General features: G+C 72.7%; 48 protein-coding genes and 1 pseudogene (2 of these 49 cut by a window edge). 35 read left to right on the top strand and 14 right to left on the bottom strand.

Translation table 11 applies throughout. The annotated features are described in order from the left end of the window. Positions 1-924: the beginning of a translational GTPase TypA gene (gene typA, locus J3R08_RS21840; RefSeq protein WP_166456867.1), read on the bottom strand. It extends 945 nt beyond the left edge of the window; the window shows 924 of its 1,869 coding nt (coding positions 1-924); its start codon is at positions 922-924; its stop codon lies beyond the left edge, outside the window. Positions 925-1,055: 131 nt separating this feature from the next. Here typA and J3R08_RS21835 point away from each other — a divergent pair, with 131 nt between their 5' ends. Then, complete coding sequence (locus J3R08_RS21835) at positions 1,056-2,513, top strand: DedA family protein (RefSeq protein ID WP_209962631.1); 1,458 nt, start codon at positions 1,056-1,058, stop codon at positions 2,511-2,513. A gap of 32 nt (positions 2,514-2,545) precedes the next feature. Next, positions 2,546-3,418 (top strand): lytic transglycosylase domain-containing protein, encoded by an 873-nt coding sequence (locus tag J3R08_RS21830; protein ID WP_043329600.1) that lies wholly within the window; start codon positions 2,546-2,548, stop codon positions 3,416-3,418. 82 nt (positions 3,419-3,500) lie between these two features. Here J3R08_RS21830 and J3R08_RS21825 read toward each other — a convergent pair whose 3' ends face one another. Beyond that, a complete protein-coding gene (locus J3R08_RS21825) occupies positions 3,501-5,636 on the bottom strand; it encodes an efflux RND transporter permease subunit (protein WP_209962629.1) in 2,136 nt (711 codons plus the stop codon). A 133-nt stretch (positions 5,637-5,769) separates the two neighbouring features. On the opposite strand from J3R08_RS21825, the gene J3R08_RS21820 reads away from it, so the two are divergent. From J3R08_RS21820 to J3R08_RS21800, 5 genes are all read left to right on the top strand, one after another. Continuing rightward, on the top strand, positions 5,770-6,294 hold the full coding sequence (locus J3R08_RS21820) for a MarR family winged helix-turn-helix transcriptional regulator (RefSeq protein ID WP_064445294.1): 525 nt from the start codon (positions 5,770-5,772) through the stop codon (positions 6,292-6,294). Between the two features lie 2 nt (positions 6,295-6,296). Beyond that, complete coding sequence (locus J3R08_RS21815) at positions 6,297-7,949, top strand: CocE/NonD family hydrolase (protein WP_374102386.1); 1,653 nt, start codon at positions 6,297-6,299, stop codon at positions 7,947-7,949. Positions 7,950-8,119: 170 nt separating this feature from the next. Then, the gene (locus tag J3R08_RS21810; RefSeq protein WP_069089080.1) at positions 8,120-9,028 is read left to right on the top strand and encodes a hypothetical protein; all 909 of its coding nucleotides are present in this window, start codon (positions 8,120-8,122) and stop codon (positions 9,026-9,028) included. 97 nt (positions 9,029-9,125) lie between these two features. Further along, complete coding sequence (locus tag J3R08_RS21805; RefSeq protein WP_209962627.1) at positions 9,126-9,701, top strand: helix-turn-helix transcriptional regulator; 576 nt, start codon at positions 9,126-9,128, stop codon at positions 9,699-9,701. 52 nt (positions 9,702-9,753) lie between these two features. Continuing rightward, positions 9,754-11,028, top strand: a complete 1,275-nt coding sequence (locus J3R08_RS21800) for an MFS transporter (protein ID WP_064445297.1) — start codon at positions 9,754-9,756, stop codon at positions 11,026-11,028. 51 nt (positions 11,029-11,079) lie between these two features. Here the strand turns inward: J3R08_RS21800 and J3R08_RS21795 are convergent, their stop codons facing one another. Then, the gene (locus J3R08_RS21795) at positions 11,080-11,283 is read right to left on the bottom strand and encodes a cold-shock protein (protein WP_013287480.1); all 204 of its coding nucleotides are present in this window, start codon (positions 11,281-11,283) and stop codon (positions 11,080-11,082) included. 181 nt (positions 11,284-11,464) lie between these two features. Here J3R08_RS21795 and J3R08_RS21790 point away from each other — a divergent pair, with 181 nt between their 5' ends. Both J3R08_RS21790 and J3R08_RS21785 read left to right on the top strand, forming a co-directional pair. Further along, positions 11,465-12,139 (top strand): methyltransferase, encoded by a 675-nt coding sequence (locus J3R08_RS21790; RefSeq protein WP_043331125.1) that lies wholly within the window; start codon positions 11,465-11,467, stop codon positions 12,137-12,139. Positions 12,140-12,228: 89 nt separating this feature from the next. Beyond that, positions 12,229-12,836, top strand: a pseudogene (locus J3R08_RS21785) (DedA family protein). 45 nt (positions 12,837-12,881) lie between these two features. Here J3R08_RS21785 and J3R08_RS21780 read toward each other — a convergent pair. Continuing rightward, complete coding sequence (locus J3R08_RS21780) at positions 12,882-13,535, bottom strand: MBL fold metallo-hydrolase (protein WP_043331130.1); 654 nt, start codon at positions 13,533-13,535, stop codon at positions 12,882-12,884. Positions 13,536-13,543: 8 nt separating this feature from the next. After that, positions 13,544-14,260, bottom strand: a complete 717-nt coding sequence (locus tag J3R08_RS21775; RefSeq protein ID WP_064445298.1) for a maleylpyruvate isomerase family mycothiol-dependent enzyme — start codon at positions 14,258-14,260, stop codon at positions 13,544-13,546. Between the two features lie 221 nt (positions 14,261-14,481). Here J3R08_RS21775 and rsgA point away from each other — a divergent pair, with 221 nt between their 5' ends. The 5 genes from rsgA (at position 14,482) to J3R08_RS21750 (ending at position 22,741) form a co-directional block, all read left to right on the top strand. Then, a complete protein-coding gene (rsgA, locus tag J3R08_RS21770; protein ID WP_064446421.1) occupies positions 14,482-15,561 on the top strand; it encodes a ribosome small subunit-dependent GTPase A in 1,080 nt (359 codons plus the stop codon). Between the two features lie 208 nt (positions 15,562-15,769). Continuing rightward, positions 15,770-18,718: an excinuclease ABC subunit UvrA gene (gene uvrA / locus J3R08_RS21765; RefSeq protein WP_043329614.1), complete on the top strand. Its 2,949-nt coding sequence runs from the start codon at positions 15,770-15,772 to the stop codon at positions 18,716-18,718. Between the two features lie 100 nt (positions 18,719-18,818). After that, on the top strand, positions 18,819-19,307 hold the full coding sequence (locus J3R08_RS21760; RefSeq protein ID WP_064445299.1) for a Rieske (2Fe-2S) protein: 489 nt from the start codon (positions 18,819-18,821) through the stop codon (positions 19,305-19,307). A 75-nt stretch (positions 19,308-19,382) separates the two neighbouring features. Continuing rightward, positions 19,383-21,332: an excinuclease ABC subunit UvrC gene (gene uvrC, locus J3R08_RS21755; protein ID WP_043329617.1), complete on the top strand. Its 1,950-nt coding sequence runs from the start codon at positions 19,383-19,385 to the stop codon at positions 21,330-21,332. Between the two features lie 752 nt (positions 21,333-22,084). Next, complete coding sequence (locus J3R08_RS21750; RefSeq protein ID WP_113972485.1) at positions 22,085-22,741, top strand: C39 family peptidase; 657 nt, start codon at positions 22,085-22,087, stop codon at positions 22,739-22,741. Positions 22,742-22,844: 103 nt separating this feature from the next. On the opposite strand, the gene recQ is transcribed toward J3R08_RS21750, so the two are convergent. After that, on the bottom strand, positions 22,845-24,716 hold the full coding sequence (gene recQ, locus J3R08_RS21745; protein ID WP_113972484.1) for a DNA helicase RecQ: 1,872 nt from the start codon (positions 24,714-24,716) through the stop codon (positions 22,845-22,847). A gap of 171 nt (positions 24,717-24,887) precedes the next feature. On the opposite strand from recQ, the gene rapZ reads away from it, so the two are divergent. The 8 genes from rapZ to J3R08_RS21705 all read left to right on the top strand — a co-directional run bounded on the left by rapZ (position 24,888) and on the right by J3R08_RS21705 (position 31,937). Next, positions 24,888-25,811: an RNase adapter RapZ gene (gene rapZ / locus J3R08_RS21740; protein ID WP_043329622.1), complete on the top strand. Its 924-nt coding sequence runs from the start codon at positions 24,888-24,890 to the stop codon at positions 25,809-25,811. Then, positions 25,808-26,815: a 2-phospho-L-lactate transferase CofD family protein gene (locus tag J3R08_RS21735; protein ID WP_043329623.1), complete on the top strand. Its 1,008-nt coding sequence runs from the start codon at positions 25,808-25,810 to the stop codon at positions 26,813-26,815. Before rapZ ends, J3R08_RS21735 begins: the two co-directional genes overlap by 4 nt. Positions 26,816-26,869: 54 nt before the next feature. After that, positions 26,870-27,850: a DNA-binding protein WhiA gene (whiA, locus tag J3R08_RS21730; protein ID WP_030503240.1), complete on the top strand. Its 981-nt coding sequence runs from the start codon at positions 26,870-26,872 to the stop codon at positions 27,848-27,850. Positions 27,851-28,113: 263 nt separating this feature from the next. Beyond that, the gene (gene gap / locus J3R08_RS21725) at positions 28,114-29,118 is read left to right on the top strand and encodes a type I glyceraldehyde-3-phosphate dehydrogenase (protein WP_043329624.1); all 1,005 of its coding nucleotides are present in this window, start codon (positions 28,114-28,116) and stop codon (positions 29,116-29,118) included. Further along, the gene (gene pgk, locus J3R08_RS21720; RefSeq protein WP_166456860.1) at positions 29,115-30,314 is read left to right on the top strand and encodes a phosphoglycerate kinase; all 1,200 of its coding nucleotides are present in this window, start codon (positions 29,115-29,117) and stop codon (positions 30,312-30,314) included. Before gap ends, pgk begins: the two co-directional genes overlap by 4 nt. After that, positions 30,315-31,106, top strand: coding sequence for a triose-phosphate isomerase (gene tpiA, locus J3R08_RS21715; protein ID WP_043329625.1), 792 nt, complete (start codon positions 30,315-30,317; stop codon positions 31,104-31,106). A 95-nt stretch (positions 31,107-31,201) separates the two neighbouring features. Continuing rightward, positions 31,202-31,462 carry a preprotein translocase subunit SecG gene (secG, locus tag J3R08_RS21710; protein ID WP_043329626.1) on the top strand — a complete coding sequence of 87 codons (261 nt, stop codon included), beginning with the start codon at positions 31,202-31,204 and terminating at the stop codon, positions 31,460-31,462. A gap of 130 nt (positions 31,463-31,592) precedes the next feature. Beyond that, positions 31,593-31,937: an RNA polymerase-binding protein RbpA gene (locus J3R08_RS21705; protein WP_013287462.1), complete on the top strand. Its 345-nt coding sequence runs from the start codon at positions 31,593-31,595 to the stop codon at positions 31,935-31,937. A 65-nt stretch (positions 31,938-32,002) separates the two neighbouring features. Here the strand turns inward: J3R08_RS21705 and pgl are convergent, their stop codons facing one another. The 6 genes from pgl to tkt form a co-directional block, all read right to left on the bottom strand. Beyond that, a complete protein-coding gene (gene pgl / locus J3R08_RS21700) occupies positions 32,003-32,773 on the bottom strand; it encodes a 6-phosphogluconolactonase (protein WP_043329628.1) in 771 nt (256 codons plus the stop codon). Positions 32,774-32,842: 69 nt separating this feature from the next. After that, the gene (locus J3R08_RS21695; protein ID WP_043329629.1) at positions 32,843-33,859 is read right to left on the bottom strand and encodes a glucose-6-phosphate dehydrogenase assembly protein OpcA; all 1,017 of its coding nucleotides are present in this window, start codon (positions 33,857-33,859) and stop codon (positions 32,843-32,845) included. A 31-nt stretch (positions 33,860-33,890) separates the two neighbouring features. Continuing rightward, a complete protein-coding gene (gene zwf, locus J3R08_RS21690; RefSeq protein ID WP_043329630.1) occupies positions 33,891-35,405 on the bottom strand; it encodes a glucose-6-phosphate dehydrogenase in 1,515 nt (504 codons plus the stop codon). Between the two features lie 50 nt (positions 35,406-35,455). Then, a complete protein-coding gene (locus J3R08_RS21685) occupies positions 35,456-37,024 on the bottom strand; it encodes a glucose-6-phosphate isomerase (protein WP_209964358.1) in 1,569 nt (522 codons plus the stop codon). A 79-nt stretch (positions 37,025-37,103) separates the two neighbouring features. Continuing rightward, positions 37,104-38,282: a transaldolase gene (gene tal, locus J3R08_RS21680; RefSeq protein WP_043331133.1), complete on the bottom strand. Its 1,179-nt coding sequence runs from the start codon at positions 38,280-38,282 to the stop codon at positions 37,104-37,106. Positions 38,283-38,298: 16 nt separating this feature from the next. Then, entirely contained in the window at positions 38,299-40,437 is a 2,139-nt protein-coding gene (gene tkt / locus J3R08_RS21675; protein ID WP_104113557.1) for a transketolase, read from the bottom strand. Between the two features lie 264 nt (positions 40,438-40,701). Here tkt and J3R08_RS21670 point away from each other — a divergent pair, with 264 nt between their 5' ends. From J3R08_RS21670 to J3R08_RS21660, 3 genes are all read left to right on the top strand, one after another. After that, positions 40,702-41,661 carry a heme o synthase gene (locus J3R08_RS21670; protein ID WP_043329632.1) on the top strand — a complete coding sequence of 320 codons (960 nt, stop codon included), beginning with the start codon at positions 40,702-40,704 and terminating at the stop codon, positions 41,659-41,661. Between the two features lie 219 nt (positions 41,662-41,880). Beyond that, positions 41,881-42,213: a hypothetical protein gene (locus J3R08_RS21665; protein WP_013287454.1), complete on the top strand. Its 333-nt coding sequence runs from the start codon at positions 41,881-41,883 to the stop codon at positions 42,211-42,213. 9 nt (positions 42,214-42,222) lie between these two features. Continuing rightward, entirely contained in the window at positions 42,223-43,140 is a 918-nt protein-coding gene (locus J3R08_RS21660; protein ID WP_069089090.1) for a RimK family alpha-L-glutamate ligase, read from the top strand. 599 nt (positions 43,141-43,739) lie between these two features. Here the strand turns inward: J3R08_RS21660 and J3R08_RS21655 are convergent. Both J3R08_RS21655 and J3R08_RS21650 read right to left on the bottom strand, forming a co-directional pair. After that, complete coding sequence (locus J3R08_RS21655; protein WP_069089091.1) at positions 43,740-45,407, bottom strand: right-handed parallel beta-helix repeat-containing protein; 1,668 nt, start codon at positions 45,405-45,407, stop codon at positions 43,740-43,742. Between the two features lie 73 nt (positions 45,408-45,480). Further along, positions 45,481-46,443, bottom strand: coding sequence for a heme A synthase (locus J3R08_RS21650; RefSeq protein ID WP_187693165.1), 963 nt, complete (start codon positions 46,441-46,443; stop codon positions 45,481-45,483). A 208-nt stretch (positions 46,444-46,651) separates the two neighbouring features. Here J3R08_RS21650 and J3R08_RS21645 point away from each other — a divergent pair, with 208 nt between their 5' ends. From J3R08_RS21645 to J3R08_RS21600, 10 genes are all read left to right on the top strand, one after another. Next, positions 46,652-47,317: a metalloregulator ArsR/SmtB family transcription factor gene (locus J3R08_RS21645; protein ID WP_245255543.1), complete on the top strand. Its 666-nt coding sequence runs from the start codon at positions 46,652-46,654 to the stop codon at positions 47,315-47,317. Beyond that, entirely contained in the window at positions 47,314-48,744 is a 1,431-nt protein-coding gene (gene sufB, locus J3R08_RS21640; protein WP_013287447.1) for a Fe-S cluster assembly protein SufB, read from the top strand. The genes J3R08_RS21645 and sufB overlap by 4 nt, the downstream gene beginning before the upstream one ends. A 55-nt stretch (positions 48,745-48,799) precedes the next feature. Next, positions 48,800-49,942 (top strand): Fe-S cluster assembly protein SufD, encoded by a 1,143-nt coding sequence (gene sufD, locus J3R08_RS21635; protein ID WP_069089093.1) that lies wholly within the window; start codon positions 48,800-48,802, stop codon positions 49,940-49,942. Beyond that, positions 49,942-50,286 carry a non-heme iron oxygenase ferredoxin subunit gene (locus tag J3R08_RS21630; protein ID WP_064445305.1) on the top strand — a complete coding sequence of 115 codons (345 nt, stop codon included), beginning with the start codon at positions 49,942-49,944 and terminating at the stop codon, positions 50,284-50,286. The genes sufD and J3R08_RS21630 overlap by 1 nt, the downstream gene beginning before the upstream one ends. Beyond that, positions 50,286-51,059: a Fe-S cluster assembly ATPase SufC gene (gene sufC / locus J3R08_RS21625; protein WP_064445306.1), complete on the top strand. Its 774-nt coding sequence runs from the start codon at positions 50,286-50,288 to the stop codon at positions 51,057-51,059. The genes J3R08_RS21630 and sufC overlap by 1 nt, the downstream gene beginning before the upstream one ends. Positions 51,060-51,065: 6 nt before the next feature. Beyond that, on the top strand, positions 51,066-52,370 hold the full coding sequence (locus J3R08_RS21620; protein WP_064445307.1) for a cysteine desulfurase: 1,305 nt from the start codon (positions 51,066-51,068) through the stop codon (positions 52,368-52,370). Further along, positions 52,370-52,843, top strand: coding sequence for a Fe-S cluster assembly sulfur transfer protein SufU (gene sufU, locus J3R08_RS21615; RefSeq protein ID WP_064445308.1), 474 nt, complete (start codon positions 52,370-52,372; stop codon positions 52,841-52,843). The genes J3R08_RS21620 and sufU overlap by 1 nt, the downstream gene beginning before the upstream one ends. An 11-nt stretch (positions 52,844-52,854) precedes the next feature. Next, positions 52,855-53,277: a metal-sulfur cluster assembly factor gene (locus J3R08_RS21610; protein WP_064446423.1), complete on the top strand. Its 423-nt coding sequence runs from the start codon at positions 52,855-52,857 to the stop codon at positions 53,275-53,277. Between the two features lie 410 nt (positions 53,278-53,687). Continuing rightward, the gene (locus tag J3R08_RS21605) at positions 53,688-54,341 is read left to right on the top strand and encodes a LysE/ArgO family amino acid transporter (RefSeq protein ID WP_209962625.1); all 654 of its coding nucleotides are present in this window, start codon (positions 53,688-53,690) and stop codon (positions 54,339-54,341) included. A 216-nt stretch (positions 54,342-54,557) separates the two neighbouring features. After that, positions 54,558-57,671 carry the 5' portion of a M12 family metallo-peptidase gene (locus J3R08_RS21600; RefSeq protein WP_245254786.1) on the top strand. Its footprint extends 579 nt past the window's final position, so the window shows 3,114 of its 3,693 coding nt (coding positions 1-3,114); its start codon is at positions 54,558-54,560; its stop codon lies beyond the right edge, outside the window.

Genomic DNA, 57,671 nt, shown 5'->3' with positions numbered 1-57,671 from the left:
CGGGTTCTCGGCGTCGGCGAGCGTCTCACCGATCATGATCTCCGGGATGCCGGCCACGGCGATGATGTCGCCCGGCCCGGCGGACTCGGCCGGCTTGCGCTCCAGGCCCTCGGTCATCAGCAGCTCGGAGATGCGTACCCGCTGGGTGCTGCCGTCGGTGCGGCACCAGGCCACGGTCTGGCCCTTGCTGATCGTGCCCTGGCGGACCCGGCACAGCGCGAGCCGGCCCAGGAACGGCGAGGCGTCGAGGTTGGTGACGTGCGCCTGCAGCGGCGCGCCCTCGTCGTACGCGGGGGCCGGGATGGTGTCCAGCAGGGTGCGGAACAGCGGCTCCAGGTTGCTGCTGTCGTCCGGGACCGCGCCGTCGGCGGGCTGGGTCAGCGAGGCGATGCCGTCGCGGGCGCAGGCGTAGACGATCGGGAAGTCGATCTGCTCCTCGTCGGCGTCCAGGTCGAGGAACAGCTCGTACGTGTCGTCGACGACCTCCTTGATCCGGGCGTCCGGACGGTCCACCTTGTTGATCACCAGGATGATCGGCAGCCGCGCGCGCAGCGCCTTGCGGAGCACGAACCGGGTCTGCGGCAGGGGGCCCTCGCTGGCGTCGACCAGCAGCACCACACCGTCGACCATGGTCAGGCCGCGCTCGACCTCGCCGCCGAAGTCGGCGTGACCGGGGGTGTCGATGATGTTGATGGTGACCGGTTCCGAGCCGTCCGCCGGCAGATACCGCACGCCGGTGTTCTTGGCGAGGATGGTGATGCCCTTCTCGCGCTCGAGGTCCATCGAGTCCATGACCCGCTCGGTGTTCTCACCGCGGGCGCCGTAGGCGCCGGCCTGCCGCAACATGGCGTCGACCAGGGTCGTCTTGCCGTGGTCGACGTGGGCGATGATGGCGACGTTGCGGAGGTCGGTGCGTAGCTGCATACCCTCCATACTCCTGTCTGCGGTAGCCCGGGCACGCCTCGGGGTCACCCCGAGATCGCCCGGATCTGCGTCGAAAGTGCTGTGCCGACCGTTCCAGCGACTGGCATGCTGACACCCGTGCGGGGTGTCCGATGCCTGACCTGCTGAGCTGGCTGCAGGAGCTGCCGCCCCTGCTGATCTACCTGGCCGCCGCGGCGATCGTCGCGGCGGAGACCGCGGTGATCGTCGGGCTGCTGATGCCCGGCGAGGCGACCCTGCTTCTGGTCGGCTTCCTAGCGTACGCGGGGACGCTGCGCCTCGCGCCCGTGCTGGTGGCCATGACCGCCGCCGCCGTGATCGGAGACACACTCGCGTGGCGGGCCGGGCGGCGGTACGGCCCACGGCTGCGCGCCTCGGGGGTGGGCGCCCGGATCGGGGCGCACCGGTGGCGGCGGGCCGATTCGCTGCTGGACCGGCTGGGCGGTCGCGGCGTGCTGGCCGCCCGCTGGATCGCGTTCGCCCGTACGCTGGCGCCCCGGCTGGCCGGGTCGGCCGGAATGCCGTACCGGCGGTTCGCGCCGTGGAACCTCGCCGGGGTGGCGAGCTGGGTCGGCGCCTCGGTGCTGGCCGGTTACCTGGCCGGGGAGTCGTACGAGCGGGTGTCGAAGCTGCTCGGCCAGGCCACCGGGGCGGTGCTGGCCCTGCTGCTGTGCCTGCTCGGCGTGGTGCTGGCGGGCCGCTGGCTGGGGCGCAACCCGGACCCGGTGCGCGCGCTGGCCGCCCGGGCCGCCGCGCTGCCGCCGCTGCGCTGGCTGCGGTCCCGGTACGGCGTGCTGTTCTTCCTGGTCGCGATGCGGGTCGGCCCGGCCTGGAGCCTGCTGGTCAACCTGGTGCTGGGGCTGGCGCTGCTGTTCGTCGCCGGGCTGGCCGTGGCGCTGCTGCTGGAGGCGGTGGTCCGGCACAGCGGGCTGGGTGTCCTCGACGGGCTGGTCTCCGACTGGTTCGCCGCCCGGCGTACCCCCGGGGTGGTCGACGCGGCGCAGGCCGCGGTGTCGGGGCTGCGCGGCTGGCTGCTCATCGCCGCGGTCGCCGTGGTGGCCGCCGTGGTGACGGGGCGGGGCCGGCCGTGGCGGGCCGACCCGCTCGGGGTGCTGGGCACCGTCGGCGCGGCGGTGCCGCTGGTGTTGCTCGTCGTTGTCGCGGAGCTGACCGATCCGGGTGGCCCGGACCGGGCCGGTGACCTGTTCCCGACCCAGAACGCGGTGGTGACGGCGAGCTTCGGCACGCTGGCCTGGCTGCTGTCCCGCGGCGTGCGCTGGCCGGTCGGCGTGGCCGTGTGGACGGCCGCGTCGGCAGGCGTGGTCATGGTCACCGGCGCGCGGCTCTACCTGGGACTCAGCACCGCGAGCGGCACCGTCACGGCGGTGCTGCTGGGCATCGCCTGGACCACCGTGTTCGTGGTGGCGTGGGCGACCCGGGACCGGCTGGCGGACGGCGCCGAGCGGCCGGACCCGGCGGACGGGGATCCGGCCCCACGGGACGCGCCGCCCCGGCCCCGGCGGCGCCGGTCGGCGTCTCGGGTACCCCGCGGACCTGCCGATCCTTGTTAGGGTGCGCCGACGGCAACGACGGGGGAGGTCGGATGCGGCGAGGATTCGGCAGGTGGGCCGCGGTGGCGGTGGCGGCGCTGCTCGCGACGGGCACGCTGACGGCGTGCGGCGAACAGGAACGGCCGGTCCGCGAGGTCGCCGCGGACCTGCCCACGGCGGCGCCGGCGGACGAACCGCAGGAGGCGCCCGCCGACGCGCCCAGCGAGGAGCCACCGGCGGTCGCGGCGATGGGTGGGCGGCCCAGCCCGAGCGCGTCGGCGAAACCGAAACCGGCCGCGAAGCCGTCCCGCACGTCCACGGCCCCGCTGGCCAAGCCGAAGCCGCCGACCGAGACCCAGGTGCCTCCCGCCCCGCCGAAGCCGGCGGACGAGGGCTGTAAGCCGAGCTACCGGGGCACCAAGGCCAGCCAGAGCCAGGTGAAAGCGGCGCTCGCCGATGCCGCGGCGCGCACCTACTGGCCCACCTCGGCGCCGGACATCCGCATCCCGTCGGCCCTGATGAAGGCCACCGCCTGGCAGGAGAGCGGGTGGCAGTCCAACATCATCGCCTGCGATGGCGGGGTCGGGCTGATGCAGGTCATGCCGGCCACGGCGGAGTGGATGAACCAGCGGTTCGGGCAGTCGTACGACATCGACGCCTACCGCGACAACGCCTACCTGGGCGGCACGTACCTGGCCTGGCTGACCAAGTACATCGGCGACATGTACTTCGAGTCCGACTACCGCCTCGACGCCTCGCTGTGCACGTCCACGTTGAACTCCTGCCTGCTCAACGCCGTGATCGCGGCGTACAACTACGGGCACGGCGCGGTGGCGCGGGAGGACCAGCCGCTGACCATCCCCAACCCGCAGTACGTACGCAACGTGCGGGCGCTGATGACCGAGTGCGAGTGCCTGAGCTTCTGAGCGAACGAGCGAACGAGCGAACGAGCGGACAAACGAACGGGCGGGGCCGGCGAACGTGCCGGCCCCGCCCTGTCCGTCCAGGTCAGTCCCGCGCGGGCACCGGCTCGGCCGGCGCGTCGACGGCGTCGCCGGGCGCGTCGGCGTCCCGGGTGATCCGGCCGGGCCACCAGAACCGGTCGCCGAGCAGGAACGCCAGCGACGGCACCAGCACGGTACGGACCAGCAGCGTGTCCAGCAGCACACCGATGCAGACGATGATGCCGATCTGGGTGAGCGTGATCAGCGGCAGCACGCCGAGCACCGCGAAGACCGCGGCGAGCAGCACGCCCGCGCTGGTGATGACGCCGCCGGTGACCCGCAGCGCCGACAGCATGCCGTCGCGGGTGCCGGTGCGCCGGGCGTCCTCCCGGGCCCGGGTGACCAGGAAGATGTTGTAGTCGACGCCGAGCGCCACCAGGAAGACGAACGCGAGCAGCAGCACCCCGCTGTCCAGCGCCGGGAAGTCCAGCACGTGGTCGAAGAGCAGCCAGGCCGCGCCGAGGCTGGCGAAGAACGACGCGATCACGGTCACCACCAGCAGCAGCGGCGCCAGGATTCCGCGCAGCAGCAGCACCAGCACCGCGCCGACCAGCAGCAGGATGAGCGGCAGGATCAGCTTGAGGTCCTTGGTGTTCGCCTCGTTCGAGTCGTAGGTCGCGGCGACCGAACCACCGACCAGGGCGCCGTCGGGGGCGTCCGCGCCGTCCACGGTGGGCGGCGCGGAATCCGGTACGGCGGCCACGGCGTCGCGCAGCGCCACCACGGCCCGGTCGGAGGCGGCGCTGCCGGGCTCGGCGGTGAGCACCACGTCGATCTGGGCGACCCGGTCTCCGGCGGCACCCGGCCGGGCCGAGGCGACCCCGTCGACGTCGGAGGCGGCGGCGAGCACCGCCGGGGCGGCCTGCGGGTTGGTGAGCACCGCAACCGGCTGGGTGCTGCCGGCCGGGAACGCCCGGGCGAGCGTCTCCGCCCCGGCGACCGCCTCCGGCTTCTCGCTGAACTGCTCGGTCTCGGACAGGCCGGTGCGGATGCCGAGGCCGCCGAGGGCCAGGCCGGCGAGCAGCAGGACGGCGAGCGCGGCGACCGGCAGCGGCCGGCGGATGACCATCTCGCCGAGGCGGCCCCAGATCCGGCCCTCGCGGGCGGCGCTGCCGACGCGGGGGATGAACGGCCAGAACAGGCCCCGGCCGAACAGCAGCAGGGCCGCGGGGAGCACGAACAGGGCGGAGAGCATGGCGAGGATCACACCGGTGGCGCAGGCGATGGCGAGCGCCCGGTTGGTCTCCTGCTCGGACAGCAGCAGCGTGAGCACGCCGAGGACGACGGTGCTGCCGCTGGCCAGGATCGGTTCGGCGGTGCGGCGCAGCGCCGAGCGCATGGCGGCGAACCGGTCCTCCTCCCGGCGCAGCTCCTCCCGGTAGCGGGCGATGAGCAGCAGGGCGTAGTTGGTCGCGGCGCCGAACACCAGCACGCTGGCGATGCCGGTGACCTGGCCGCTGGGCAGGTAGATGCCGAACGCGGGCACGAGGGACTCCACCACGCGCAGCGTGATCTGCTCGGTCGCGCCCACCACGAGCAGCGGTACGAGCCACAGGAACGGGCTGCGGTAGGTGACCAGCAGCAGCACCGCCACCACGGCGGCGGTGACCAGCAGCAGCGTGGTGTCCGCGCCCTGGAACACCTTGCCCAGGTCGGCGGTGAACGCGGGCCCGCCGGTGACCTCGACGGTCAGCTCGCCGGGCAGGTCACCGACCGCCTCACGGAGCTTCTCCACCTCGTCGACCACCGCCGACGGGCCGCCCTCGGTGGACAGCGGCACCGCGACCAGCGCCACGGTTCCGTCCGGGGAGACCTGGGCGGGGGAGACCCGGCCGCCGGCGGCGAGTGAGCTCAGCTGGCCGGCGAGGCCGTCGAGCTGGCCCCGGTCGGCGCCGCTCAGCGGGGCCTGGTCGGCGCGGCTGACCACGACCAGGGCGGTCTGGGCGTCCTTGGAGGGCAACTGATCCTGCAGCCGTTCGACCTGCGTCGACTGCCATTCCACGGACAGGCCGGTGCCGGAGACCGGGTCGGGATTGTCCGGCTTCGGCAGCCCGAAGGCGACTACGCCGACGACGAGCGCGACGGCCAGGGTGAGCCAGGCGGCGAGCCGGCCCCGGACGACGCGGGAGAACAGTGACATCGGATGCCCTCACTATTGGTCGCGGAGGATTCTCTCTGAACGAGTATCTTGATAGGCGAGATTATCCGGGGTGGTTCTATGCTGCAACCGGATCAGTTCGGGCAGGGGGTGTCGGCGAGCGGTGGCGCACAGGATGTACCGGCGACGGGACGACCCGCGCGGGCGGATGATCGCCGAGATCACCAACGACCTGCGGCGCTACTCCGTCGACGCCCAGCACATCGGGCACGCCTTCGCCGGACTGCACGGGCTCAACGCCACCGACCTGCACGCGCTGATCGCGGTGATGGAGGCCGAGCTGGTCGGCGACCCGATCACCCCGGGCCGCCTCGGTGAGGCGCTCAACATCTCCTCCGGGTCGGTGACCGCGCTCGTCGACCGCCTGGAACGCGGCGGTCACATCCGCCGCGACCGGGACACCGCCGACCGCCGCAAGATCCTCCTGCACTACGCCGACCGTGGCGCCACGCTGGCGCAGAGCTTCTTCGGCCCGCTCGGGCGCCGCACCGACGAGGTGATGGACCGCTTCACCGACGACGAGCTGGCCGTGGTGCAGCGGTTCATGGCGGAGATGGTGCGCTCCATGCGTACCCACCGGGACGAGATCCGCGCCGCGCCCCGCCGCGGCGCCGCACCCGGCCCCGGCGAGGGCGACTGACCGTGCGGCTGGTCACCCGGGCCGCCGCCGCGGCGCTGCGACTACCGGCCGCCCGCACCGGGCGGGTCACCGTCACCCGGGACATCCCGGTCCGGGTCCGCGACGGGGTGACGCTGCGTGCCGACCACTACGCACCCGACCTGCCCGGCGCGCACTGCGTGCTGATCCGCACCCCGTACGGGCGGGGCGGGCCGATCCGCCTGCTCGGCCGCCTGATCGCCGAGCGGGGCTTCCACGTGGTCATCCAGTCCTGCCGCGGCACGTACGGCTCGGGCGGCGAGTTCGCGCCGCTGGTGCACGAGCGCGACGACGGCCTCGACACGCTGGACTGGCTGCGCCGCCAGCGGTGGTGGACCGGCGCGTTCGGCATGTTCGGTGCCAGCTACCAGGGCTTCGTGCAGTGGGCGCTCGCCGCCGAGGCGGGCGACGAGCTGCGCGCGATGGTCGCCGTGGTGACCGCGTCGGGCACCCGCGACTCCACGTACGCGGGGGAGTCGTTCGCCCTGGACACGGTGCTCACCTGGGCCGAGCTGCTCCAGGCGCAGACGGTGCCCTGGCTGGCCCGGCAGTGGGAACTCAAGCGCGGTCAGCCCCGCCTCGTCCGTGCCCTGGCGCACCTGCCGCTGGCCGAGGCGGACCGGGTCGCCACCGGTGTCACGGTGCCGTTCTTCCAGGAGTGGCTGCGCCACCACACCCCCGACGCCGACTACTGGCGTACCCGGGTCTTCGGCGAACGGATCACCGAGGTGCGCGCCCCGGTGGCCATGGTCGGCGGCTGGCAGGACATCTTCCTGCCGGCCCAGCTCGACGACTACGCCCGCCTGCGGGCCGCCGGAGCGCGACCCCGCCTGGTCGTCGGCCCCTGGACCCACGGCAGCCCGGGGCTGCTCCTGGCGTCGCTGCGCGAAGGGCTGGACTGGCTCGACACGCACCTGGCCGGGCGGCCCGCGCCGCAGCGCGCGCCGGTGCGGGTGCACGTCGGCGGCGCCGGCGGCGGCTGGCGTGACCTGCCGGACTGGCCGCCGCCCGCCACGCCCGTGCGGTGGCACCTGCGCTCGGGCGGCGGGCTCGCCCCGGAGCCGCCGGAGCCCGGCACCACGCCCGACCGCTTCTGGTACGACCCGGCCGACCCGACCCCGTCGCTGGGCGGGCCGCTGCTCGTGGCCCAGCGGGCCGGCGCGGTCGACAACCGGCCGGTGGAGGCCCGGCCGGACGTGCTCACCTACACCAGTGGGCCGCTGCCGGAGCCGGTCGAGGTGGCCGGGCCGGTACGCGCCGAGATCCACGTGCGCAGCGAACTGCCGTACCTGGACGTGTTCGTGCGTCTGTGCGACGTGGACCGGCGGGGGCGCTCCTGGAACGTCTGCGACGGGCTGGTCCGGGTCGAGCCGGGCCGGTTCCCGCGCGATCCGTCCGGTGTGGTCGCCGTGCCGGTGACGCTCTGGCCGACCGCGTACCGCTTCGCGCCCGGGCACCGGCTGCGGGTCCAGGTCTCCGGTGGCGCCCACCCCCGGTACGCGCGCAATCCCGGCACCGGTGAGCCACTCGGCACTGCCGTGACTCTTCGTGCTGGTTGGCGAGAGATTCTCAGCGATCGTGAGCATCCCTCGGGGTTGGAGCTGCCGCTCACGCGGACACCGTCCACAGCGGGCTGATAGTCCAAAAAACCGTCCCTGAGCTGGGCACTTCTGCCTAACCGTGGTTAAGCTCGGAGCAAGTGCCCGGTGCCGTGCAGTTATCCGGCGGGGCGCGTCCGCGGATCGCACGCCATCACGCGGTGTGATTGTCGTGCCCTCGCCGGTCATCGATCGGAAGGGGATCTGCCATGACGTCGGCCCCGGCGAACCTGCTGGCCGTCCGGAACCTGTTGCTCACCTATCTCAACGTCGACAAGAAGGCCGTACGCGCCGACGACCTGGAGCCGGCGGAGGTCGGCATCGTCGGCGACCCCAACCACCGGGGCGGCTACCACTGCGGATCCGACCGGGTCGTGACGAACGACTACTCGGTGGTGGAGTCCACCCGGGACCGGTCCGGCCTGACCCTGTACGCGTCCGCGTTGGACGTCGGCACGTTCTCCGTCCGCTCCGGCGGCGGTACGCACAACCTGCGGACGTTCTCCACCTGGATGGTGGCGCAGTGCGTGGCGAACGCGGCCGACACCCGGGACATCCGGGAGATCATCTACTCCCCGGACGGGCGGACCGTGCGCCGCTGGGACCGGCTGGGACGGCGCACCAGCGGCGACAGCAGCCACCTGTACCACACGCATTTCAGCTTCTTCCGTGACTCGACAAAGGCGGGGCGTGACCTGACCCCGCTGTTCCGCCGCTATCTGACCGCGATCGGAATGATCGCCACCGCGAAACCGGAGGACGACATGGAACAGACCGACCGGCTCATCAAGGACACCGGCTCGAAGAACCGCACTGTGGGCGACGTCCTGGCCGACCTGCAGAACCTGCGCAACTGGCTGATCTCGCCGGCCAATACCGCCGGGCTGGTCAACCCGCCCATGCCCAACTCGCCGTTGCAGCAGATGCTGGCGATGCTGCGCGCCTGGCCGGCGCTGGTCGCGCAGGTGAACGAGTTGTCCGGCCGGGACTTCACCGACGAGCAGCAGATCGTCTCCGGTGTGCTGGCCGGGTTGCCGCCGGAGAAGATCGCCGAGGCCATCCCGCCGCAGATCGCCCGGGACGTGGCCGACGAGTTGTCCCGGCGGTTGATCGCCTGACGGTCCGGCGCCGCGACCGCGGGTCGCGGCGCCGTCGGCCGGCGCATTCCGCAAGAGCTGTTGCGCAACAGCTCTTGCGGATGTGAGACTCGGGCGCATGGAACAGCGGACCGTCCGGCAGATCACCGACTCGCGCGTGCTCGCCGCGCTCGCCCACCCACTGCGCCGCCGGCTCATGGACGTGCTCAAGGTGTACGGCCCGTGCACCGTCGGCATGCTCGCCGACCGCACCGACCAGGCGCCGGCGAACGTGAGCCACCACCTCAAGGTGCTGGCCGCCGCCGACCTGCTGGTCGAGGCGCCCGAGCTGGCGCGCGACCGCCGGGAACGCTGGTGGCGACTGCGCGATCGCGGGGTGCGCTGGTCCAACAGCGACTTCGGCGACGACCCGGCGGCCCGGGTGGTGGCCGACGCGGCCAGCTCGCTCAACCTGGAGCGGCACGCCGAGCTGGTCCGCGCCTGGCACGCCGCCCCCGACGAGGCGCACGCCGCGTGGCGAGAGGGGCCGTTCAGCACCGACAAGTGGCTGCACCTGACCCCGGACGAGCTGGCCGAGCTCAGCCGTGAGGTGATCGCGCTGTTCGCACGGTGGGCCGACCGGCCGGCGCCCGAGGACGGGCAGCGCCGCGAGCCGGTCTTCGTGTTCGCCCACGGCGTCCCGGGCCGGCCGTGACCGTCCACCGCGTTCCGGCGCCGTGCGGGAACGCCTTACCGGGACGCCCGTCGTGACCGCCCCCGCACGCATGTCGGGGCCGGCCGCCCCGACGCGCGGAGGGCTGTTCCGGCACCGCGACTTCCGGCTGCTCTGGACCGGCCACACGGTGAGCGCCGTCGGCAGCAACATGACCGCAGTGGCGCTGCCCCTGGTCGCGGTCGCGGTGCTCGACGCGAGCACGTTCCAGGTGGCGGTGCTCACCGCCGCGGCGTGGCTGCCCTGGCTGCTGGCCGGCCTGCCGGTCGGGGCGTGGGTCGACCGGGTCCGCCGTCGCCCGGTGATGATCGCCGCCGACCTCGCCGCCGCCGCGTTGTTCGCCAGCGTGCCGGTGGCCGCCCTGGCCGGGATGCTCACCGTCGGGCACCTGCTGGTCGTGGCGCTCGGCGCCGGCCTGGCCCGGGTCTTCTTCGAGACCGCCGACCAGGTCTACCTGCCCACGCTGCTGCGTCCCGAGCAGGTGCCCGAGGCGAACGCCCGGCTGCACGCCACCCAGACCGCGAGCTACCTCGTCGGCCCGGGACTGGCCGGTCTCGTCGCCCAGCTCGTCGGCGCGGTGACCGCGGTGGCGCTGGACGCGCTCACCTTCCTGCTGTCCGCGCTCTGCCTGCGCCGGATCAGCGCGGTCGAGGCCCGGCCGCACCGGGACGCCGGGACGACGTCGCTGCGCCGCGAGGTCGCCACCGGACTGCGGTTCGTCGTCCGCGACCCGTACCTGCGGGTGCTGACGGTCTTCGGGGCGGCGAGCAACATCGGGCTCACCGGCTACCAGGCGGTGCTCGTGGTGTTCCTGGTGCGCTCGGCCGAACTCCCGGCGGGCCTGGTCGGCCTCCTGATCGGACTCGCCAGCCTCGGCGGCGTGATCGGCGCCGCGCTCGCCGCGCGCCTGGCCCGCCGGATCGGCAGCGCCCGGACGTTGCTGGTCGCCGGCGCTCTCACCGGGCCGCCCGCGCTGCTCATCCCGCTCGCCGGTCCCGGCGCTCGCACGGCGTGGCTGGTGCTCGGCGGTGTGCTCGTGAGCCTGGGCGTCGCGGTCGGCAACGTGGTGAAGGGCAGCTTCCGGCAGACGTACACCCCGCACCGGCTGCTCGGCCGCGTGACGGTGAGCATGCATCTGCTCAACTACGGCACCATTCCGCTGGCCGCCCTGCTCGCCGGCGCGCTGGGCGCGGCCTGGGGGCCGGGTGGCGCGATCCGGGTGATGACCGCGTGGCTGGCGCTGACCCCGCTGATCCTGCTGGCCGGGCCGCTACGGAGACGGCGCGACCTGCCGGCCGCGCCGTCCTGATGATGCGCTGCGGCGGCGGTCGGAGCCCCGACCGCCGCCACCGGCACGTCACTACATCGGACGGACGTTGTCCGCCTGCGGGCCCTTCTGGCCCTGGGTCACCTCGAACTCGACCTTCTGACCCTCGTTCAGCTCGCGGTAGCCACTGCTCTGGATGGCCGAGTAGTGGACGAACACGTCCGGGCCTCCGCCGTCCTGCTCGATGAAGCCGAAGCCCTTTTCCGAGTTGAACCACTTGACCGTGCCGGTTGCCATGCGTCTCTCCCTGTTCAATGCGGGCGAGCGCCGGCCCCGCGGCCGGTGGTCGCCCTGTACCACCCCGACAGTAACCGTCCGGACCGCAATCCGCTGCCGGAAGCGCGCGGCGCGCCCGTGAATACGTGCCGCGCCGGGAAAATGACCCCGGCGCCGGGCGCGGCGCGGCATGCTTGCCCCGATGAGCACGCAGACGGCTCTGGCCGACCTGGAACAGGAGATCGCGGTGCCCGGCGCGGGCCCGGACCGCCTGCGACTGGTCGACACGCCGTTCGTGCCCGAGGTGCGCCTGCACCTGGCCGAGGACGCCATCCTGTGGTGGGCCCGGATGGAGGCCGCCGCCGGTCGGTCGCTGCCGCCGCCGTACTGGGCGTCGGTCTGGGCCGGCGGGCAGGCGCTGGCCCGGCACCTGCTCGACCACCCCGAACTGGCCGCCGGGCGGCGGGTGCTCGACCTGGCCGCCGGATCGGGGCTGGTCGCCATCGCCGCCGCGCTCGCCGGGGCGGACGAGGTGGTCGCCAACGACATCGACCCGTACGCGGTGGCGGCCGTCACTGTGAACGCCCGCGCCAACCGGGTCCGGGTGGCGGCCGACGGCGACGACCTGCTCGACGGCGTCGCGGGCGCCGACCTGCTGGTGGCCGGGGACGTGCTCTACGACGCCGGACTGGCCGCGCGGGTCCTGCCCTACCTGCGGCGCTGCGCCGACCACGGCGTCGAGGTGCTGGTCGGCGACCCGGACCGGGGCCACCTGCCGCCGGGCGGGCTGGAGCTGGTGGCCAGCTACCCGGTGCCGACCACCGAGCCCTCCGTCGACTCCCCGGTACGCCGGGTGCAGGTGCTGCGACCCCGATGACCCTCAGGGATCTCCGGGTCGGGTGTCGGGGGCCACTGGGGGATCATGCCCGATGTGCCGGGTGACCGGCGGGCCATAGCGTGCAGCTCATGAACGATCTCGTGGCCGCCGCCGGTGAGCTGCCCACCACCCTCCTGATGGGTCTGCTGGGCATCGTGATGCTCGCCGACGCCGTACCCTGATCGGGGTGCTGGTGCCCGGCGACGCGGCGGTCCTCGCGGCGGTCGGCGCCGGTCGCCCGGCCGGCGGGGCCCTGACCGTCGCCGCGGTGGTCACCGGCTGCCTGGCCGGCTGGTCGCTGAGCTTCTTCGCCGGACGGCGCTGGGGCGGGCAGTTGCGGGAGAGCCGGGTCGGCGGCTGGATCGGCGAGTCCCGGTGGACCGCCGCCGAGACGCTGCTGCACCGCGGTGGCGGACGGATCGTGCTGGTGGCGCCGTTCCTGCCGGTGTTCAACGCGCTGCTGCCGCTGGCCGCCGGCGGGCTGCGGATGTCGTACCGGCGGTTCCTGGCCTGCGCGGCGGCGGGGGCGACCGCCTGGGCCGGGCTCTACGTGGCGCTGGGCCTGACCGCGCGGGCGCTGACCGGGCTGCTGCCCGCGGCGCTCAACCCCACGGTGCTGACCATGGCGGTCGGGCTGCTGCTCGCCGGCCCGGTGCTGCTCGCCACCCGGCGCCGCCTGCGCGCGGTCACCGGCTGACCGCGCCCGGCCCGGCCGCCACGGGGGAGGCCGGACCGGGCGTGTTCACCAGCCGCGGGCGCGCCACTGCGGCAGCGCGGGCCGCTCGGCGCCGATGGTGCTGTCCTTGCCGTGGCCCGGGTAGAACCAGGTGTCGTCGGGCAGCCGGTCGAAGAGCTTGGCCTCGACGTCGTCGATGAGCTGCCCGAAGCGCTCCGGGTCCTGGTCGGTGTTGCCGACGCCGCCCGGGAAGAGAGAGTCGCCGGTGAACAGGTGCGGGGTGCCGGAGGGGTCGCGGTAGAGCAGCGCGATCGAGCCCGGCGTGTGCCCGCGCAGGTGGATGACCTCCAGCGCGCAGTCGCCGACCGGCACCGTGTCGCCCTCGCCGAGCCGCTCGGCGGAGATGGGCAGGCCCTCGGCGTCGTCGGCGTGCACGAGCGCGCGCGCCCCGGTCTTGGCCACCACCTCTTCCAGCGCGACCCAGTGGTCCATGTGCTGGTGCGTGGTCACCACGGCGGCCAGCCCGCCGTCGCCGGCCAGCTCCAGCAGGCGCGGCGCCTCGTTCGCGGCGTCGATCAGCACCTGCTCGCCGGTGGCGTTGCAGCGCAACAGGTAGGCGTTGTTGTCCATCGGGCCCACCGACAGCTTGGTGACGGTGAGCCGGTCGAGCTCGCGCACGGCCGGCGGCCCGCCGGGCGTGACGTCTCCGGTGTAGGTCATGACGATGTTCAGATCCATTCCGGTGGGTTGGGCAGAGGGCCGTCGGGGTCGACGGTGAGCAGCTCGCCCGCGCCCCGGCCGGTCAGCCAGGCGGCGAGTTCCGGCGCGGGGCCGGTGACCGTGGGCGCCCCCTCGGGGTCACCCACGACGAGTTCGGAGGCCGCGCCGTCGAAGCGCAGCACCATGGCCGGCGCGGCCGGATTGCCGGACAGCCCGGTCACCACCTCGTGCAGCAGCCGCTGGGCGAACGCCTCCGGCCAGTCCGCCGGAAGGTAACCGGCCGCCAGGTCGACGTGGTGGACCTCGACCTCGCGCAGCCGGCCCCAGACCAGCATCGCCGCCGGCCAGGGGCCGCGCCGGGTCTGCACGGTGGCGCCCCAGGCGTCCACGGGCATCGCCGCGACCGCCGCGTCGAAGCGCTGGCCGCTGCGGCGTACGTCGTCGAGCAGGTCGGCCGGACCCCGGTCGGCGCCGGCGTCGATGTCGGCGGCGCGGGCCTGCGCCGAGGCGTACATCGGGATGTCCTCGCCGGTGCGCGCGGAGGCGAGCAGGTTGACGAACCCGTCGGCGTTGCGGGCCAGGTGGGTGAGCACGTGCGCCCGGGACCAGCCCGGTAGCAGCGAGGGCGCCGCGACGTCCGCCGCGGTCAGGCCGGACACGGTACGCAGGAGACGGTCGTTCGCCTCGGCCAGCGGGCCGGTCAGCAGCAGGGGGTCGGTGGTCATCGCGTTCTCACGGTTCGACAGTAGCGGGCCCGGGCAGGGCGCGCCGCCGGGGAAATCGCTTTCGGCGCGTCGGCGCGGCACCTACCGTCGGGGCCGACGACCTGGGCCGCCCGGTCCGCGTCGTCGCCAACGCGGCACCGGGAGTCGGAGAGGAGGTGGTGTGCATGCCGGTCGCAGCGCGTGTGCTCCACCACGTATCCCTCGACACCGAAGAGGACACCATGACTCTCGACCTGACCGCCCTCGGCTGGGACGCCGGCTGGGCGGCCCACCTCGACCGGCGCGCCGGCCACCGTCCCGGGCGGGTCGCCCGGGTGGACCGGGGCGTCTGCACCGTGCTGAGCCCGCAGGGGCCGGTGCGGGCCAGCCTCGGCGGCGCCGTGCTCGCCGCCGCCGCCCGTGACCTGGCCGCGCTGCCCTGCGCGGGCGACTGGGTGCTGCTGTCCACCTGGCCGGACGGCCCGGTCACGGTGGAGGCGGTGCTGCCGCGGCGTACCGCGCTGGTGCGCCGTACCGCCGGCAAGGACGCCAGCGGCCAGGTGCTGGCCGCCAACCTCGACGCCGCCGCGGTGGTCGAGCCGGTGCACCCGGAACCGGACGCCGCGCGGATCGAACGGCTGCTCTCCCTGGCGCACGAATCCGGGGCGCAGCCGCTCGTCGTGCTCACCAAGGCCGACCTGGCCGCCGACCCGGAGGCGGTGGCCCGGCAGCTGGCCGACCTCGCGCCGGGCGTGCCGGTGCTGCCGGTCAGCGCCGAGCGGGGCGCCGGCCTGGCGCCGCTGCGCCGGTTCGTCGGCCCCGGGCGCACGCTCGGCCTGCTCGGCCCCTCCGGCGCCGGCAAGTCGAGCCTGGTCAACGCGCTGGCCGGGGCGGACGTGATGCGCACCCAGGCGATCCGCCGCGTCGACGGCAAGGGCCGGCACACCACCACCTGGCGGTCGCTGGTGCCCCTGCCGGGTGGGGGAGCGGTGCTGGACACCCCCGGCGTACGGGCGGTCGGCCTGCTCGACGGCGCGGCCGGCCTGGACCGTGCCTTCGCCGACATCGCCGAGCTGGCCGCCGGCTGCCGGTACGGCGACTGCGCCCACGACGCCGAGCCGGGCTGCGCGGTGCGCGACGCGCTGGAGGACGGCGCGCTGCCGGCGCGCCGCTGGGAGAGCTGGCGCCGGTTGCAGCGGGAGATCGAGTACGAGGGCGGCCGGCGCGCGGCCCGGCTGGCGGCCGAACGGCGGGGCGGCTGGCGTGGCGGACGGCGACGTACCGGGCGTCCGGCGCCGCCCCCGGCACCCGGGGCATTCTGAACCTGCGCGAGCCGGTCGGGTGGGCGTGAGTGGTTCCCGCCCGACCGGCCTGAGCTGGGGGAATGTTCGCGAGACGGAAGTTGTCATACGTCGGGGCTAGAGTTGCCGAGGCGTCTTCTCTGCGCCCCGACAACCTGTGAAAACCACCCAGACCCGGCGTCTGGTGCACAGATCCGCCTCATATTCTTCTTCCGGGAGCACACGCACCGTGGCCGACCGACTGATCATCCGTGGCGCGCGCGAGCACAACCTGCGTGACGTCAGTCTCGACCTGCCCCGGGACGCCCTGATCGTCTTCACCGGGCTGTCCGGTTCGGGCAAGTCGAGCCTGGCGTTCGACACCATCTTCGCCGAGGGGCAGCGCCGCTACGTCGAGTCGCTGTCGTCGTACGCCCGGCAGTTCCTCGGGCAGATGGACAAGCCCGACGTCGACTTCATCGAGGGCCTCAGCCCCGCCGTCTCCATCGACCAGAAGTCCACCTCGCGCAACCCCCGCTCCACCGTCGGCACCATCACCGAGGTCTACGACTACCTCCGCCTGCTGTTCGCCCGCATCGGCGAGCCGCACTGCCCGATCTGCGGCGAGCGGATCTCCAAGCAGAGCCCGCAGCAGATCGTCGACCGGGTCCTGGCCATGGCCGAGGGCACCCGGTTCATGGTGCTCGCGCCGGTGGTGCGCGGCCGCAAGGGCGAGTACGTCGACCTGTTCGCCGAGCTGCAGGCCAAGGGCTACGCCCGGGCCCGGGTCGACGGCGTGGTGCACCCGCTGACCGAGCCGCCGAAGCTCAAGAAGCAGGAGAAGCACACCATCGAGGTGGTGATCGACCGGCTCAGCGTCAAGCCGAGCGCCAAGCAGCGGCTGACCGACTCGGTCGAGGCCGCGCTCGGTCTCTCCGGCGGCCTGGTGCTGCTCGACTTCGTCGACCTGCCGGAGGACGACCCGGCCCGGGAGCGCCGCTACTCCGAGCACCTGGCCTGCCCGAACGACCACCCCCTCGCGATCGAGGACCTGGAACCCCGGGTCTTCTCCTTCAACGCGCCCTACGGCGCCTGCCCCGAGTGCACCGGCCTGGGCACGAAGAAGGAGGTCGACCCCGAGCTGGTCATCCCCGACCCGGAGCGCACGCTGCGCGAGGGCGCGATCCAGCCGTGGGCCACCGGGCACAACCTCGAATACTTCCTGCGGCTGCTGGAGGCGCTGGGCGAGGCCGAGCACTTCGACATCGACACGCCGTGGCGGAAGCTGCCGTCGCGGGCGCAGAAGACGATCCTGCACGGCTCCGACGACCAGGTGCACGTGCGCTACCGCAACAAGTACGGCCGCGAGCGCTCCTACTACACCGGCTTCGAGGGCGTGGTGCAGTGGATCGAGCGCCGGCACACCGACACCGAGTCGGAGTGGTCCCGGGAGAAGTACGAGGGCTACATGCGGGACGTGCCCTGCGCGGCCTGCGGCGGCGCGCGGCTCAAGCCCGAGGTGCTCGCGGTCACCCTGGCCGGCAAGAGCATCGCCGAGGTCTGCAACCTGTCCGTGGGTGAGGCCGCCGACCTGCTGGCCGGCATCGAGCTGACCGACCGGCAGAAGATGATCGCCGAGCGGGTGCTCAAGGAGATCAACGCCCGGCTGAAGTTCCTGCTCGACGTCGGGCTGGACTACCTCTCCCTGGACCGGCCCGCCGGCACGCTCTCCGGCGGAGAGGCGCAGCGCATCCGGCTCGCCACCCAGATCGGCTCCGGCCTGGTCGGCGTGCTCTACGTGCTCGACGAGCCGTCGATCGGCCTGCATCAGCGCGACAACCACCGGCTCATCGAGACGCTGCTGCGGCTGCGCGGCCTGGGCAACACGCTGATCGTGGTCGAGCACGACGAGGACACCATCCGGGTGGCCGACTGGATCGTCGACATCGGCCCGGGCGCGGGCGAGCACGGCGGCAAGATCGTGCACAGCGGGTCGGTGCCGGCGCTGCTGGACAACACCGAGTCGGTCACCGGGGCGTACCTTTCGGGGCGCAAGTCCATCCCGACGCCTGCCGGCCGCCGGCCGCAGACGCCGGGCCGCGAGCTGGTGGTGCACGGCGCGCGCGAGCACAATCTGCGCAACCTCACCGTGAGCTTCCCGCTCGGCCAGCTCATCGCGGTCACCGGAGTCAGCGGCTCGGGCAAGTCGACGTTGGTCAACGACATCCTCTACACGGTGCTGGCCAACCAGATCAACGGCGCCCGGCTGGTGCCCGGCCGGCACACCCGCATCACCGGCCTGGAGCACGTGGACAAGGTCGTCGGCGTGGACCAGTCGCCGATCGGGCGTACCCCGCGCTCCAACCCGGCCACCTACACCGGCGTCTGGGACCACATCCGCAAGCTCTTCGCCGAGACCACCGAGGCCAAGGTCCGGGGGTACGGCCCGGGCCGGTTCTCGTTCAACGTCAAGGGCGGGCGCTGCGAGGCGTGCTCCGGCGACGGCACCATCAAGATCGAGATGAACTTCCTGCCGGACGTCTACGTCCCCTGCGAGGTGTGCAAGGGCGCGCGCTACAACCGCGAGACGCTCGAGGTGCACTACAAGGGCAAGACTGTCGCCGAGGTGCTGGACATGCCGATCGAGGAGGCGGCCGAGTTCTTCTCCGCCATCCCGGCCATCCACCGGCACCTCCGGACGCTGGTCGACGTCGGCCTCGGCTACGTGCGCCTCGGCCAGCCCGCGCCGACGCTGTCCGGCGGTGAGGCGCAGCGCGTCAAGCTCGCCTCCGAGCTGCAGAAGCGCTCCACCGGCCGCACCGTCTACGTGCTCGACGAGCCGACCACCGGCCTGCACTTCGAGGACATCCGCAAGCTGCTGATGGTGCTGGAGGGGCTGGTCGACAAGGGCAACACCGTCATCACCATCGAGCACAACCTCGACGTGATCAAGACGGCCGACTGGCTCATCGACATGGGCCCCGAGGGTGGCCACCGGGGCGGCACGGTGCTGGCCACCGGCACGCCGGAGGAGGTCGCCGAGGTGCCGGAGAGCCACACCGGGCAGTTCCTGCGGCCGATCCTCAAGCTCGACGGCAAGGCCAAGGGCGCCAAGGCGGCCACCAGCCGGGCGGCCAAGGCCAACGGCAACGGCGGCGCCAAGCCGCGGGCCCGCAAGGTGCCGGCCGCGGCGCGCTGACCGACGTCCTCCATGCGATGCCCGGTACGTTGACGCGCCAGTATGAACCGTGCCCCACGCTGGTGCGTGTTTCCGCAGTAAGCCGAGAGAAAGGCCGGATATGAGTGATGATCAGGCGTTGACCCGACCGGTCACCCAGAGCCGCCGTGCCCTGCTCGCCGGAGCCGGGGCGGTCGGCGCGGCAGTGGTGCTCGCGGGCTGCGGCAGCGACGACGAGGCCTCGCCCGGGCTCGCCCCGACCAGCGGCGGCCCGCCCGGCGCCACCGCCACCGGGGACGCCGGCGGCGGCGACCGGGCCGGCAGCAACTCCGTGGCCCGCACCTCGGACATCCCGGTCGGCGGCGGCGCGGTCTTCGCCAGCCAGGGCGTGGTCATCACCCAGCCCGAGGCCGGCCAGTTCAAGGCGTTCGACCCGATCTGCACGCACCAGCGCTGCCCGGTGTCGAACGTCGACGGCGGCACGATCAACTGCACCTGCCACAACAGCCGCTTCTCCATCGTCGACGGCTCGGTGAAGGGCGGCCCGGCCACCAAGCCGCTCGCCGCGAAGGACATCACCGTCGACGGCGACCAGATCCGCCTGGCCTGACCACCCGCCGCGCCCCCGGTCACCCGGGGGCGCGGCGGCGGCCGGGTGTCAGGGGTGCGGACTAGGCTTGACAGCGTGGCTGACCCCTCGACGTACCGTCCCGCGCCCGGCACCATCCCGGAATCGCCAGGGGTCTACCGCTTCCGCGACGGCACCGGGCGGGTGATCTACGTCGGCAAGGCGCGCAACCTGCGCAGCCGGCTCAACTCCTACTTCGCCGACCCGGTCGGCCTGCACCAGCGCACCCGGCAGATGGTCTTCACCGCCGAGTCGGTCGACTGGATCACCGTCGCCACCGAGGTCGAGGCGCTCCAGCAGGAATACACCTGGATCAAGCAGTACGACCCGAGGTTCAACGTCCGCTACCGCGACGACAAGTCGTACCCCTATCTCGCGGTCACACTCGACGAGGAATACCCCCGGTTGCAGGTGATGCGGGGCGTCAAGCGCAAGGGCGTGCGCTACTTCGGGCCGTACTCGCACGCCTGGGCGATCCGCGAGACGCTCGACCTGCTGCTGCGCGTCTTCCCGGCGCGGACCTGCTCGTCCGGGGTGTTCAAGCGGGCCGGGCAGGTCGGCCGGCCCTGCCTGCTCGGTTACATCGGCAAGTGCTCCGCGCCGTGCGTCGGCAGCGTCACCGCCGACCAGCACCGGGAGATCGTCGACGGTTTCTGCGACTTCATGGCGGGCCGCACCGACACCATGGTCCGCCGGCTGGAGAAGGAGATGCTCGACGCCAGCGAGCAACTGGAGTTCGAGCGGGCCGCCCGCCTGCGCGACGACGTCGCGGCGCTGCGCCGGGCCATGGAGAAGCAGACCGTGGTGCTCGGCGACGGCACCGACGCCGACGTGGTCGCCTTCGCCGACGACCCGCTCGAAGCCGCCGTGCAGGTGTTCCACGTCCGCGGCGGCCGGGTGCGCGGCCAGCGCGGCTGGGTGGTGGAGAAGACCGAGGAGCTGAGCACCGGCGACCTCGTGCACCACTTCTGCACCCAGGTGTACGGCGGCGAGCAGGGCGAGGCCGACGTGCCCCGCGAGCTGCTCGTGCCCGAGCTACCAGGCGACGCCGACGCGCTCGCCGACTGGCTCTCCACCCGCCGGGGCAGCCGGGTGTCGCTGCGGGTGCCGCAGCGCGGCGACAAGCGGTCGCTGCTGGAGACCGTCGAGCGCAACGCCAAGGACGCGCTGGCCCGGCACAAGCTCAAGCGGGCCGGCGACCTGACCACCCGCAGCCAGGCGCTCGACGAGATCGCCGACGCGCTCGGCATGAACACCTCGCCGCTGCGCATCGAGTGCTACGACGTCTCCCAGATCCAGGGCACCGACGTGGTCGCCAGCATGGTCGTGTTCGAGGACGGGCTGCCCCGCAAGAGCGAGTACCGCCGCTTCATCGTGCGCGGCGCCACCGACGACCTGTCGGCCATGTCCGAGGTGCTGCGGCGGCGCTTCGCCCGCTACCTCGACGCCCGCGCCGAGACCGGGGAGCTGGGCGAGGAGACCGCCTCCGACCCGGACCGCCCCGGCATCGACCCGACCACCGGGCGGCCGCGCAAGTTCGCGTACCCGCCGCAGCTCGTGGTGGTCGACGGTGGCCCGCCGCAGGTGGCCGCCGCCGCGAAGGCGCTCGCCGAGCTGGGCATCGACGACGTGGCGCTGTGCGGACTGGCGAAGCGGCTGGAGGAGGTGTGGCTGCCCGACGACGAGTTCCCGGTGATCCTGCCCCGCACCTCCGAGGCGCTCTACCTGCTGCAACGGGTCCGCGACGAGGCGCACCGCTTCGCCATCACGTTCCACCGGCAGCGGCGCTCCAAGCGGATGACCGAATCGGCGCTGGACAACGTCCCCGGCCTCGGCGAGGTACGCCGCAAGGCGCTGCTGCGGCACTTCGGCTCGCTGAAGCGGCTGTCGTCGGCCACCGTGGAGGAGATCACCGAGGTGCCCGGGGTGGGCAGGCGTACGGCCGAGGCGATCCTGGCCGCGCTCGACGGCTCCACCGACGCCACCACGGCCGCCCCCCGTTCCTGACCCTTCGCCTGCTCGCGCCTGCTCGCGCCTGCTCGCGCCTGCCGTCGTGGCCCCCGGCCGCTGTCCAGCGTGCGTCAACAAACGCCCGCCGGCCCGCCACCGCCGTCGCGTGCCGTGGGTGGAACGCCGTGGGTGTCTCGGGCTGCTTTTGACACCCATGCCGCTCCAGTCGCCGTCGCCAGGTGCCTCGGGTGGAACGCCATGGGTGTCTCCGCCCGCCTTTGACACCTACGCCGTTCCAGCCATGGCTGTTCCCGGTGGGCGAAACCGCCCACCTTGCAGTTCGTGCCTAACGTATGACCGCTTTGTGAGGCTTGTCCGGGGGGCCGACTGCAAGGTCTGCCGTGCGCGTGCACCGCGAAGGCGCCGCCCAGTGCGCCCTGGGGCCGGTGTCGGTTTGCCAGGGTGGCGCGTTGTGGTCGGCGCCATGCTCACGGCGGAATCCGGGGTGGGGTGCAGGCGTTGTACATGGCTGACCGCCCAGGCACGAGGGCCGAGCGCTCAACCCGGTCCGCCTGGCGCCACGGGTCAGGTCACGGGAATCGCCCCGGCCCGGCCGTCGTTACATCCCCCGACGACGAGCACCCCCGCTGGCGGGAATGACCCCGGCCCGGTGGTCGTTACATCCCCGAGCCGCGGAGCAGCCCCTTTCGGGTCGCCCGCGCGCCAGCCCGCTCGACGGGCACCCCCCAAGACTTTCCCCCTCCGCGGCACCCCTGCCGCGTATCCCCCATTTCAGGGAGGCAACCATCATGGCTACCACTCTGCTGCGCAAGACCGTTCTGACCGCTGCTGGTGTCGTCGCCACCGCCGGTGGCATCGCCGGCCCCGCGATCGCCGCCCACGCTGCCCCGGCCGAGAAGGCCGCCATCGTCGCCGACCGCAAGAGCGGTCATGGCGAGCGTGAGCTCGACGTGCGCTACGAGGCCCAGCCCAACTTCTACTTCTGCGGCCCCGCCGCCGCCCGCAACGCGCTGAGCGTGCAGGGCAAGAACATCGACGTGCACGCCATGGCCCGCGAGATGGGCACCACCGAGGCCGGCACCAACTCCATCAACGACATCACCCCGGTACTGAACAAGGAGACCGGCGCGAAGGACGCCTACAAGTCGGTCGAGATCAGCACCCCCAAGGCCGACGACAAGCAGACCGACAAGCTGCGCGCCGACGTGGTCAAGACCGTCGACGCCGGCCGGGCCGTGGTCGCCAACATCGCCGGCACCGCCACCGACACCGACGGCAACACCCACTCCTTCGAAGGCGGCCACTACATCAGCGTCATCGGCTACCGCGACGACGGCAAGACCGTCACCATCGCCGACAGCGCCGACCCGAACACCGCCACCTACCGGATGAGCATCGACAACCTCGCCGACTGGATCGCCACCCGCGGCTACAGCACCAGCTAAGACCAACACCGCCGCACCAATGGCTGCAGAGCAAGAACGGGCAGCACGCACACCGGAAGGGCCCGACCCCCACCACAGGGGGTCGGGCCCTTCCGCGCGTACGTCAGGACTCGGCGAGTACGGCCAGGATCGCCTCGCCGTACTTGGCGAGCTTGTTCTCGCCCACCCCGCTGACCCGGGACAGCTCGGCCAGGGAAGCCGGCGGCTCGGCGGCGATCTGCCGCAGCGTCGCGTCGTGGAAGATGACGTACGCCGGGACGCCCTGCTCCTTGGCGGTGGCCGCGCGCCACGCGCGGAGCCGCTCGAAGACCGGCGCGGCGGCGGGGGAGAGGTCGGCGACCACAGTGGCCGCGCCCCGGGGCTTGGCGGACCGGCCGGCCGCCGGCCGCTCCGGCTCCTTGCGCAGCGTGACCGTACGGCGGCGGCCGAGCACGTCCGCGCTGGCCTCGGTCAGCGCCAGCGTGCCGTAGTCGCCCTCGACGGCGAGCAGACCCTCGGCGAGCAGTTGCCGCACCACGCCCCGCCACTCGGCCTCGCGCAGCTCGCTGCCGATGCCGAACGTGCTGAGCGAGTCGTGGCCGTGCTGGTCGATCTTGTCGGTGTGCTTGCCGAGCAGGATGTCGATGCTGTGCCCGGCGCCGAAGCGCTGGTTGCGTTCGCGGTCGAGCCGGTAGACGGTGGAGAGCAGCTTCTGCGCGGCGACAGTGCCGTCCCAGGACTCGGGCGGGTCGAGGCAGGTGTCGCAGTTGCCGCAGGCGGCCACGCCGGTCTCGCCGAAGTATTCGAGCAGCTGGGCGCGGCGGCAGCGGACCGTCTCGCAGAGCGCCAGCATCGCGTCCAGGTGGGCGGCGAGGTTGCGCCGGTGCGCCAGGTCGCCCTCCGACGTCTCGATCATCTTGCGCTGCTGCACCACGTCCTGCAGGCCGTACGCCAGCCAGGCGGTGGACGGCAGCCCGTCGCGGCCGGCGCGGCCGGTCTCCTGGTAGTAGCCCTCGACCGACTTCGGCAGGTCCAGGTGGGCGACGAAGCGTACGTCGGGCTTGTCGATGCCCATGCCGAACGCGATGGTGGCGACCATGACCAGCCCGTCCTCGCGCAGGAAGCGCTGCTGGTTGGTGGCGCGGGTCGTGGCGTCCAGCCCGGCGTGGTACGGCAGCGCGGGGATGCCGTTGGCGACCAGGAACTCGGCGGTCTTCTCCACCGAGGCCCGGGACAGGCAGTAGACGATGCCGGCGTCGCCCGGGTGCTCGTCGCGCAGCAGGCTGAGCAGCTGGCGGCGGGGCTCCCGCTTCGGCACGATCCGGTACTGGATGTTGGGCCGGTCGAAGCTGGCCACGAAGTGCCGGGCCTCGGTGAGCCGCAGCCGGGTGGCGATCTCGGTGCGGGTCGCCCGGGTCGCGGTGGCGGTCAGCGCGATGCGCGGCACGTCCGGCCAGCGTTCGTGCAGCATCGACAGGTTGAGGTAGTCGGGGCGGAAGTCGTGCCCCCACTGCGAGACGCAGTGCGCCTCGTCGATCGCGAACAGCGCGATCCGGCCGCGTTCCAGCAGGCCGAGCGTGGACCGCACCGCCAGCCCTTCCGGGGCCAGGTAGAGCAGGTCCAGCTCGCCGGCCAGGTAGGCCGCCTCGACCCGGCGCCGCTGCGCCGGGTCCTGCGTCGAGTTGAGGAAACCGGCGCGTACGCCGACGGCGGTGAGCGCGTCGACCTGGTCCTGCATGAGCGCGATCAGCGGGGAGACCACTACCGCCACGCCGTCGCGGACCAGCGCGGGGATCTGGTAGCACAGCGACTTGCCGCCACCGGTGGGCATGAGCACCAGCGCGTCGCCGCCGGACACCACGTGTTCGACGACGTCCTGCTGGAAGCCGCGGAAGGCGTCGTACCCGAAGACCCGCCGCAACACGTCGAGCGCGTCGCCGGTCGGTGGGGAGCCGGCCGGTGCGGAGGTGGTCCGCTCGTCGGTGGGGGAGACCATCCGCGCAGTCTACGAGCGTCCCCCGACAGCGCCCGTCCGGCGAGCCGGTCCGGGGGTGGCGACATGTTCCGGTGGTCACCCCGTGGAATCCCGGACGGGGTCGCAGCCGTTAGAGTCGCTGATTGACCATGCGCGGCCGACCGGCCGCGGCGCCACGGCTGGGGGTAGCGGGTGAGCGAGGCGCGTACAGCGGGTGACCTGGGGCCGAGCGAGGCGGAGACGGCGCCGGCCGAGTCGGACACCTCACTGGTGGTGGTGACCGGGCTGTCCGGCGGCGGGCGCAGCACGGTGGCCCGGGCGCTGGAGAACGTCGGCTACTACGTGGTCGACAACCTGCCCCAGGCGCTGCTGCTCGACATGGCCGAGCTGGCCTTCAAGGCCGGCGGCGCGGCCCGGCGTACGGCGATGGTGCTGGACGTGCGCTCGCGCGCCTTCTCCACCGACCTGGCCGGGGCGATCCGGGAGCTGCGCGAGCGCGGCTTCTCCCCCCGGGTGGTCTTCGTCGACGCCGACGACGAGGTGCTGATCCGCCGGTTCGAGAGCGTGCGCCGCTCGCACCCGCTGCAGGGCGACGGGCGGCTGGCCGACGGCATCGCCGTCGAGCGGACGCTGCTGGAGGAGGCACGCGAGCAGGCCGACGTGATCATCGACACCAGCCACCTGAACGTGAACCAGCTTCGGCGCCGGGTCGAGGAGCTGTTCGGCGGCGAGGACGCCCGCCGGCTGCGGATCACCGTGATCTCGTTCGGCTTCAAGTACGGCCTGCCGCCGGACGCCGACTTCGTGATGGACGCCCGGTTCCTGCCGAACCCGTACTGGGTGCCGGAGCTGCGCGAGCACACCGGCCGGGAGGAGGCGGTCAGCGCGTACGTGCTGGGCCAGGAGGGCGCGGACGCCTTCGTGGCCGGGTACGCCGACCTGGTCAACGCCACCACCGCCGGTTTCGAGCGGGAGGGCAAGCGCTACCTGACCGTGGCGGTCGGCTGCACCGGCGGCAAGCACCGCAGCGTGGCGATCGCCGAGGAGCTGGCCGCCCGGCTGCGCCGCTCCGGTATCGCCGCCAACGCCCAGCACCGGGACCTGGGGCGGGAGTGACCCCGACCAGGGTGGTCGCCTTCGGTGGCGGGCACGGGCTCTCGGCGTCGCTGCGGGCGCTGCGGCACTGCGTACCCGAACTGGACCTGGACATCACCGCGGTGGTCACCGTCGGCGACGACGGCGGGTCCAGCGGGCGGCTGCGCGCGGAGCGCGGCGGCCTGCCCCCGGGTGACCTGCGTCAGGCGCTCGTGGCGCTGGCCGGCGACCATCCGGCCACCCGGCGCAGCGCGGCGCTGTTCCAGTACCGCTTCACCACCGCGACGCCGCCCCCGCCGACGCTCGCCGCGCCGGTTCCGGCCGCCCGCGCCGGCGACTCGCTCGCCGGCCACGCGGTCGGCAACCTGCTGCTGCACGGCCTGACCGAGCTGCTCGGCGATCCGGTGGCCGCGCTCGACCACGCGGGCGCGATGCTCGGCGCGGTGGGGCGGGTGCTGCCGATGTCCCGTCAGCCGGTGGGCATCGAGGCCCGGGTCCGCGGCGCGGACCCGGCCCATCCGGACGAGGTGTCCACCGTGCGCGGCCAGCACCAGGTCGCGGTCACCCCGGGCACCGTCGAGTCGCTGCGGCTCAACCCACCCGCGCCGGCCGCGTGCGCCGAGGCGGTGACAGCGGTACGCGCCGCGGACTGGCTGATCTTCGGGCCGGGCAGCTGGTACACGAGCGTGCTGCCGCACCTGCTGGTGCCGGGCCTGGCCGACGCGATCGTCTCCAGTCCGGCGCGGCGGCTGGTGACGCTCAACCTGGTGGCGGAGAAGGAGACCTCGGGGCTCTCCCTGCCCGACCATCTGGACACGCTGCGGCGCTATCTGCCCGAGCTGAAGGTGGACCGGGTGCTGGCGGACTCCACGGCGGTGGGTGATCCCGCGGCGGTCGAACGTGCGGCAGAATCGCTTGGTGCCCGGCTGGTCCTCGCTCCCGTCGCCGTCCTCGACGGCACGCCCCGTCATGATCCAGCCGCACTGGGCGCCGCGCTGGTGCCTGTCCTGCGCGCCGATCGTTAGACACGTACGTAATCACCGGCGACACGCCGGAACCGGTCCGTGAGGGGGCGCACTATGGCGATGACGGCTGCGGTCAAGGACGAGCTGAGTCGGGTCGACGTGCCCAAGCCCTGCTGTCGGCGGGCGGAGATGGCCGCCCTGCTGCGTTTCGCCGGCGGCCTGCACATCGTGTCCGGCCGCGTCGTGGTCGAGGCGGAGCTGGACACCGGCGCGGTGGCCCGCCGGCTGCGGCGGGAGGTGGCCGAGGTCTACGGCTACCCGAGCGAGATCCACGTGCTCGCCTCCGGCGGCCTGCGCAAGGGCAGCCACTTCATCGTGCGGGTGGTCAAGGACGGCGAGGCGCTCGCCCGGCAGACCGGCCTGCTCGACGTGCGGGGCCGCCCGGTGCGTGGCCTGCCGCCGCACGTGGTGGCCGCGAACGTCTGCTGCGCCGTGTCGGCCTGGCGGGGCGCGTTCATGGCGCACGGCTCGCTGACCGAGCCGGGCCGTTCCAGCGCGCTGGAGATCACCTGCCCCGGCCCGGAGTCGGCGCTGGCGCTCGTCGGCGCGGCCCGCCGCATCGGCATCACCGCGAAGAACCGCGAGGTGCGCGGCGTGGACCGGGTGGTGGTCAAGGACGGCGACGCGATCGCCGCGCTGCTCACCCGCATAGGAGCGCACTCCAGCGTGCTGGCCTGGGAGGAGCGGCGGGTACGCCGGGAGGTGCGCGCCACCGCCAACCGGCTGGCCAACTTCGACGACGCCAATCTGCGCCGCTCGGCCCGGGCCGCGGTGGCCGCCGCCGCCCGGGTGACCCGCGCGCTGGAGATCCTCGCCGACGACGCGCCCAACCACCTGACCTCGGCCGGCCGGCTGCGGCTGGAGCACCGTCAGGCGTCCCTGGAGGAGCTGGGCGCGCTCGCCGAGCCGCCGCTGACCAAGGACGCCATCGCCGGCCGGATCCGCCGGCTGCTCGCGCTGGCCGACAAGCGCGCCCGCGACCTGGGCATCCCGGATACGGAAGCGGCAGTCACGCCCGACATGCTCGTGGTCTGATAGGACTCGGGCGGCGAGCACGCGAGCGGGATCACCACCCGCCGCAGCGCGACGCCGCACGCTCGGATATGGTCGCTGCGTACGGCAAGGGGGCCGCGCACAGGCATCCCTCGCCGTGCTCACCGCCTCGGGCGGTCAGGTCTCCGTGACCGCGGCGGGGTGGCCGAGATGACATGTCGACGGCCGGCTCCAACGGTCGGCGCACACACCTCCGCCGGCCCCGGTCTGGCGCCGGCGGACCAGAACGCGAGGAGATGGGACCTGTGACCATCCGGGTTGGCATCAACGGCTTCGGCCGGATCGGCCGCAACTTCTTCCGGGCAGTGCTGGCGTCCGGCGCTGACATCGAGGTCGTGGCGGTCAACGACCTGACCGACAACGCGACGCTCGCCCACCTTGTCAAGTACGACAGCATCCTGGGCCGCCTCCCGCACGAGGTGAAGGCCACCGCCGACGAGATCACCGTGGGCGGCAAGACCATCAAGGCGTACGCCGAGAAGGACCCGGCGAACCTGCCGTGGGGCGAGGTCGGCGCCGACGTCGTCATCGAGTCCACCGGCTTCTTCACCGACGGCACCAAGGCGAAGGCGCACCTCGACGGCGGGGCCAAGAAGGTCATCATCTCCGCGCCGGCGAAGAACGAGGACGTCACCGTGGTCATGGGCGTCAACCAGGACCAGTACGACCCGGCCAAGCACAACATCATCTCGAACGCCTCCTGCACCACGAACTGCCTCGCGCCGATGGCGAAGGTGCTGCAGGACACGTTCGGCATCCAGCAGGGCCTGATGACCACCATCCACGCGTACACGCAGGATCAGAACCTGCAGGACGCGCCGCACAAGGACCTGCGCCGGGCCCGCGCCGCCGCGCTGAACATCGTGCCGACCTCGACCGGCGCCGCGAAGGCGATCGGCCTGGTGCTGCCGGAGCTGAAGGGCAAGCTGGACGGTTACGCGCTGCGCGTGCCGATCCCGACCGGCTCGGCCACCGACCTGACCGTCACGGTCGGCCGGGAGACCACTGTGGACGAGGTCAACGCGGCGCTCAAGGCCGCCGCCGAGGGCCCGCTGCGGGGCATCCTCACCTACAACGAGGACCCGATCGTCTCCGCCGACATCGTGACCGACCCGGCGTCGTGCATCTTCGACGCGCCGCTGACCAAGGTGATCGGCAACCAGGTCAAGGTCGTCGGCTGGTACGACAACGAGTGGGGCTACTCGAACCGCCTGGTGGACCTGGTCAAGCTGGTCGGTAGCTCGCTGTGAGCATCCGCAACCTCGACGACCTGCTCGCCGAGGGGGTGTCGGGTCGGCGCGTGCTGGTGCGCGCCGACCTGAACGTCCCGCTCGACAAGCAGACCGGTGAGATCACGGACGACGGCCGGATCCGGGCCGTCCTGCCGACGCTGAGCGCGCTGGTGCAGGCCGGCGCGAAGGTGGTCGTCTGCTCGCACCTGGGCCGCCCGAAGGGCGCGCCGGACCCGCAGTTCAGCCTCCGCCCGGTCGCCGGGCGGCTCGGTGAGCTGCTCGGCGTCCCGGTGCACTTCGCCGAGGACACCGTCGGTGACTCGGCGCGGTCCACCGTGGCCGACCTGGCCGACGGCCAGGTGGCGCTGCTGGAGAACCTGCGGTTCAACAAGGGCGAGACCAGCAAGGACGACGCGGAGCGGGGCGCGTTCGCCGACCAGCTCGCCGCGCTCGGCGACGCCTACGTGGACGACGCGTTCGGCGCTGTGCACCGCAAGCACGCCAGTGTGCACGACGTGCCGGCCCGGCTGCCGCACTTCGCCGGCCGGCTGGTGCTGCGCGAGGTCGAGGTGCTCAGCCGCCTCACCGGCTCCCCGGAGCGGCCGTACGTGGTGGTGCTGGGCGGCTCGAAGGTCTCCGACAAGCTGGCCGTGATCGAGGCGCTGCTGCCGACCGTGGACCGGCTGCTCATCGGCGGCGGGATGTGCTTCACCTTCCTCAAGGCCCAGGGCCACGAGGTGGGCACGTCGCTGCTGGAGAAGGACATGGTCGAGACCTGCCGCAACCTGATGGAGCGCGCGCCCGGCAAGATCATGCTCCCGGTCGACGTGGTGGCCGCCGACGCGTTCGCGCCGGACGCCGCGCACGACACCGTGCCCGCCGACGGCATCCCCAGCCACCGGCTGGGCCTGGACATCGGCCCGGAGACGGTGGCCGGCTTCGCGGCCGCGCTGTCGCAGGCGAAGACCATCTTCTGGAACGGCCCGATGGGCGTGTTCGAGATGGCGGCGTTCGCCAACGGCACCCGGGGCGTGGCCGAGGCGATCACCAAGGCCGACGCGTTCAGCGTGGTCGGTGGCGGCGACTCGGCCGCGGCGGTGCGCGCGCTGGGCCTGGACGAGTCCTCGTTCGGGCACATCTCCACCGGCGGCGGCGCCTCCCTGGAATACCTGGAGGGCAAGACCCTCCCCGGCATCGCGGCTCTGGAGAACTGAATGGCGAGCACGACCCGCCGGCCGCTGATGGCCGGCAACTGGAAGATGAACCTGAACCACCTCGAGGCCAACCTGCTGGTGCAGAAGCTGGCCGCGAGCCTGAACGAGAAGCAGCTCACCGACGTCGAGTGCGTGGTGCTGCCGCCCTTCACCGACCTGCGTACGGTGCAGACCGCTGTGGACGGCGACAAGCTGCTGATCGGCTACGGCGCGCAGGACCTGTCGCCGCATCCGTCCGGCGCGTACACCGGTGACATCGCCGGGCCGATGCTGGCGAAGCTGGGCTGCGGCTACGTGGTGGTCGGCCACTCCGAGCGGCGGCAGTACCACCACGAGGACGACGCGCTGGTCAACGCGAAGGTGTCGGCGGCGCTGGCGAACGGGCTCACCCCGATCCTCTGCATCGGCGAGGGCCTGGAGGTCCGGGAACAGTCGGGGCAGGTGCGGCACTGCTGCGACCAGCTCGACGGCGCGCTGAAGGGGCTCACCGCCGAGCAGGTCACCAAGGTCGTCGTCGCGTACGAGCCGGTCTGGGCGATCGGCACCGGCAAGACGGCCACGCCGGAGGACGCCCAGGAGGTCTGCGGCGCGGTGCGCAAGCGCATCGCCGAGACCTACGACGAGGGCACCGCCGAGCAGGTCCGGATCCTGTACGGCGGGTCGGTCAAGGCGTCGAACGTCGCCGCGATCATGGCGCAGCCGGACGTGGACGGGGCCCTGGTCGGGGGCGCCAGCCTGGACGCGGAGGAGTTCGCGCAGATCTGCCGGTTCCCGGAGCACACCGCCCGCTGATCGCTCGCTATCCTTGACGCTGCCCGTCCACCGGTCGGTGCCGCAGTGCCCGACAGGTCCGGGCAGTGATCGCAACGAGAGGACTGACCCCCGCCATGCCGATCTGGTTCGCCTACACGATGATCACGTTGCTGGTCATCACCAGCGTGCTGCTCGTCCTGCTGATCCTCCTGCACCGCGGTAAGGGCGGCGGGTTGTCGAGCATGTTCGGCGGCGGCGTCAGCTCCAGCCTGGCCGGTTCGTCCGTGGCCGAGAAGAACCTCGACCGCTACACCGTTCTGGTGGGAATCGTCTGGTTCGCCTGCATCATCGGGCTCGGGCTCTGGCTGCGGTTGCAGATGGCCAACGGCACCTGAGTCGGCGCTGAGAAGCGTACAATCTGCGCGCGGTCCGTCACGGACCGCGCGCAGTTTTGTTTCTCCGCGCGTCGCCCGTCGCCCACCCCCTCCGGCGGCGGTCCCCTCCGACGACAGGGAGCGAGCAACCGTGCCCAGCAACAACGTCATCCGCGGCACCCGGATCGGGTCCGCCCCCGAGCGCTTCGACCAGCGCGTGGAGCCCGCGCCGCGCCGCCCGGTCGTCTACTGGTGCCGCCACGGGCACCGGGTCGAGTTCCTGATCGCCGCCGAGGCGGAGACGCCGGCCGCCTGGGAGTGCCCCCGCTGCGGGGAGCCAGCCGGCCCCGACCCGGGCGACCCGCCGGGCCGCCAGCGCGCCGAGCCCTACAAGACCCACCTGGCGTACGTGCAGGAGCGGCGCACGCCGGAGGAGGGGGAGGCGCTGCTCGCCGAGGCCCTCGACGCGCTGCGCCGACGTCGTGGCCGCGCCTGAGCCGAGGCATTAAGAAGGGGCCCCTTCTCTACCGGAGACGTTAAGAAGGGGCCCTTCCTTACACCTCAGCGGAGGCTGCGCAGGCGCGGCGGCACGTTGGCCGCCGCGGCCCGGTCGAGCAGCCAGAGCGTACGGGAGACGCCCTGCACCCCGGCGGCCGGCAACTGCACCGGCCCGGCCCCGGCCAGCGCCATGCCCACCGCCCGGGCCTTGTCCGCCCCGGCGGCGATCAGCCACACCTCTTCGGCCGTGTTGATCGTCGGCAGGGTCAGCGTGGTACGCACCGGCGGCGGCTTCGGGCTGCCCCGTACCGCGCTGACCGGGCGGTTGTCGTGGTGCACCGGGTGCTCCGGGAACACCGACGCCACGTGCCCGTCCTCGCCGACGCCGAGCATCAGCACGTCGAAGTGGGGCACGATCGCGTTCCCGGGCCGGGCGGCGGCGGCCAGCTCCCGCGCGTACCCGGCGGCGGCCGCCTCCGGGTCGTCACCGGCCGGGCCGTCGGACGCCGGCATCGGGTGCACCCGGGCCGGGTCCAGCGGCACCGCGTCCAGCAGCGCCGCCCGCGCCTGCGTCTCGTTGCGCTCCGGGTCGCCGGCGGGCAGGAACCGCTCGTCGCCCCACCACACGTCGACCCGGGACCAGTCGACCGCGTCCCGGGCGGGCAGCTGCCCGACCGCCCGGTACACCGCAGCGGCGATCCGCCCGCCGGTCAGCACCACCGACGCCTGGCCGCGCTCGGCCTGCGCGTCGAGCAGCTTCACCACCAACCGGGCCGCCACCGCCTGCGCCAGCAGGTCGGGGTCGGCGTGTACGGCGACACTCGCCTCAGTCATCCGTCGAGCCCTCGTGTTCCGACCGCCCACCGGCGGTCACCTGTGCTTCCGGCCACCCGGTCCGGGCGGTCACTCGTTCGCGGTCGCGCCCGCGTGCGCGGTCACGCCGGCCTCGGCCCGCTGGGCGGTCGCCGGATCCTTCCACACGTGCACCCGCTGGGCCGGCCGCTGGTCGAGTCCGGTGATCCCGGCCGCAGCGCCGAGCGCCTCCGCGTACACCTGGTCGGCGTCGAGGCGGCGCAGCTCCTCGGCCAGTTCGTCACCGAGCGGCCGGCGGACCAGCGGCAGCGTGCGGTCCTCCTGCCCGGTACGCCGGAACACCGCGATGCTGTCGTCGCGGGTCAGCGTCAGCTCGTCGCCGTTGGCGCAGCGCAGCTGCACCTGACGCATGCGCGGGAACTCGTCGGTCCGCTCCCAGGTCGGTTCGATGCCGAGCCGGGCCTTGAGCCACCCGCTCATCAGCGCGGCCGTCGGATCCGACGGGGGCGCCACCACGCTGGCCTCGGTGACCCGGGCCTGGGTGGTGTCGAACGCGCCCGCCACCAGCGTGCGCCACGGGGTGATCCGGGTCCACGCCAGGTCGGTGTCGCCGGGGGCGTAGTCGTGGGCCCGCTGCCGCAGCGCGGCGATCGGGTCGGCCGCCTGCGCCGAGTCGGTGATCCGCCGGTCGGCCACCACCCCGAGGAAGTCGGTGGCGATCTCCTCCGGCGGCTCGCCGTGCCACCACGTCACCACCGGTACGTCCGGGACCAGCAGCGGCATCACCACGGATTCGGCGTGCAGCGCGAGCCGCCCGTACATCCGGGTCACCACCGCCTCGCACGGCCCGAGCCGGCCGCCCACGACGATCTCCGCGTCCAGCCGGTTGCGGTCGCGCTCCACGTCGGAGCGGACCACCACGAGCAGGCGGCAGGGGTGCGCCGCCGCGGCGATGGTGGCGGCCGCCTCGGCCTCCCGGACCCGCTTCTCGTCCACCACCACGATCAGCGTGAGCGCCATGCCACTGGCCACCCCGCCCGCGCTGCGCCGTTCCGCGGCCAGCGCCTTGACCACCTCGTTGCCGGTGGTGTCCCACAGCCCGATCAATGGAGCCTCCTGGTTCGCTCGCAGTGCTCGCTCACGCTCTCCGCCAAGCCCGGCCCTCGCGGGCCAGCATCTCGTCGGCGGCCCGGGGTCCCCACTCGCCGGCCCGGTACGGCTCCGGCGTCGTGCCCTCCCAGGCGTGTTCCAGCGGGTCGACGACCTGCCAGCTCTGCTCGACCTCGGCGGCGTCCGGGAACAGCGTCCGGTCGCCGATCAGCACGTCCAGCACGAGCCGCTCGTACGCCTCGGGGCTGGACTCGGTGAACGCCTCGCCGTACTGGAAGTCCATCGCGATGTCGCGGACCTCCATCGTGGTGCCCGGCACCTTGGAGCCGAACTTCAGCACCACGCCCTCGTCCGGCTGCACGCGGATGACGAGCTGGTTGGGACCGAGGGACTCCATGTCGGCGGCGTTGAACGGCAGGTGCGGCGCCTTCTTGAACATGATGGCCACCTCGGTGACCCGCCGGGGCAGCCGCTTGCCGGCCCGGATGTAGAACGGCACCCCGGCCCAGCGCCGGTTCTGGATGCCCAGCTTCACCGCCACGTACGTCTCGGTGGTGGAGCCCGCCGGGACGCCCTCCTCCTCCAGGTAGCCCTTGGCGCGCTCGCCGCCCACCCAGCCGGGCAGGTACTGGCCCCGCACGGTGTCCTCGGAGACGTCGTGCGGCACGGTGATCGCCTTGAGCACCTTGAGCTTCTCGGCGCGGATCTCGTCGGCGTCGAAGCTCGTCGGCTCCTCCATCGCGACCAGCGCGAGCAGTTGGAGCAGGTGGTTCTGGAGCACGTCACGGGCGGTGCCGACGGAGTCGTAGAAGGCGGCCCGGGTGCCGATGCCGACGTCCTCGGCCATGGTGATCTGCACCGAGTCGACGTACTTGGAGTTCCACAGCGGCTCGAACAGGTTGTTCGCGAACCGCAGCGCCAGGATGTTCTGGACCGTCTCCTTGCCCAGGTAGTGGTCGATCCGGAACACGTCCTGGCGGGTGAAGACGTCGTCGACCAGGTCGTTGAGCGCCTTGGCCGAGGGCAGGTCGTTGCCGAACGGCTTCTCCACCACCACGCGGCGCCAGCCGCCGGACCTGTCGTTGTCCGCCATGCCGGTGCGGGCGAGCTGCTTGAGCACCACCGGGAACGCCGCCGGGGGGATGGAGAAGTAGAAGGCGGCGTTGCCGGCGATGCCGTGCGAGTCGCGCAGCTCGTCGAGCGTGGCGGCGAGCTGGTCGAACGCGGCGTCGTCGTCGAACGAGCCGCCGACGAACTTGATGTTGCCGGCCAGCCGGGCCCACACCTCCTCCCGCCACGGGGTGCGGGCGTGCTTCTTGGCCGCCTCGTGCGCCACCGACTCGAAGTCGCCGTCGCCCCAGTCCCGGCGGGCGAAGCCCAGCACCACGAAACCGGGCGGCAGGAGCCCCCGGTTGGCCAGGTCGTAGACCGCCGGCAGTAGTTTCTTGCGGGCCAGATCGCCGGTCACCCCGAAGATCACCAGGGCACACGGCTCGGGGATCCGGGGCAACCGCCGGTCCTGGACGTCGCGCAGCGGGTTCACCGGGCCACCTCCTCCTGCGTCTCGGTCCGCTGATTCCAGGTCATTGATCGTCACGTGCGTGTCCGTCCGGCCGTATCCAGCAGCTGGGCGACGCCAGCCGCCCGCTTGGTCAGGTGCAGTCGCAGCACCGGTCGTTCCCGGCCGGCCAGGGCCCGCCGGTCACCGGCGGCCTGGGCCGCCTGGAGCTGCGCGAAGGTGTACGGACGACCGGGCACTTCCAGATCATCGGTGACCGCACCGGTGATCTGGAGGTGCCGGCCGCGGGTGTCCGTGTGCTCCGGCCGGCGCGGTCCCCAGGTGAAGGTGACCGGCCGCCGGGTGTGCCGTGCCAGCAGCGGGCGCAGCCCGGCCAGCGCCGCGTCGGCCCGCGGGTCGAGGTACGCGGTGACCGCGAGGTGTTCCCGTTCGCCCAGCCCGTCGAGCAGCCAGCACAGCGCGCCGGTCAGGTCGGCCGGCGCGCCGCTCGGGGCGTACACCTCGATCGCGTCCTCCACCGACGACGGCGGCCCGCTGTCCGCCTCGTCGTGGGCCGCCGCGGCGGCGGGCGCCGCGAACGGGTCGGTCCGCAGCGTCACCGCGGCGGTCGCGGCGGCGTAGGTCCAGGTGAGCAGGTGCGCGCCGAGCGGCCCGTTGACGGCGACGTCGGCGGCCACGCCCGGGCCGACGCCCGCGCCGAGGGCGCCGCCGAGACCGACTGTGAGCACGCCCGGCCCGGTGGCGCCGGGGGAGTCGGGGGACTCCACGGCCACCGGCAGGAGCCGTCCGCCGGTCGCGTCGGCGAGCAGCGCGCCCGCCCAGCGGCCCAGGCCGTCGAGTCCGGTGCCGTCGGGGACCAGCGCTACCGTGTGCCGGCCCTCGCCGGGCGCCGCGCCCAGGGCCGCGCCGAGCGCGAGGCCCGGATTGTCCCGGTCCCGGTCGAGCGCGGCGGTGAGCGCCTCCGCCTCGTCCAGCACCTCGGCGACCGGCGCGCCGGCCAGCGCCGCCGGGACCACGCCGAACGCGGTGAGCGCGGCCCACGGCCCGGCCACGCCGGGCTCGGCCGGGAGCACCACCGCGCCCAGCTCGTCGGCGCGCGCCGCGAGGTCCGTGCCGGGCTCGGTGACCACCACGACGTGCCGGGCGGCATCCGGGCCCTCGTCCGCCCACGCCTGCCGGTAGGCCCGCAGGTGGGCGTCGGTGGTCCGGTCCAGGCCGTGCCGGGCGGCGAGCACCAGGAGGGTACGCGCCGGGCGGTCGGCGAGCGCGGCCCGGACCGGCCCCGGATCGGCGGTGTCGAGCACCGTCACCGGCCGGCCCAGGCATTCGGCCAGCACCTCGGCGGCGAGCGTGTCGCCGCGGGCGCCGGCCAGCACCACGTGGTCCAGGTCGCTCAGCTCGGCGGCCAGCTCGGCGAGCTGGGGGAGCAGGTCCCGGCTGCGCCGGTGGGCGTGCAGCCAGCCCAGCCGGTCGAGGGCCGCCGACTCGGCGGCGGGCCCCCAGAGGGCCGGGTCGGCGGCGGCGAGCCGGGCCGGGACGTCGTGGGCGACGAGCGTGGCGCGCGCCGACGCGCCCAGGGCGCCCGCGCCGCGCACGGCCAGACCGGCGGCCATGTCGGCCCGCCCGGCCAGCAGGTCACTCACGGTGCCGCCCCTCACCCAAACCACGGTACGGCGCGACGCGCCCCGGGGCCGGGCCCCGGGACGCGTCGGACGCCGTCTGTCACGCGTTGCCGCCGGCCTGCTGCGCCGCCTGCGCGTTCTTCCCGGCGGCCCGGTGCGGGCTGCCCGAGCCCTTGGCCGCCTCGGCGAGGGACTTCTTGACCCCCTCCAGCAGCTCCACCCAGCTCGCCTCGAACTTCTCCACGCCCTCGCGCTCCAGCGTGGCGATCACGTCGGACAGGTCAACGCCCACCGCCAGCAGGTCGGCGAAGACCTGGCGGGCGTCGTCGTACGCGACGGTGACGGTGTCCGGCTTCGTCTCGCCGTGCTCGGCGTAGGCGTGGATCACCGGCTCCGGCATGGTGTTGACGGTGCCGGGCGCGATCAGCTCCTCGACGTAGATGACGTCCCGGTAGTCCGGGTTCTTCGTCGAGGTGGAGGCCCACAGCGGGCGCTGCGGGTGGGCGCCCGCGTCGGCCAGCTTCTGCCAGCGCGCCGAGGAGAACACCTCGCCGTAACGCTCGTACGCCAGCCGGGCGTTGGCGACAGCGGCCTTGCCGCGCAGCGCCTTGGCCCGGTCCGAGCCGATCTTCTCCAGCCGCTTGTCCACCTCGGTGTCGACCCGGGAGACGAAGAACGAGGCGACCGAGCCGATCTTCGACAGGTCGTGCCCGTTGGCCTGCGCCTGCTCCAGTCCGGCCAGGAAGGCCTCCATCACCTGCGAGTACCGGTCCAGGCCGAAGATCAGCGTGACGTTGACGCTGATCCCCTCGGCCAGCGTCGCGGTGATCGCGGGCAGGCCCTCCTCGGTGGCCGGGATCTTGATGAACAGGTTCGGCCGGTCGACCAGCCACCACAGCGCCTTGGCCTCGGCGACGGTCTTCGCCGCGTCGTGCGCCGAGCGCGGGTCCACCTCGATCGACACCCGGCCGTCCACGCCGCCGCTGGTCTCGTACGACGGGCGCATCACGTCGCAGGCCCACCGCACGTCGTACGTGGTGAGCATGCGGACCGCCTCCTCGACGTCCACACCACGTACGGCGAGGTCACGAAGCTGCCAGTCGTACTCGCCGGCGTCGCTCAGCGCCTTGGCGAAGATCGTCGGATTGGTGGTCACCCCGGCTACGTGGCTCTCCCGGCGCAGCTTGTCCAGCCCGCCGGAGCTCAGCCGTACCCGGGAGAGATCGTCGAGCCAGATCGCCACCCCGGCGCCCTGGAGCTCCTTCAGCCTGTCCGTCATGCCGTCCACGCTCCCCTCAGTTGCCGGTCGTGAAACCGGTGATGTCGCCCACCCGGGTCAGCGCCGCGTGCGCGGCGGCCACGATCCGGTCGGGGGTGAACCCGAACTGCTCGAAGAGCACGGTGTGCGGCGCGCTGGCGCCGTAGTGCTCGATGCTCACGCACTCGCCGCTGTCGCCGACGATCGCGCGCCACGACATCGCGATGCCCGCCTCCACGCTCACCCGTGCCTTTACCCCGCGCGGCAGCACCGACTCCCGGTACGCCTCGTCCTGCGCGAAGAACCACTCCTGGCAGGGCATGGAGACGACCCGGGTGGGGGTGCCGTCGGCCTCCAGCCGCTCCCGTGCGGTGAGGCAGAGCTGCACCTCGGAGCCGGTGCCGACGAGGATCACCTGCGGCTTGCCGTTCGACGCCTCGGCCAGCACGTACCCGCCCTTGGCGACGCCCTCGGCGCCGGCCAGGTCGGTGCGGTCGAACGTCGGCAGCGCCTGGCGGCTGAGCGCCAGCGCGGTCGGCCGGTCGGTGTGCTCCAGCGCCTGCCGCCACGCCCAGACCGTCTCGTTGGCGTCGGCCGGGCGCACCACGTCCAGGCCGGGGATGGCCCGCAGCGCGGTCAGGTGCTCGATCGGCTGGTGCGTCGGGCCGTCCTCGCCGAGGCCGATCGAGTCGTGCGTCCAGACGTACGTCACCGGCAGCTTCATCAGCGCGGCCAGCCGCACCGCCGGGCGCATGTAGTCGCTGAACACCAGGAACGTGCCGCCGTACGGGCGGGTGCCGCCGTGCAGGGCGATGCCGTTGAGGATCGCGCCCATGGCGTGCTCGCGGATGCCGAAGTGCAGCGTGCGGCCGTACTCGTCACCGGGGAAGTCCTTGGTGGCGTGCGCGGCCGGGACGAACGACGGCTCGCCCTTCATCGTGGTGTTGTTGCTCTCGGCCAGGTCGGCCGAGCCGCCCCACAGCTCCGGCAGCACCGGCGCCAGGGCCTCCAGGATCTTGCCGGAGGCGGCCCGGGTGGCGACGCCCTTGGCGTCCGCCGGGAAGGTCGGCAGCGCGTCGGTCCAGCCGGTCGGCAGCGTACGGGTGGCCATCCGGTCCCACAGCGCCTTGCGCTCCGGGTTGGCCTGCGCCCAGGCGTCGAACCCGGTGGTCCACTCGGCCTGCTCCTGCGCGCCACGCTCCAGCACCTGACGGGCGTGCTTGAGCACCTCCTCGTCGACCTCGAAGGTGCGCTGCGGGTCGAAGCCGAGGATCTCCTTGGTGGCCTTCACCTCGTCCGCGCCGAGCGCCGAGCCGTGGATCTTGCCGGTGTTCTTCTTGTTCGGCGCGGGCCAGCCGATGATGGTGCGCAGCGCGATGAACGACGGCCGGCCGGTCTCCGCCTTGGCGGCCAGCAGCGCCTGGTACAGCGCCTCCACGTCCTCGTGGTAGTCGCCCTGGTCGGCGTCGCCGCTGCGCCAGTCGACGGTCTGCACGTGCCAGCCGTACGCCTCGTAGCGGGCCGCCACGTCCTCGCTCTTGGCGATGCGGGTGTCGTCCTCGATCGAGATCTCGTTGTCGTCGTAGATCACGCAGAGGTTGCCGAGCTGCTGGTGACCGGCGAGCGCGCTGGCCTCGTGGGTGATGCCCTCCTCGATGTCACCGTCGGAGGCGATGCACCAGATGTCGTGCCGGAACGGCGAGTCGGCGCGGTCCGGCTCGGGGTCGAACAGGCCGCGCTCGCGGCGGGCCGCCATCGCCATGCCGACCGCGTTGCCGAGGCCCTGGCCGAGCGGCCCGGTGGTGGTCTCCACGCCCGGGGTGTGGCCGTGCTCCGGGTGGCCCGGGGTGAGCGAGCCCCACTGGCGCAGCGCCTTGAGGTCGTCCAGCGACAGCGGGTAGCCGGAGAGGAAGAGCTGGATGTAGAGCGTCAGGCTGGAGTGGCCGGCGGAGAGCACGAACCGGTCGCGCCCGGCCCAGTTCGGGTCGGCGGGGTTGTGCCGCATGACCCGGTTGAAGAGCAGGTACGCCACCGGGGCGAGGCTCATCGCCGTCCCCGGGTGGCCGTTGCCGGATTTCTCCACGGCGTCCATGGCCAGCACGCGGACCGTGTCGACGGCCCTGCGGTCGAGGTCGGACCAGTTGAGAGCGGGAAGCTCGGGTCGGTTGGCAGCCACGATGGTTGTGCTCCTCGGCAGATGGGCGGAACCCTCACTGATGACCCTATCGAGCGGTGCTAAACGTCCGCCCGGGGATCTCAGCATGCTGTTCTGTACGGATCGCGGACGTCCGGTCGTTCAACCCCAGGTGTGACGGCTCGCACCGTTGCCGGGTCTGCGGGGCAGCCAAAACGACGCCGCGTAGTGTGTGGGGCGGTGTGTGGACCTCGACGGGTCCGGGCCGAACGACCTCCCCCCGCCGATGCCGGAAGGTGGCAATCCGTGAGCATGATCACCGAGCGCCCCGTCAGCAACCCTGCCGGGCAGCCGCCGGTGGGCGCGGTGGCGGAGGCGCCGGCGAGCGGCCGGCGGGACGTACGCGCCGTGGTGGCGGCGTACGTGGCGCTGACCAAGCCGCGGATCGTCGAGCTGCTGCTGGTCACCACCGTTCCGGCGATGATGCTCGCGGACGGCGGCATGCCGTCGCTGTGGCTGGTCGCCGTCGTGCTCGTCGGCGGCTCGCTCGCGGCCGGCGCGGCGAGCGTCCTGAACTGCTACATCGACCGGGACATCGACCAGCTCATGCGGCGCACCAAGCGCCGCCCACTGCCCGCGCACACGGTTTCTCCGCGCAGCGCGTTGATCTTCGGTCTGGTGCTGGCGGCCGTCTCGGTGGCGCTGATGGCGGCGACCACCAACTGGCTGGCGACGGTGCTGACGCTCGCCGCGATCGCCTACTACGACCTGGTCTACACGCTGTGGCTGAAGCGGACCACCGCCGCCAACACGTTCTGGGGCGGTATCTGCGGGGCCGCGCCGGTGCTGATCGGCTGGGCCGCCGTCACCGGCTCGCTGGCGCCGGCCGCGTGGGGCCTGTTCGCCGTGGTCTTCTTCTGGCAGATGCCGCACTTCTACGCGCTGGCCATCAAGTACAAGGCCGACTACGCGCGCGCCGGCGTGCCGATGCTGCCGGTGGTGGCCTCGGTCCGGCGGGTCAACGCCGAGATCATCGGGTTCTCCTGGCTGACCGTGCTCTCCTCGCTGGCGGTCTGGCCGCTCGGGATGAGCCCGATCTACGGTGTCACCGCGCTCGTGGTCGGCGGGATCTTCCTCGTCGAGGCGCACAAGCTGTGCCGTCGCGCGACGCGGGGCGAGGCGGTCAAGCCGATGCGGCTGTTCCACTGGTCCACCACGTACCTCACGATCCTCTTCGCGGCCGTTGCGCTCGACGCGCTGCTCTGACGCGCCCGTCCGGCGGTTCATCAGAAATTTTTTTCGGGCTTCCCCGGAGGGGTCCAACCCGGACAGATTGTGACGATCTCGCCCGCCCGCTTCGCCCAGATATAAGCGACATATGCAGGCGAATTACCTGTGGTTCTTCTTAAACCGGCGGGTAATTGGCATCACATTCAGTTCATGGTTCTCGCACATCCGGGTGGAACTCTGCTTAGGCTTCGCGTCATGGCAGATGGTTCCGATACGACGCTGACGGCTGACAAGACCGCGGAGCAGGCCCCCAACGGCCTGGTCGCGGGCATCAAGTCGTTCGCCGCCGGACACGGCGGCGCGAAGGCGGTCATCGAGTACGTCGGCAAGCGCGGCGCACGGATCGTCCTCGTGGGTTCCGACGGGGTATGGGCAGACCAGTTCGCCGACGGCACCGACGTCGCGCGGCAGGCCTGCGCGAAGGCCGGGGTCGACGTCGAGAACGCCTGGGAGCGTGAACTGATGGACCAGATGCGTCCGAGCAACGACCTGTGGCGGTCGATGGCCCGGCGCACGATGGCCCGTTGACATAACCGAATGACCAACCACCACCAGTCGACCCGGGGGAGACCCCGGGTCGCTTTCGTCACCTGCGCCGAGCTGCCCGACCTCGACCCGGACGACCGGCTCGCGCTCGGCCCGCTCGCCGCCCGCGGGGTCACCACCGAGATCGCGGTCTGGGACGACCCGGCCGTCGACTGGTCCGGGTACGACCTGGTCGTGATCCGCTCCCCGTGGGACTACGCGCGGCGGCGCGACGAGTTCGTGGCCTGGGCGCGTACCGTGCCGGCCCTGGTCAACCCGGCCGACGTGGTCGCCTGGAACACCGACAAGCGCTACCTGTCCGAGCTTTCCGCCGCCGGAGCGCCCACCGTGCCGACGCAGTGGGTCGAGCCCGGGCGGGAGTGGACCCCACCGGCGGGCGGCGAGTACGTGATCAAGCCGGCGGTCAGCGCCGGCAGCCAGGACACCGGCCGCTACGACCTGACCGACAGGGAGCACCGGGAACTGGCGGTGGCCCACGTACGGCGGCTCTCCGACGCCGGGCGGGTCACCATGGTCCAGCCGTACCTGGAGGCGGTGGACACCGCCGGGGAGACCGCGCTGCTGTTCCTGGCCGGGCCCGACGGCCTGGCGTTCAGCCACGCGATCCGCAAGGGCCCGATGCTGACCGGGCCGGACCTGGGCGAGGCCGCGCTCTACAAGGAGGAGCGCATCGACGCGCGCACCGCCACCGCGGAGCAGCGCGCGGTGGCCGAGAAGGTGCTGGCAGCCGTGCCGGGCGGCCCGGACCGGCTGCTCTACGCCCGGGTCGACCTGATCCCCGGCCCGGACGGCACGCCCGTGCTGGTCGAGCTGGAGCTGACCGAGCCGAGCCTGTTCGTCGGGTACGCCGACGGCGCCCCGGACCGGCTCGCCGACGCGGTCCTCACCCACTTGACCCCCCGCGCCTGACCCGTCCCGCCTGGCCGTGGCTGTGGGCCTGGCGGTGGCCGTGGCGAGCGTGCCGGCCCTGGCGGCGTCCGGGCTTTGGCAGCGGGCCCGGGACCGCGACCCTCCCGGCTGCGGACGCACCTCGCCGACCCACCCGACGCGGTGCACGCAACGCCAGGCTGTCTCAGGGCTCGAGGCACCCACGGTGTTCCACTCGCTGTCTGCCGCGGCCCTGGGTGGAACAGCATGGGTGTCTCAGGGCTGTCCAGGCACCCATGGTGTTCCACTCGCGATCCGTCCGTGCCGTGAGTGGAACGCCATGGGTGGCACGAGGGGGCGCGTTTCCACTCGGGCTGGCGGCGCGTTTGCCGGCCGTCGCCGCCATCGTGGCGTCGGCGGCTTTCGCCGGGGCCCACCGGGCCGCGTCTTCGATACCATCAGCGCGCGCTGCTCGGCCTGCACGTCGCCAGGCTGCTGCACCGCGACGGCGATCTCTGGGTGCTGATCGTCGCGTACGCGGTCAGCAACGGCAGCTTGGTCATGCTGGCTGCCACCACCGACGCCGGCCCGGCTGAACCGGAGCCGCCCGAGCCGCCGGTGCCGCCCGCGCCGCCGGGAGGTCAGTCGCGGTCGCTGTGGTTGCGTGCCCAGCGGCCGCCGATCGGCGGCGTGTCCAGCCGCAGCGCGGCCTCGGTGCCGGCCAGGTCGTTGTCCTCGAACGCGCACGAGACGCAACTGCCCGCCTCGGTGACCCAGATGCCGTACGCCTGGGTGTCGGCGTCCCGGTGCCAGATCCGGTTGCCGCGCACGGTGGCCGAGTCGAACGGCGCGGCGATGGTGATGCCGCCGCAGGCCGGCGGGCCGTCCGGCAGCTCGTACCTCGTGCCCGGCCCCGGGGTGGCCTCGTTCCAGCCGGTGGTGCCGTCCGGGCGTACCTCGGCCAGGGAGAGCCGGGTGGCGCTGTTGTCGGACACCACCGCGTCCCGTGAGCCGACTCGGACCACCTTGCCCCGGTGCCCGCCGTCGGGCCAGTCCGCGTTGCCGTCGGTGAGCTCGCGCGGGCCGTAGCGCACCGCCTCGCCGGAGCCGGAGCAGGCCGGGGCGGAGCGACGGCCGTTGTCCCGGATCCGGTTGCCCACGATCGAGGTGTCCAGCATCGGCCGGTCGATCCGGATGCCGTCCAGCGCGTTCTCCCGGATGTCGTTGTCCTGGATCACCACGTCGGCCGCCGCGCCCCGGTAGCCGTGGCCCAGGTCGTGCTCGTGGTAGCCGAAACCGCCGTTGCGGCTGATCCGGTTGCCCTGCACCGTGTACGGGCCGGGGGTGTTGCCCATGCTGATCCCGTCGCCGACGTTGGCGTCGATCACGCAGCCGGTGAGCAGGCCGCCGCGCCCGGCCACCCCGGCGGTGCCGTTGCCGGACACGTCGAAGCCGGCCTCCAGGTTGTTGGTCATGGTGCAGCCGGAGACGATCAGCCCGTCGGCGCCCCAGTCGGAGATGCCGAACCGGTTGGCCTGGCTGTGGCAGCCGATGATCCGGAAACCGCGCGGTGGGGTCCAGTAGTCCTTCTGCAACTCCAGGAAGATCCCGTTGGTGCCGTTGCCGATGGTGGTGCAGTTGGCGATGGTGAGGCGTTCCACGTCGCCCCAGCCGCCGATACCGACGCCGATCCCGGCGCCGCCCATCTGGTCGCCGTTGTCCAGCCGGCCGCACCCCACCACGACCACGCCGTCGATCAGGCTGTCCTGGAGGAAGTCACAGCCCAGGCCGGTCGCCCCGGTGTGGTGGATGTAGAGGTTGCGGAACACGCCGCGCACCACGTACTGCAGGCCCAGCCCCTTGGCCAGGTAGTCGTAGGAGGTCTGGGCGACCCCGGAGCCGTCGATCTCGAAGTCGGCGAACGTGCAGTCGGCGATGTGCCGGTCCCGGTCGGCGCCGTGCTGCACGGTGGTCCAGTACGCCAGCGGGACCGGTGCGCTGCGGTCGCCCTCGTTGCTGAGCAGGAACCGGGTCGCGGCCGGTCCGGCGCCGATCAGCGAGACACCGCTGCGCCAGACGGTGCCGGCGTCGCGGATCGAGTACAGGCCGGGCGGACAGTAGATCACCCGGGCCCGGCCGTCGGCGTCGTACCCGGCGCCGAGCCGGTCCACCAGGGCCGCCAGCGCCGGCTGGTCGTTCGTCACCCCGTCGCCGGTGAGGCCGTGCTCGTGGGCGTCGCACCACAGCGGCGCGCCGGCGACCGGCGTCAGCCGTTGCGGCGTGGTGGTGGCGAGGCTCTTGCGCGGCACCGGGAACTCCCCTCGGGCGTACGGTCCGTGGCCCGGACCGCTTTCCCGTTCCCGTCGTGCGATAACGTCCCGCTCAGGCGCCGGCGCCCACCGGCTCGGCGACCGGCTCGGCCGGGGCCGGCGGGGCGGCCGGCAGCCGCTCCCGGGTCGCGAACAGGACGCCGAGCGTGGCCAGCAGCACCAGGCAGGAGCCGAGCATGTGCGCGCCGACGAGCACGCCCGGCAGGTGGGTGAAGTACTGGACGAAGCCGATCACGCCCTGGCCCAGCTCGACCGCGATCAGCACCGCGGCGGCCCGCGCCGCGCGCTCCGCGCCGACCGCCCGGAACGCGAAGTACAGCGCCACCGAGAGACCGATCAGCAGGAAGACGCCGTCGGCGTGCACCTGCGAGATCTGCGTCGGGTCCAGGCCGTTGCGGGCCGCGCCGTGGTCGCCGGCGTGCGGGCCGCTGCCGGTCACCCAGGTGCCGACCACCAGCACCGACGCGCTCACCGCCGTGGTGATCCAGGCGAGGGTACGCAGCGGCGCCGGCACGGTCGGGCTGACCGGCCCGTCCGGCTCCTTGATCCGCCGCCAGAGCGCGTACGCGGCGGCGATGACCGCCATCGAGGCGAGGAAGTGCAGCCCGACCACCCACGGGTTGAGGTCGGTCAGCACGGTGATGCCGCCGATGACCGCCTGGGCCGGGATGCCGAACAGCACGCCGACGGCCAGCGGGAGCAGCCCGCGCCGGCGGGGACGGTGGGCCAGCACGGCCAGCACGACGGCGAGTGCGATGATCCCCACCGCGAAGGTGAGCAGCCGGTTGCCGAACTCGATCACCCCGTGCACGCCCATCTCGGCGGTCGTGGTGTAGGAGTCGTCGGTGCACCGGGGCCAGGTGGGGCAGCCGAGGCCGGACGCGGTGAGCCGGACGGCCCCGCCGGTGACCACGATCGCGACGTTCGCGATGATCGAGGCGAGCGCGAGGCGGCGCAGCAGCGTGGACGAGACCGGGAACCGGACGGAACGCTTCACGGAGCGAATCCTACGCACCGTAGTTGATCCCGATCGGGTGACTCCGCCACCCCGGTGGTCGGAATCACCGGACCCGGGTTTGCGAGCCCCGGACGATTTACGTAACGTTGCCGTTGTGAAAAACGCGGCGGCGCTGTCCCGGGCGTCGGTGACCGGTGCGGTCACCGGCGGTTCGCGGTCGCGTCGTGGCACCCGGCACGTCGAGCGGGAGTCCGCTCCGGCCGACCTGTCGACCCGTGACCGGGTCACCCAGCTCCTGCTGGAGCGGGGCGCCACCACCGCAGCGCAGATCGGCTCGGCGCTCGGCCTCAGCCCGGCCGCGATCCGCCGGCACCTCGACGCCATGCTCGCCGACGGCGACGTAGTCGCCCGCGACCAGGTCGTGCGCGGCAGCCGGGGGCGGGGCCGACCGGCCAAGGTCTTCGCGCTCACCGAGGCGGCCCGAGGCCGCTGCGGCACCCACCACTACGACAACATGGCCACCGCCGCGCTGCGGTGGATCGCCCGCACCGGCGGCGCCGAGGCGGTCGCGGCGTTCGCGGCCGAGCAGGTCTCCGCGCTGGAGACCCGCTGCCGGGCGGCCATGGAGGACGCGGGAGACGCGCCGCTCGCGCGGGCCGAGGCGCTCGCCGGGGCGCTCACCGCCGAGGGTTACGCTGCCAACGCGTCCACGATCGCCTCCGGCGGCCAGCTCTGCCAGCACCACTGCCCGGTGGCGCACGTGGCCGCCGAGTTCCCTCAGCTGTGCGAGGCCGAGACCGAGGTCATCTCCCGTCTGGTCGGCACCCACGTACAGCGCCTGGCCACCATCGCGCACGGCGACGGCGTGTGCACCACGCACATTCCCGCCCAGTCCGGTTCCACCGTCACCACTGTGAGGACAGATAGATGACCGAGCAGATCGTTCAGCCCCTGACCCAGGAGGAGCAGCTCGCGGCCCTCGGTCGTTACGAGTACGGCTGGGCCGACCCCGACGTCGCCGGGGCGTCCGCCCAGCGCGGCCTCAGCGAGGCGGTGGTGCGGGACATCTCGGCCAAGAAGAACGAGCCGGCCTGGATGCTCGACCTGCGGCTCAAGGGCCTGCGGCTGTTCGGCCGCAAGCCGATGCCGAACTGGGGCGCCGACCTCACCGGGATCGACTTCGACAACATCAAGTACTTCGTGCGGTCCACCGAGAAGCAGGCCACCTCCTGGGAGGACCTGCCCGAGGACATCAAGAACACCTACGACAAGCTCGGCATCCCGGAGGCGGAGAAGCAGCGCCTGGTCGCCGGTGTCGCGGCGCAGTACGAGTCCGAGGTGGTCTACCACCAGATCCGTGAGGACCTGGAGGAGCAGGGCGTCGTCTTCCTGGACACCGACACCGCGCTCAAGGAGCACGAGGACCTGTTCAAGGAGTACTTCGGCACGGTCATCCCGGTCGGCGACAACAAGTTCGCCGCGCTGAACACCTCCGTCTGGTCCGGTGGCTCGTTCATCTACGTGCCGAAGGGCGTGCACGTGGACATCCCGCTGCAGGCCTACTTCCGGATCAACACGGAGAACATGGGCCAGTTCGAGCGGACGCTGATCATCGTCGACGAGGGCGCGTACGTGCACTACGTCGAGGGTTGCACCGCGCCCATCTACTCCTCCGACTCGCTGCACAGCGCGGTCGTGGAGATCATCGTCAAGAAGAACGCCCGGTGCCGGTACACGACCATCCAGAACTGGTCGAACAACGTCTACAACCTGGTCACCAAGCGTGCCGTGTGCCACGAGGGCGCGACCATGGAGTGGGTCGACGGCAACATCGGCTCCAAGGTCACCATGAAGTACCCGGCGGTCTACATGACCGGCGAGCACGCCAAGGGCGAGGTGCTCTCGGTGGCCATGGCCGGCGAGGGCCAGCACCAGGACGCCGGCGCCAAGATGGTGCACGCCGCGCCGCACACCTCCTCGACCATCGTGTCGAAGTCGATCGCCCGGGGCGGCGGCCGCACCTCGTACCGCGGTCTGGTGCAGGTGCTGGAGGGCTCGACCAGCAGCAAGAGCACGGTCAAGTGCGACGCGCTCCTGGTCGACACGATCTCCCGCTCCGACACCTACCCGTACGTCGACATCCGCGAGGACGACGTGTCGATGGGGCACGAGGCGACCGTCTCCAAGGTCAGCGAGGACCAGCTCTTCTACCTGATGAGCCGGGGCCTGAGCGAGGACGAGGCGATGGCGATGATCGTGCGCGGCTTCATCGAGCCGATCGCCAAGGAGCTTCCGATGGAGTACGCGCTGGAGCTCAACCGCCTGATCGAGCTGCAGATGGAGGGCGCGGTCGGCTGACGCCAGCCCCGTCCTCCGCCTCACCTGACACCTCGTCGCAGAACACAAGGAAGAGATGACTACCCAGGCTTCCGCGCCGCCCACGACCAAGTCGCAGGCGCTCCGCTCGTACGACGTCGCCGACTTCCCGGCCCTGACCGGCCTGGAGGAGGAGTGGCGCTTCACCCCGCTCAAGCGCCTGCGCGGCCTGACCGGGTCGGCGCAGGGCGCGACCGGCGCGGTCCGGCACGAGTACGGTGACCTGCCCGAGGGCGTCACCGTCGACCGGATCGGCCGGGACGACCCCCGGGTGGGCAGCGTGCTCACCCCGTTCGACCGGGTCAGCGCGCTCGCGTACGGCGGGGCCGACCGCGCGCTGCTGGTGCGGGTCGCCCGCGACGCGGTGGTGGAGGCGCCGGTGCGCCTGCGGGTGGTCGGCGAGAACGCCGAGGCGCTCGCCTTCGGCCACACGTTCGTCGAGGTGGACCGGTTCGCCGAGGCCACCGTGGTGATCGAGCACGTCGGCTCGGCCACGCTGGCCGACAACGTCGAGGTGTCGGTGGGCGACGGGGCGAAGCTGACCCTGGTCACCGTCGCCGACTGGGCCGACGACGCGGTGCAGGCGCAGCACCTGAAGGTGCGGCTGGGCCGCGACGCCCGGATCCTGCACGTGCAGGTCAGCCTCGGCGGCGACCTGGTCCGGCAGTACACGTCGGTGGAGTACACCCAGCGCGGCGGCGAGGCCGAGCTGTACGGCGTCTACTTCGCCGACTCCGGCCAGCACCTGGAGCACCGGCAGCTGGTCGACCACACCGTGCCGGACTGCCGCAGCAACGTCGGCTACCGGGGCGCGCTGCAGGGCGACGACGCGCACACGGTCTGGGTCGGCGACGTGCTGATCCGCGCCGAGGCCACCGGCACCGACACGTACGAGATCAACCGGAACCTGCTGCTCACCGACGGCGCGCGGGCCGACTCCGTACCCAACCTGGAGATCGAGACCGGCGAGATCGCCGGCGCCGGGCACGCCAGCGCGACCGGCCGGTTCGACGACGAGCAGCTGTTCTACCTGATGGCCCGGGGCATCCCGGAGGCCGAGGCGCGGCGCCTGGTGGTGCGCGGCTTCTTCGCCGAGCTGATCAACAAGATCCCGGTCGAGGACCTGCGCGAGCGCCTCGGTGACGCCATCGAGGCCCGGCTGGCGAAGGCCGGCGCCTGATGCTCAAGATCTGCTCCACCGAGGACGTGCCGAAGGGCACCGCGATCAGCGCCGACGTGGACGGCGTGCAGGTCGCGATCGTGCACGGCGAGGACGACGTGTTCTACGCGGTGCACGACGAGTGCTCGCACGCCGCCGTGGCGCTGTCCGAGGGCGAGGTCGAGGGCTGCACGCTGGAATGCTGGCTGCACGGATCCCGTTTCGACCTGCGTACCGGTGAGCCCACCGGGCTGCCCGCGACCGAACCCGTACCCGTCTATTCCGTCGAAGTCCGCGACGGCGACATCTACCTTTCCGTGGACGGCGACGGCCGTCCGCTGCCGAGCAATGGAGTGACCCGCTGATGAGCACCCTGGAGATCCGCGACCTGAAGGTGTCGGTCAAGCTGCCCGAGGGTGAGCTCAAGCCGATCCTGCACGGGGTCGACCTGACCGTGCGCTCCGGCGAGACGCACGCCATCATGGGCCCGAACGGCTCCGGCAAGTCGACGCTGGCGTACTCGATCGCCGGTCACCCGAAGTACGAGATCACCGGCGGCGAGGTGACCCTCGACGGCGAGGACGTGCTGTCCATGTCCGTCGACGAGCGGGCCCGCGCCGGTCTCTTCCTGGCCATGCAGTACCCGGTCGAGGTCCCCGGCGTGTCGGTGGCCAACTTCCTGCGTACCGCCAAGACCGCCATCGACGGTGAGGCGCCGAAGCTGCGCACCTGGGGCGGCGAGCTGCGCGGCGCCATGGAGCGCCTCCAGATGGACCCGGCGTTCGCCCAGCGCAACGTCAACGAGGGCTTCTCCGGCGGCGAGAAGAAGCGGCACGAGATCGTGCAGCTGGAGCTGCTCAAGCCGAAGATGGCGATCCTCGACGAGACCGACTCCGGCCTGGACGTGGACGCGCTGCGCGTGGTCAGCGAGGGCGTGAACCGGGTACGCGACACCGGTGACACCGGCCTGCTGCTGATCACCCACTACACGCGCATCCTGCGTTACATCAAGCCCGACTTCGTGCACGTCTTCGTGGCCGGCCGGATCGTCGAGCAGGGCGGCCGGGAGCTGGCCGACAAGCTCGAGGAAGAGGGCTACGAGCGCTACGTCGCCGGAGCCGGCGCGGCACGGGCCTGACCTGCCATGACCTCGATGGCCATCCCGGCGGGCATGCCGCAGTACGACGACGTGCCGCGCTTCGACGTGGCGAAGGTGCGGGCCGACTTCCCGATCCTCGACCGGGAGGTCAACGGCCACCCGCTGGTCTACCTGGACAGCGCCAACACCTCGCACAAGCCGCGGCAGGTGCTCGACGTGCTCGCCGAGCACTACGCGCTGCACAACGCCAACGTGTCGCGCTCGGTGCACACGCTGGGCACCGAGGCCACCGAGGCGTACGAGGGCGCGCGGGCGAAGATCGCCGCGTTCATCAACGCGCCGAGCGTGGACGAGGTGGTGTTCACCAAGAACTCCACCGAGGCGATCAACATCGTGGCGTACGCCTTCTCCAACGCCTCGCTGCGCGCGGACGGCGACCCCCGGTTCCGGCTGGGCCCCGGCGACGAGATCGTGATCTCCGAGATGGAGCACCACTCGAACATCGTCCCGTGGCAGCTGCTCGCGGAGCGCACCGGCGCGACGCTGCGCTGGTTCCCGGTCACCGACCAGGGCCGGCTCGACGAGTCCGGCCTGGACGACCTGGTCACCGAGCGGACGAAGATCGTCTCGCTGGTGCACATGTCGAACATCCTCGGCACCGTCAACGCCACCTCGCGGATCACCGCGCGGGTCCGCGAGGTCGGCGCGCTGCTGCTGCTCGACTGCTCGCAGTCGGTGCCGCACCTGCCGATGGACGTGGTCGACCACGACGCCGACTTCATCGTCTTCACCGGGCACAAGATGTGCGGCCCGACCGGCATCGGCGTGCTCTGGGGCCGGGGCGAGCTGCTCGCCGCGATGCCCCCGGTGATGGGCGGCGGCTCGATGATCGAGACGGTGACCATGGGCGGCTCGACGTTCGCCGCGCCGCCGGCCCGGTTCGAGGCGGGCACCCCGCCGATCGCCGAGGCGGTCGCGCTCGGCGCCGCGGTGGACTACCTCACCGCGATCGGCATGCCGGCCATCCAGTGGCACGAGAAGGAGCTGACGGCGTACGCGCTGGACGCCCTCGCCACCGTGCCCGGCCTGCGGATCTTCGGCCCGACGGTGCCGGTGGGCCGGGGCGGGACGATCTCGTTCGCGCTCGGTGACGTGCACCCGCACGACGTCGGGCAGGTGCTCGACTCGCTCGGCGTGCAGGTGCGGGTGGGCCACCACTGCGCCCGGCCGGTGTGCACCCGGTTCGGGGTGCCGGCCACGACGCGGGCGTCGTTCTACCTCTACACCACCACCGCGGAGATCGACGCCCTGGTGGCGGGTCTGGAGCGGGTGCGGAAGGTGTTCCAGTGATGCAGCTCGAATCCCTCTACCAGGAGATCATCCTGGACCACTACAAGCACCCGCACGGCCGCGGCCTGCGGGACGCGGCGGACCCGGCCGCCCGGGTCGGCGAGGCGCACCACGTCAACCCGACCTGCGGCGACGAGATCACCGTACGGGTGGCGACCGACGGCACGGTGTTCACCGACATCTCGTACGACGGGATGGGCTGCTCGATCAGCCAGGCGTCGGCGAGCATCCTGCACGAGCTGCTGCGCGGCAGGGCCGCGAGCGACGCCGCGGTGGTGCACGAGGCGTTCGTGCAGTTGATGTCCGGGCGGGGCCAGGTCACGCCGGACGAGGACGTGCTCGGAGACGGGGTGGCGTTCGCGGGTGTCGCGCGCTACCCGGCCCGGGTGAAGTGCGCGCTGTTGTCGTGGATGGCGTTCAAGGACGCCGCGGCACGCGCCGGGGTGGGCGTGAGCCCGGAGGTGAAGGCATGAGCGACGAGAACATGACCCCCGAGGCTGGCGCGGTGGCGACGGACGGCGCGGCCGTCAACGGTGCTGTTGCCGGCGGCGCGGCCGCGGGCGCGGCGGCGCCGGCCGGCGGCAAGGCCGCTATCGGCGACATCGAAGAGGCGATGAAGGACGTCGTCGACCCGGAGCTGGGCATCAACGTGGTCGACCTGGGCCTGGTGTACGGCGTCCACGTCGACGACGACAACGTGGCCACCCTGGACATGACGCTGACCTCGGCGGCCTGCCCGCTGACCGACGTGATCGAGGACCAGGCCCGGCAGGCGCTGACCACCGGTCCCGGTGGCGGCCTGGTGAACGACATCCGGATCAACTGGGTGTGGCTGCCGCCGTGGGGCCCCGACAAGATCACCGACGAGGGGCGCGACCAGCTGCGCTCGCTCGGCTTCAACGTCTGACAGTTCTCCCGGTCACCGCCGCGGGCGCGGCACCCTTGAGGGGTGCCGCGCCCGCGGTGTTCTCTCGGCATGATCGACACCGTTACGCCGAAGTGGTGTGGTCGGAGTGGCTTTGATGCCGCCACATCGGCGAAGTGGTGTCGATCAAGGTGACCCGGCGGCACTGCCACCGGCGTTGGTGCCCGGAACGGCGAGATCTTGGTACGAGATCGCCCCCCACGGGGGCAGATTCGTACCAAGATCTTCAGTCCAACCGAGGCGCGGGAAAACCGGTTCCGGGGTGGGGGAACCAGGGGGCAGGATGAGCGGGTGATCGAGGCGTACCCGAAGCAGGCTCCTGTCCGTGCGGCCACCGCCGCGCGTCGACAGCGCACCCTGCCGCCGGCCGCCTCGGCCCACCACCCCTCGTCGTGACCGGGGCGTTCCTGGCCGGCCTGGTCGCCGGCTACGGCGTCGCCATCCCGGTCGGCGCGATCGCGATCCTCATTCTCGGGCTCAGCGCGCGTACCTCGTTCCGGGTCGGTTCGGCGGCGGCGCTCGGCGTGGCCACCGCCGACGGGATGTACGCGGCCGTCGCGGCGCTCGGCGGGGCCGCGGTGGCCAGCGGGCTCGCGCCGTTCGCGGGTCCGCTGCGGCTGATCGCCGCGGGGGTGCTGCTGGCCCTCGCCTGCCTCACCGCCTGGCGCGCGATGCGCCCACCCGCCCCGGCGCAGGAGCCGAACTCACCCGCCCCGGCGCAGGAGCCGAGTCCGCGGGGTGGCCTGGACACGCCGGTGCGGGCGTTCGCCGCGGTTCTCGCGCTGACCCTGCTCAACCCGGCCACCGTCGTCTACTTCGTGGCGCTCGTCCTCGGCCGGGGCGACGTGCTCGGCTCGAGCCCGGTCGGCGCGGCCGCCTTCACCGCAGGCGTGTTCCTCGCCTCGGCCAGCTGGCAGCTGCTGATCGCCGGCGGCGGCTCGCTGATCGGCCGGGCCCTCACCGGTCCCCGTGGGCGGCGGGTCACCGCGCTGCTGTCCAGTGTCATCATCGCCGCCCTCGCGGTCGCCACAGTGCTCGGTGTCTGACCGAAGGGGACGGCCGCGGCCCGACGGCAACGATCGGATTCCGGGAGCCGGGACGACCCGGAGCATCGTCCGGACGCAACCGCATCATCTTCGCGGCTGATGTTCGGAGTCGCGAGTGGTCCTAGGGTCACGGAACAATCCGTGGACCGTTCACGTACATCCGGTCATCCCCACCGGTCGTGCGTCGATCCACACCAGACCCAGCAGGGAGAAGACTTGAGGATCACCCTGTGGCGTCCGCCGCGCGACCGGCAACCCGCCCGGCGCGGACGGACCGCTGCCCTCCTCGTCGCCGCGCTGGCCGCGGCGACGCTTCCCGTTCTCGCGGCGCCCGCGCCCGCCTCCGCCGCGCCCGGCGTCCACGGGCCGTGGCAGAAGGTGGACGGCAAGCCGGCGGCCACCAAGGCGGGCCGCCAGGCCGCGATCAAGGCCAAGCGGCTGACCGCGTACAAGCTGGACCGCGGCACCATGAAGGGCCTGCTGGACAAGGCGCCGGCCGAGAAGCGCGTCGCGGTGGCCCGGGTGGCGAAGCAGGTGGTGTCGCTGCCCGCTCCGGACGGCACGTTCCAGCGCTTCGAGCTGGTCGACTCGCCGGTCATGGAGGCCGGTCTGGCCGCGAGGCACCCGGAGATCACCACGTACGCCGGCAAGGGCCTGGACGACCCGGCCGCGACCATCCGCGCGGACCTCACCCCGCTCGGGTTCCACGCCTCGGTCCGGTCGGCCAAGGGCAACTGGTACATCGACCCGTACTACCAGCGTGACCAGAGCCTGTACGCGAGCTACTTCGCCCGCGACCTGGAGCACCCGGAGGGCGAGTTCGTCGAGCGTGCGGACGTCACGCAGGAGGCGCACGCCCTGGCCGAGGAGATCGCCGAGGCGGAGGTCCCGGCCGGGCCGCTGGTGAAGCTGCGCACCTACCGGGTGGCGCTGGTGACCGACCCGTCGTACGCCACCTACTTCGGCGCGGAGAACGTCACCGCCGCGAAGGTGACGCTGATGAACCGGGTCACCCAGATCTACGAGGACGAGACGGCGATCCGGCTCGTGCTGATCAACGACACCGACAAGACCAACCTGAACACGCCGGCCCTGGCCACCGAGCCGAACGGCCCGTGCGGCGCGGCGGCCTGCTTCACACCGGCGCAGCTCACCTCCTGCGGCAGTGGCACGCTCAGCCGTAACCGGATCGTGCTCGGCCAGCTGGTCGGCGCGAGCAACTACGACGTGGGCCACGTCGGCCTGGGCGTCAACGGCGGCGGCGTGGCCAGCCTCGGCGTGATCGGCGGCAACGGCAAGGCGCAGGGCTGCACCGGCCTGCCGACACCGGTCGGCGACTTCTACGCGGTCGACTACGTCTCGCACGAGATGGGTCACCAGTTCGCCGGCAACCACACCTTCAACGGCACCCAGTACAACTGCTCGGGCGGCAACCGCAGCGCGGCCAACTCGTACGAGCCGGGCAGCGGTTCGTCGATCATGGCGTACGCGGGCATCTGCCAGCAGGACAACCTCCAGCCGCACAGCGACCCGTACTGGTCGCACCGCAGCTACACCGAGATCACCAACTACGTCACGTCGAACCGCCCGGCCATCAACGAGGTGCAGAACGTCTCGCTGTACGGGTTCGACGCCGACGGTGACTCGTTCACCATCAGCTACGCGGGCAGCGACTCGGCGCCGATAACGCGGGGCGTCAACTACACCACCGCGGGCATCAAGGCGGCCATCGAGGGCATCGCCGGCTGGCCGGCCGGCGCGACGGTCACCGTGGCCGCGTTCGGTGGCAGCGGCACGCTCAACGACAACGGCTTCCAGGTGACCTTCGGCGGCACGCTGGCCACCACCAACGTGGCGTCGCTGGAGCTGACGAACGCCTCCGGCGCGTCCGGTTTCGTCGGTGAGACGGCCAAGGGCGGCGCCATCGACAACGGCGGCTGGCTGGTCGAGGAGACCACCAACCACGCCCCGGTGGTCACCGTCCCGGAGACCGTCACCATCCCGGTGCGTACGCCGTTCGCGCTGACCGGCAGCGCCACCGACGCCGACGGCGACACCGTCACGTACCTGTGGGAGCAGAACGACAGGGGCGCCACGACCGGCACCGCGCTGACGAACAACACGAAGGTCAACGGTCCGCTGTTCCGGGTGTTCGGCGAGGCGGCGATCGTGTCGCCGACGGACACGCTGAAGTACTACTCGCCGGGGCTGAACGCGGTGACCACCGACTCGACCCGGGTGTTCCCGGACATGCGGCAGATCCTGGCCGGCAACACCAACGCGGCCACCGGCGCCTGCCCGGCTGCCCCGGCGCCGCCGGCCACCGGTGGCGCGTCGAACGTGCCGGCCGAGCTTGTCGACTGCTACTCCGAGTTCCTGCCCACCCGCGACTGGGTCGGCATCGCGGGTGACCGGACCCTGCACTTCAAGCTCACCGCCCGGGACGGGCGGCTGGGCGGCGGCGGCATCGGCAGCGGCGACGTCGCCGTGGTGCTGGCGCCGGACGCGGGTCCGTTCCTGGTGACCTCGCAGGGCGCCGCCGCCGTCCTGGACGGCGGCTCGACCCAGACCGTGACGTGGGACGTGGCCGGCACCGACGTGGCGCCGGTGAACGCCGCGCAGGTGAAGATCTCGCTGTCCGCCGACGGCGGGCTGACCTTCCCGTACGTGCTGGCGGAGCAGACCGCCAACACCGGCTCGGCGACGGTGACGCTGCCGAACGTGGCGACCGGGAAGGCCCGGATCAAGATCGAGGCGGTCGGGAACGTCTTCTTCGACGTCAACGACGCCGACTTCACGATCCGGTCCGCCCCGGCCGTCACCAGCACCGCCCCGGACGGCGTGAGCGTCCAGTACAGCGACGCGCTCTCGCCTGCCGTCACGGTCACCGCCACCGACGGCGACACCACGGGCGCGGACCTGACCGCCGCCGCCACCGGGCTGCCCGCCGGCCTGTCCCTGGCCGTCACGAGCACCTCCGCGGCCGACGCCCGGCCGGGCTCGCGTACCTGGACGGTCGCCGGCACCACCACGGCGGCCCCGGGTGCCTATCCGGTCACGGTGACCGTCTCCGACGGTTCCGGGCTGACCGGCAGCACCTCGTTCACCATCACGGTCACCGCCGAGGACGCGGCGGTCAGCTGGGCCGGTGACACGCTGGTGAACACCGCGACCGGCGGCGCCTCCGGCAAGGCCCTGCTGCGGGCCGTGGTCCGGGACAGCTCGGTGCTGCCCGGCGCGACGGACACCACAGCCGGTGACATCCGGACCGCCACCGTCACCTTCACGAAGGACGGCGTGACGCTCTGCGCCGCAGTGCCGGCCCTGCTG

The sequence above is a fragment of the Micromonospora sp. HB375 genome, from assembly GCF_017872985.1.
In the GTDB taxonomy this organism is placed as follows: Bacteria; Actinomycetota; Actinomycetes; order Mycobacteriales; family Micromonosporaceae; genus Micromonospora; species Micromonospora chalcea.
This window is presented reverse-complemented; position numbering and strand designations above follow the sequence as displayed.

Coding starts and splice junctions, on each gene's coding strand:
- sufC (WP_064445306.1), top strand. CDS start 50,286: ATGAGCACCCTGGAGATCCGCGACCTGAAGGTGTCGGTCAAGCTGCCC.
- J3R08_RS21760 (WP_064445299.1), top strand. CDS start 18,819: ATGAGTGATGATCAGGCGTTGACCCGACCGGTCACCCAGAGCCGCCGT.
- tpiA (WP_043329625.1), top strand. CDS start 30,315: ATGGCGAGCACGACCCGCCGGCCGCTGATGGCCGGCAACTGGAAGATG.
- J3R08_RS21750 (WP_113972485.1), top strand. CDS start 22,085: ATGGCTACCACTCTGCTGCGCAAGACCGTTCTGACCGCTGCTGGTGTC.
- J3R08_RS21780 (WP_043331130.1), bottom strand. CDS start 13,535: ATGACCTACACCGGAGACGTCACGCCCGGCGGGCCGCCGGCCGTGCGC.
- J3R08_RS21620 (WP_064445307.1), top strand. CDS start 51,066: ATGACCTCGATGGCCATCCCGGCGGGCATGCCGCAGTACGACGACGTG.
- J3R08_RS21830 (WP_043329600.1), top strand. CDS start 2,546: ATGCGGCGAGGATTCGGCAGGTGGGCCGCGGTGGCGGTGGCGGCGCTG.
- J3R08_RS21820 (WP_064445294.1), top strand. CDS start 5,770: ATGTACCGGCGACGGGACGACCCGCGCGGGCGGATGATCGCCGAGATC.
- J3R08_RS21810 (WP_069089080.1), top strand. CDS start 8,120: ATGACGTCGGCCCCGGCGAACCTGCTGGCCGTCCGGAACCTGTTGCTC.
- sufB (WP_013287447.1), top strand. CDS start 47,314: ATGACCGAGCAGATCGTTCAGCCCCTGACCCAGGAGGAGCAGCTCGCG.
- sufU (WP_064445308.1), top strand. CDS start 52,370: ATGCAGCTCGAATCCCTCTACCAGGAGATCATCCTGGACCACTACAAG.
- J3R08_RS21805 (WP_209962627.1), top strand. CDS start 9,126: ATGGAACAGCGGACCGTCCGGCAGATCACCGACTCGCGCGTGCTCGCC.
- sufD (WP_069089093.1), top strand. CDS start 48,800: ATGACTACCCAGGCTTCCGCGCCGCCCACGACCAAGTCGCAGGCGCTC.
- tal (WP_043331133.1), bottom strand. CDS start 38,282: ATGACGGACAGGCTGAAGGAGCTCCAGGGCGCCGGGGTGGCGATCTGG.
- J3R08_RS21795 (WP_013287480.1), bottom strand. CDS start 11,283: ATGGCAACCGGCACGGTCAAGTGGTTCAACTCGGAAAAGGGCTTCGGC.
- J3R08_RS21610 (WP_064446423.1), top strand. CDS start 52,855: ATGACCCCCGAGGCTGGCGCGGTGGCGACGGACGGCGCGGCCGTCAAC.
- J3R08_RS21660 (WP_069089090.1), top strand. CDS start 42,223: ATGACCAACCACCACCAGTCGACCCGGGGGAGACCCCGGGTCGCTTTC.
- J3R08_RS21835 (WP_209962631.1), top strand. CDS start 1,056: ATGCCTGACCTGCTGAGCTGGCTGCAGGAGCTGCCGCCCCTGCTGATC.
- pgl (WP_043329628.1), bottom strand. CDS start 32,773: ATGACTGAGGCGAGTGTCGCCGTACACGCCGACCCCGACCTGCTGGCG.
- J3R08_RS21665 (WP_013287454.1), top strand. CDS start 41,881: ATGGCAGATGGTTCCGATACGACGCTGACGGCTGACAAGACCGCGGAG.
- secG (WP_043329626.1), top strand. CDS start 31,202: ATGCCGATCTGGTTCGCCTACACGATGATCACGTTGCTGGTCATCACC.
- J3R08_RS21775 (WP_064445298.1), bottom strand. CDS start 14,260: ATGACCACCGACCCCCTGCTGCTGACCGGCCCGCTGGCCGAGGCGAAC.
- J3R08_RS21825 (WP_209962629.1), bottom strand. CDS start 5,636: ATGTCACTGTTCTCCCGCGTCGTCCGGGGCCGGCTCGCCGCCTGGCTC.
- rsgA (WP_064446421.1), top strand. CDS start 14,482: ATGACTCTCGACCTGACCGCCCTCGGCTGGGACGCCGGCTGGGCGGCC.
- J3R08_RS21790 (WP_043331125.1), top strand. CDS start 11,465: ATGAGCACGCAGACGGCTCTGGCCGACCTGGAACAGGAGATCGCGGTG.
- recQ (WP_113972484.1), bottom strand. CDS start 24,716: ATGGTCTCCCCCACCGACGAGCGGACCACCTCCGCACCGGCCGGCTCC.
- J3R08_RS21630 (WP_064445305.1), top strand. CDS start 49,942: ATGCTCAAGATCTGCTCCACCGAGGACGTGCCGAAGGGCACCGCGATC.
- whiA (WP_030503240.1), top strand. CDS start 26,870: ATGGCGATGACGGCTGCGGTCAAGGACGAGCTGAGTCGGGTCGACGTG.